This window comes from Streptomyces sp. NPDC093544 (genome assembly GCF_040683495.1).
Classification (GTDB): domain Bacteria; phylum Actinomycetota; class Actinomycetes; order Streptomycetales; family Streptomycetaceae; genus Streptomyces.
Genome location: NZ_JBFBEA010000003.1, coordinates 365,712 through 423,382, shown reverse-complemented (window position 1 = coordinate 423,382; position 57,671 = coordinate 365,712). Strand labels below are relative to the sequence as shown.

At 69.0% G+C, this 57,671-nt stretch carries 43 protein-coding genes and 2 pseudogenes (1 of these 45 only partly in view); 27 read left to right on the top strand and 18 right to left on the bottom strand.

Going from position 1 to position 57,671, the window contains the following annotated elements:
* Positions 1–247 carry the 5' end (the start) of a DNRLRE domain-containing protein gene (locus tag AB0N66_RS06185; RefSeq protein WP_365429446.1) on the bottom strand. The gene continues 3,242 nt to the left of window position 1, outside the view, so only the first 247 of its 3,489 coding nucleotides appear in the window; its start codon is at positions 245–247; its stop codon lies off the left edge, out of view.
* 622 nt (positions 248–869) lie between these two features.
* On the opposite strand from AB0N66_RS06185, the gene AB0N66_RS06180 reads away from it, so the two are divergent.
* The 7 genes and pseudogenes from AB0N66_RS06180 to AB0N66_RS06150 all read left to right on the top strand — a co-directional run bounded on the left by AB0N66_RS06180 (position 870) and on the right by AB0N66_RS06150 (position 12,256).
* Entirely contained in the window at positions 870–8,090 is a 7,221-nt protein-coding gene (locus AB0N66_RS06180; RefSeq protein ID WP_365429495.1) for a polymorphic toxin-type HINT domain-containing protein, read from the top strand.
* Complete coding sequence (locus AB0N66_RS06175) at positions 8,087–8,737, top strand: hypothetical protein (protein WP_365429443.1); 651 nt, start codon at positions 8,087–8,089, stop codon at positions 8,735–8,737. Before AB0N66_RS06180 ends, AB0N66_RS06175 begins: the two co-directional genes overlap by 4 nt.
* Positions 8,738–9,151: 414 nt before the next feature.
* On the top strand, positions 9,152–9,544 hold the full coding sequence (locus AB0N66_RS06170; RefSeq protein WP_365429441.1) for a DUF5959 family protein: 393 nt from the start codon (positions 9,152–9,154) through the stop codon (positions 9,542–9,544).
* A 275-nt stretch (positions 9,545–9,819) separates the two neighbouring features.
* On the top strand, positions 9,820–10,125 hold the full coding sequence (locus tag AB0N66_RS06165; RefSeq protein ID WP_365429438.1) for a hypothetical protein: 306 nt from the start codon (positions 9,820–9,822) through the stop codon (positions 10,123–10,125).
* Between the two features lie 29 nt (positions 10,126–10,154).
* Positions 10,155–10,921: pseudogene (locus AB0N66_RS06160) on the top strand (transposase).
* A 78-nt stretch (positions 10,922–10,999) separates the two neighbouring features.
* Positions 11,000–11,581: a hypothetical protein gene (locus AB0N66_RS06155; protein ID WP_365429435.1), complete on the top strand. Its 582-nt coding sequence runs from the start codon at positions 11,000–11,002 to the stop codon at positions 11,579–11,581.
* Positions 11,582–11,920: 339 nt separating this feature from the next.
* Complete coding sequence (locus AB0N66_RS06150) at positions 11,921–12,256, top strand: hypothetical protein (RefSeq protein WP_365429432.1); 336 nt, start codon at positions 11,921–11,923, stop codon at positions 12,254–12,256.
* Between the two features lie 697 nt (positions 12,257–12,953).
* On the opposite strand, the gene AB0N66_RS06145 is transcribed toward AB0N66_RS06150, so the two are convergent.
* Entirely contained in the window at positions 12,954–13,676 is a 723-nt protein-coding gene (locus AB0N66_RS06145) for an ATP-binding protein (RefSeq protein ID WP_365429429.1), read from the bottom strand.
* Between the two features lie 217 nt (positions 13,677–13,893).
* Between AB0N66_RS06145 and AB0N66_RS06140 the strand changes: the two genes are divergently transcribed.
* The gene (locus AB0N66_RS06140; RefSeq protein ID WP_365429426.1) at positions 13,894–14,763 is read left to right on the top strand and encodes a helix-turn-helix transcriptional regulator; all 870 of its coding nucleotides are present in this window, start codon (positions 13,894–13,896) and stop codon (positions 14,761–14,763) included.
* 9 nt (positions 14,764–14,772) lie between these two features.
* Positions 14,773–14,967, top strand: coding sequence for a DUF397 domain-containing protein (locus AB0N66_RS06135; RefSeq protein WP_365429423.1), 195 nt, complete (start codon positions 14,773–14,775; stop codon positions 14,965–14,967).
* A gap of 46 nt (positions 14,968–15,013) precedes the next feature.
* Here the strand turns inward: AB0N66_RS06135 and AB0N66_RS06130 are convergent, their stop codons facing one another.
* The 4 genes from AB0N66_RS06130 to AB0N66_RS06115 form a co-directional block, all read right to left on the bottom strand.
* Entirely contained in the window at positions 15,014–15,520 is a 507-nt protein-coding gene (locus tag AB0N66_RS06130; protein ID WP_365429420.1) for a DUF1990 domain-containing protein, read from the bottom strand.
* An 83-nt stretch (positions 15,521–15,603) separates the two neighbouring features.
* Positions 15,604–17,265 (bottom strand): M4 family metallopeptidase, encoded by a 1,662-nt coding sequence (locus AB0N66_RS06125; RefSeq protein WP_365429417.1) that lies wholly within the window; start codon positions 17,263–17,265, stop codon positions 15,604–15,606.
* Between the two features lie 284 nt (positions 17,266–17,549).
* Entirely contained in the window at positions 17,550–19,613 is a 2,064-nt protein-coding gene (locus AB0N66_RS06120; RefSeq protein ID WP_365429414.1) for a M4 family metallopeptidase, read from the bottom strand.
* A 382-nt stretch (positions 19,614–19,995) separates the two neighbouring features.
* The gene (locus AB0N66_RS06115) at positions 19,996–20,391 is read right to left on the bottom strand and encodes a Dabb family protein (RefSeq protein WP_365429412.1); all 396 of its coding nucleotides are present in this window, start codon (positions 20,389–20,391) and stop codon (positions 19,996–19,998) included.
* A 96-nt stretch (positions 20,392–20,487) separates the two neighbouring features.
* Between AB0N66_RS06115 and AB0N66_RS06110 the strand changes: the two genes are divergently transcribed.
* On the top strand, positions 20,488–21,120 hold the full coding sequence (locus AB0N66_RS06110) for a TetR/AcrR family transcriptional regulator (RefSeq protein WP_365429409.1): 633 nt from the start codon (positions 20,488–20,490) through the stop codon (positions 21,118–21,120).
* Here AB0N66_RS06110 and AB0N66_RS06105 read toward each other — a convergent pair.
* From AB0N66_RS06105 to AB0N66_RS06090, 4 genes are read right to left on the bottom strand one after another with little or no spacing between them, the layout of a single operon-like run.
* Complete coding sequence (locus AB0N66_RS06105; RefSeq protein ID WP_365429406.1) at positions 21,113–22,870, bottom strand: ABC transporter ATP-binding protein; 1,758 nt, start codon at positions 22,868–22,870, stop codon at positions 21,113–21,115. The genes AB0N66_RS06110 and AB0N66_RS06105 overlap by 8 nt on opposite strands.
* Positions 22,867–24,654: an ABC transporter ATP-binding protein gene (locus tag AB0N66_RS06100; protein ID WP_365429403.1), complete on the bottom strand. Its 1,788-nt coding sequence runs from the start codon at positions 24,652–24,654 to the stop codon at positions 22,867–22,869. The genes AB0N66_RS06105 and AB0N66_RS06100 overlap by 4 nt, the downstream gene beginning before the upstream one ends.
* A 54-nt stretch (positions 24,655–24,708) precedes the next feature.
* A complete protein-coding gene (locus AB0N66_RS06095) occupies positions 24,709–26,592 on the bottom strand; it encodes an ABC transporter ATP-binding protein (protein ID WP_365429400.1) in 1,884 nt (627 codons plus the stop codon).
* On the bottom strand, positions 26,589–28,550 hold the full coding sequence (locus AB0N66_RS06090) for an ABC transporter ATP-binding protein (protein ID WP_365429397.1): 1,962 nt from the start codon (positions 28,548–28,550) through the stop codon (positions 26,589–26,591). The genes AB0N66_RS06095 and AB0N66_RS06090 overlap by 4 nt, the downstream gene beginning before the upstream one ends.
* Before the next feature lie 184 nt (positions 28,551–28,734).
* Here AB0N66_RS06090 and AB0N66_RS06085 point away from each other — a divergent pair, with 184 nt between their 5' ends.
* The 4 genes from AB0N66_RS06085 to AB0N66_RS06070 are packed head-to-tail and all read left to right on the top strand — an operon-like array spanning position 28,735 to position 32,399.
* On the top strand, positions 28,735–29,700 hold the full coding sequence (locus AB0N66_RS06085; protein ID WP_365429394.1) for an ABC transporter ATP-binding protein: 966 nt from the start codon (positions 28,735–28,737) through the stop codon (positions 29,698–29,700).
* Positions 29,697–30,461 (top strand): ABC transporter permease, encoded by a 765-nt coding sequence (locus AB0N66_RS06080; RefSeq protein WP_365429391.1) that lies wholly within the window; start codon positions 29,697–29,699, stop codon positions 30,459–30,461. Before AB0N66_RS06085 ends, AB0N66_RS06080 begins: the two co-directional genes overlap by 4 nt.
* Before the next feature lie 23 nt (positions 30,462–30,484).
* A complete protein-coding gene (locus AB0N66_RS06075) occupies positions 30,485–31,750 on the top strand; it encodes a sensor histidine kinase (RefSeq protein ID WP_365429388.1) in 1,266 nt (421 codons plus the stop codon).
* Positions 31,740–32,399: a response regulator transcription factor gene (locus AB0N66_RS06070; RefSeq protein WP_365429385.1), complete on the top strand. Its 660-nt coding sequence runs from the start codon at positions 31,740–31,742 to the stop codon at positions 32,397–32,399. The genes AB0N66_RS06075 and AB0N66_RS06070 overlap by 11 nt, the downstream gene beginning before the upstream one ends.
* A 42-nt stretch (positions 32,400–32,441) precedes the next feature.
* Here AB0N66_RS06070 and glgX read toward each other — a convergent pair whose 3' ends face one another.
* Entirely contained in the window at positions 32,442–34,697 is a 2,256-nt protein-coding gene (glgX, locus tag AB0N66_RS06065) for a glycogen debranching protein GlgX (RefSeq protein WP_365429382.1), read from the bottom strand.
* Between the two features lie 154 nt (positions 34,698–34,851).
* Here glgX and AB0N66_RS06060 point away from each other — a divergent pair, with 154 nt between their 5' ends.
* From AB0N66_RS06060 to AB0N66_RS06035, 6 genes and pseudogenes are all read left to right on the top strand, one after another.
* Entirely contained in the window at positions 34,852–36,084 is a 1,233-nt protein-coding gene (locus AB0N66_RS06060) for an Ig-like domain-containing protein (protein WP_365429379.1), read from the top strand.
* A 179-nt stretch (positions 36,085–36,263) separates the two neighbouring features.
* Positions 36,264–37,514 carry an Ig-like domain-containing protein gene (locus AB0N66_RS06055; protein ID WP_365429376.1) on the top strand — a complete coding sequence of 417 codons (1,251 nt, stop codon included), beginning with the start codon at positions 36,264–36,266 and terminating at the stop codon, positions 37,512–37,514.
* Between the two features lie 80 nt (positions 37,515–37,594).
* Positions 37,595–38,362 carry an enoyl-CoA hydratase-related protein gene (locus AB0N66_RS06050; protein WP_365429373.1) on the top strand — a complete coding sequence of 256 codons (768 nt, stop codon included), beginning with the start codon at positions 37,595–37,597 and terminating at the stop codon, positions 38,360–38,362.
* 250 nt (positions 38,363–38,612) lie between these two features.
* A complete protein-coding gene (locus AB0N66_RS06045) occupies positions 38,613–39,221 on the top strand; it encodes an ATP-binding protein (RefSeq protein WP_365429492.1) in 609 nt (202 codons plus the stop codon).
* 262 nt (positions 39,222–39,483) lie between these two features.
* Entirely contained in the window at positions 39,484–40,344 is an 861-nt protein-coding gene (locus AB0N66_RS06040; protein ID WP_365429370.1) for a polysaccharide deacetylase family protein, read from the top strand.
* Positions 40,344–41,527: pseudogene (locus AB0N66_RS06035) on the top strand (YncE family protein). Before AB0N66_RS06040 ends, AB0N66_RS06035 begins: the two are co-directional and overlap by 1 nt.
* 23 nt (positions 41,528–41,550) lie before the next feature.
* On the opposite strand, the gene AB0N66_RS06030 reads toward AB0N66_RS06035, so the two are convergent.
* Positions 41,551–42,189, bottom strand: a complete 639-nt coding sequence (locus AB0N66_RS06030) for a GNAT family N-acetyltransferase (protein ID WP_365429367.1) — start codon at positions 42,187–42,189, stop codon at positions 41,551–41,553.
* Between the two features lie 56 nt (positions 42,190–42,245).
* Here AB0N66_RS06030 and AB0N66_RS06025 point away from each other — a divergent pair, with 56 nt between their 5' ends.
* The 3 genes from AB0N66_RS06025 to AB0N66_RS06015 all read left to right on the top strand — a co-directional run bounded on the left by AB0N66_RS06025 (position 42,246) and on the right by AB0N66_RS06015 (position 44,241).
* Complete coding sequence (locus AB0N66_RS06025; protein ID WP_365429364.1) at positions 42,246–43,160, top strand: MerR family transcriptional regulator; 915 nt, start codon at positions 42,246–42,248, stop codon at positions 43,158–43,160.
* A gap of 49 nt (positions 43,161–43,209) precedes the next feature.
* Positions 43,210–43,422 (top strand): EF-hand domain-containing protein, encoded by a 213-nt coding sequence (locus tag AB0N66_RS06020; protein WP_365429489.1) that lies wholly within the window; start codon positions 43,210–43,212, stop codon positions 43,420–43,422.
* A 156-nt stretch (positions 43,423–43,578) separates the two neighbouring features.
* Positions 43,579–44,241 carry an NAD(P)-binding domain-containing protein gene (locus AB0N66_RS06015; RefSeq protein WP_365429361.1) on the top strand — a complete coding sequence of 221 codons (663 nt, stop codon included), beginning with the start codon at positions 43,579–43,581 and terminating at the stop codon, positions 44,239–44,241.
* Between the two features lie 41 nt (positions 44,242–44,282).
* Here the strand turns inward: AB0N66_RS06015 and AB0N66_RS06010 are convergent, their stop codons facing one another.
* Both AB0N66_RS06010 and AB0N66_RS06005 read right to left on the bottom strand, forming a co-directional pair.
* Positions 44,283–44,840 (bottom strand): glycoside hydrolase family 25 protein, encoded by a 558-nt coding sequence (locus AB0N66_RS06010; RefSeq protein ID WP_365429358.1) that lies wholly within the window; start codon positions 44,838–44,840, stop codon positions 44,283–44,285.
* A 116-nt stretch (positions 44,841–44,956) separates the two neighbouring features.
* Complete coding sequence (locus AB0N66_RS06005) at positions 44,957–47,641, bottom strand: NB-ARC domain-containing protein (RefSeq protein WP_365429355.1); 2,685 nt, start codon at positions 47,639–47,641, stop codon at positions 44,957–44,959.
* A gap of 199 nt (positions 47,642–47,840) precedes the next feature.
* Here AB0N66_RS06005 and AB0N66_RS06000 point away from each other — a divergent pair, with 199 nt between their 5' ends.
* The 3 genes from AB0N66_RS06000 to AB0N66_RS05990 all read left to right on the top strand — a co-directional run bounded on the left by AB0N66_RS06000 (position 47,841) and on the right by AB0N66_RS05990 (position 52,321).
* The gene (locus AB0N66_RS06000) at positions 47,841–48,020 is read left to right on the top strand and encodes a hypothetical protein (RefSeq protein ID WP_365429352.1); all 180 of its coding nucleotides are present in this window, start codon (positions 47,841–47,843) and stop codon (positions 48,018–48,020) included.
* Between the two features lie 190 nt (positions 48,021–48,210).
* Positions 48,211–49,308: a hypothetical protein gene (locus AB0N66_RS05995; protein ID WP_365429349.1), complete on the top strand. Its 1,098-nt coding sequence runs from the start codon at positions 48,211–48,213 to the stop codon at positions 49,306–49,308.
* Between the two features lie 97 nt (positions 49,309–49,405).
* Positions 49,406–52,321 carry an AAA family ATPase gene (locus AB0N66_RS05990; protein ID WP_365429346.1) on the top strand — a complete coding sequence of 972 codons (2,916 nt, stop codon included), beginning with the start codon at positions 49,406–49,408 and terminating at the stop codon, positions 52,319–52,321.
* Between the two features lie 29 nt (positions 52,322–52,350).
* Here the strand turns inward: AB0N66_RS05990 and AB0N66_RS05985 are convergent, their stop codons facing one another.
* From AB0N66_RS05985 to AB0N66_RS05975, 3 genes are all read right to left on the bottom strand, one after another.
* Positions 52,351–53,265 (bottom strand): hypothetical protein, encoded by a 915-nt coding sequence (locus AB0N66_RS05985; RefSeq protein WP_365429343.1) that lies wholly within the window; start codon positions 53,263–53,265, stop codon positions 52,351–52,353.
* Between the two features lie 235 nt (positions 53,266–53,500).
* Positions 53,501–53,770, bottom strand: coding sequence for a hypothetical protein (locus tag AB0N66_RS05980; protein WP_365429340.1), 270 nt, complete (start codon positions 53,768–53,770; stop codon positions 53,501–53,503).
* Positions 53,771–53,875: 105 nt separating this feature from the next.
* Positions 53,876–54,010 (bottom strand): hypothetical protein, encoded by a 135-nt coding sequence (locus AB0N66_RS05975; RefSeq protein WP_365429337.1) that lies wholly within the window; start codon positions 54,008–54,010, stop codon positions 53,876–53,878.
* 85 nt (positions 54,011–54,095) lie between these two features.
* On the opposite strand from AB0N66_RS05975, the gene AB0N66_RS05970 reads away from it, so the two are divergent.
* Positions 54,096–57,335, top strand: a complete 3,240-nt coding sequence (locus AB0N66_RS05970) for a BTAD domain-containing putative transcriptional regulator (protein WP_365429334.1) — start codon at positions 54,096–54,098, stop codon at positions 57,333–57,335.
* A 154-nt stretch (positions 57,336–57,489) separates the two neighbouring features.
* Here the strand turns inward: AB0N66_RS05970 and AB0N66_RS05965 are convergent.
* Positions 57,490–57,671: hypothetical protein (locus AB0N66_RS05965; RefSeq protein ID WP_365429331.1), on the bottom strand; the 182-nt coding region annotated here is incomplete at its 5' end.

Genomic DNA, 57,671 nt, shown 5'->3' with positions numbered 1-57,671 from the left:
GCGCCCATGTGGTGGTGTCAGGCGTACGCAGCGAGGTGACCTCGACCGCCTCGCCCGATTTCGCCGCCTCGGTGATCGCGTCGCTCTCGCTCACCGCCCGGGCGGCCGAAGGCGCGGGTGACGTGGTCTGCGGCTCAGGATCGGCGAGCCGTATTCCCGCGTAGGTCAGCCCGGTTGCCGCGATCGCGGCAGCACAGGCCAGGGCAATGGTGCGCTGGCCCGGCAGTCGGGTTCGGCGTTGTGACATGAGTGAGGCCCCTCCCCCCTCGGCCCCGGCGTACGGCGGGTCGCCGACCGGGGATATGGAGCCCCCCGCGCGGGCCTGAGCACACGAGATGAGCGAGCAGATCATGACCCATGAGTGACTGGCCGTCACCCTGCGGAAACGGAGGAGGTCTTCCGTACCCGCCGAGGCGGCCCGTCCGTGACGCTCCCTCAGATACGGCGTATCCCTCCCGTGGAGGGGAGGAAGCGGTCGTATCCCTCCAAAGAGTGGGAGGAATTGATCATGAAAGCGACCCGCTGGGGGGCTAGATCCGATTGATCGATGATCTGGCGCGATGTGCTCATGCGGACATCTATCGACCGCTTCCCTGAGTCTGGTCTGTAATTGATTCATTACGTGAAGTGACGATCATCACTTGATCATTATTTCTCTGGCCTTTCGTCACAACTCCCCCACAGAATCGGCGCGTCTTGCACGACGTCCCGTGCGGCCCACCCCGGTGCCGCGCTCACTGGTCCGGGGGGATCCTGGCGTGTCTCGCCTCTCTGAAACTCGCCGTCGTTGGCGCCGTGTCCGCCACACCGTGGTGCCCGCCCTCGGTCTCGCCCTGCTGGTGGGGCTGCTGCCCACGCAGGCGTTGGCGATGCCGCCCGACCCGAACAAGGTCGGGCGTGAGGAGCTTGTCCTGGAGCAACTCGCCCAGGAGAAGCCCGTTCCAGGTAAGGCCGCGAGTGAGAATCTCGACAGTCTGAGGGCCGCCGATGTGCCCAAGGACCTCGGCGCGGCGCCTGCGGGCACGACCACTGTCCCCCTCAAGGATTTCGGGAAGATCGACTTCGGTTCCGTCCCGGCGCCAGCGTCCGCGCGCACCAGCAGTGCGACCCCGGCCGCCGCCACTCCGGTCGAGGACCTGCCGGTCAGTCTCGGGCAGGCGACCGGTCAGGCGGCACCGACCGGTATCTGGCAGGTCACGGTCGCCGGCCGGCCGGAGACGGTGGCGCAGGGTGTGGACGGCGCCGTGGTGACGCTGCAGGCCCCGGCCGTCGGAGCGGTGCCGGTGTCCGTGCGGTTCGACTACAAGAAGTTCAAGAACCTCTACGGCGCGGACTGGGCTTCGCGCCTGCGCTTCGTGCAGTTCCCCCCGTGCTATCTGACGACGCCCGACGTGGAGGACTGCCAGGCGTACGAGGAACTGGAGACGGTCAACGACACCGGCACCGGCACGGTGACCGCGACGGTGGACCCGGCCGCCGACAGCACAGCCACACCGCCCACCGCGTCGACGACCGAGCGCGACAAGGGCTCAGGCGTCGTACAGGCCGGATACCGCGACCAGGTGGCGGAAGCAGCAGGGGCAGGCACCGCTGTTCTCGGCGTCACCGACTCCGGTGCGGGCGACGGTGGTTCGTTCAAGGCGAGTCCGCTGGCGTCCAGCGGGAAGTGGGCGGCCGGCGGTTCGTCCGGCTCCTTCTCCTGGTCGTATCCGCTGACCGTTCCGCCGACGCCGGCCGGTCCCTCCCCGAACATCTCCTTCGAGTACGACTCGCAGGAGGTGGACGGCAGGACCGCGGTCTCCTCGGGGCAGTCGTCGTGGATCGGCGAGGGATGGAACTACGAGCCCGGGCACATCGAGCGGCGCTACCGCTCCTGCAAGGACGACACCAAGACCCTCAAGGCGGGCATACCCAACAACACCGCCGCGAAGAACAAGACGTTCGACCTGTGCTGGGTGTCGTACAACGCGGTGATGTCGCTGAACGGCCGGACCACCGAACTGGTCCGGGTGGGCGGCACCGACACCTACCGCCCGCAGAACGACGACGGCACCCGCGTCGAGCTCAGGACCGGCGCCACCAATGACGACAACAACGGCGAGTACTGGGTGGTCACCACCCCCGACGGCACGACGTACTACTACGGCCTGAACGCCGTCGGTGGCGGTCACGCGAACACCGGCTCGGTCTCCACCGTCCCCGTCTACAGCAATCACCCCGAGGAACCCTGCCACGCCGCCGCCTTCGCCGACTCCCGCTGCGGAGCGGGCAAGCAGGAGGCCTGGCAGTGGGGCATGGACAAGGTCGTCGACGTCCACGGCAACGCCATGGTCGTCAACTGGAATCAGGAGAGCAACTACTACTCGGTCAACAAGAAGTTCAAGTCACCGGAGAACTACGACCGGGCCGCGTACCCCGTCTCGATCGAGTACGGGATGCGTACCTCCGACCTGACCAAGCCGTCGGCCACCGTCACGTTCGACGTCAAGCAGCGCTGCCTCCAGTCGGCAACCGCCTGTGATTCGGCGAACTTCGCCAAGACCGACGACCCGGGCGCCTACCGCGTCTGGTGGGACACCCCGGGCAACCTCAACTGCAAGTCCACGTCCAAACTGTGCCCCGCCTTCCCGTCGTTCTGGACCCAGTTGCGCCTGGACTCGGTGACGACGAAGGCCGCACGCCCGGGCCAGACCGTACTGGGCAAGGTGGACACGTACACCCTCCACCAGTCCTTCCCGGCCGACTGGTACGACACTTCGCCCGGCCTGTGGCTCAACTCCCTGACCCGCACCGGCTTCGCCCCCGGTGACACCAAGGGGACCGTCCAGTCCGCGGACGGCGTCAGCTTCGCCCAGTACACGGTGGGCACCGACTCTCCGCTCAAGTCGTGGCTGAAGGACCGTCAGCTGCCCAACCTCGTCCCCTCCGGTGCCACTGACAAGCGCCCCGGCTTCACCCGCCCGCGCATCGGCGTCGTCTCCACCGAGAACGGCGGCGACATCGAGGTGGAGTACACCGGCGGCTGCTCCGTCGAACCCGCCACCGATAAGGGGAAGGCCAACGGCACCTGCTATCCGGTCAGGTGGTCCCCGGACGGGGAGGAGAAGACGCCGGCCAAGGCCTGGTTCAACAAGTACGTCGTCGCCAAGGTCACCGAAACCGACAAGGTCACCACGCACACCAGGCCGGTCGTGACCTCGTACGCGTACACCTCACCGGCCTGGGACAAGACCGACGACGAGTTCACCCGCCCGTCGCTGCGCACGTACAGCGTCTGGCGCGGCTACCGGCAGGTCGCCACGACCAAGGGCGGCTCCACCGCCAACGATCTCGACCCGGATCCGGCGTCGTACTCCGTCACCCGGTACTTCCAGGGCACGGGGGGTGCCGTAAAGGACTCCAAGGGTGCGGTGGAACTCGTCGCCGACGACGCGTTGCAGTTCGCCGGGATGTCCGCGGAGACCCTCACCTACGACCAGGCGGGCGCGGGACGCCGTCTCCTCAAGCGCGCCCTGACCTTTCCCAAGTCCAAGCAGACCGCGTCCCGCGCCCGCGAGGCCGAGGACGGCACCGACCTCGACCCGCTGCTCGCCCAGCGCACCTGGGTGGCGCGCACCGACGCCGTCCAGACGGTCGGCAACAGCTGGCAGACCGTCCGGACCGAGACCACGATGGAAGACACCTACGGTCTGCCCACCCAGGTGGAGATGTCGGTCGTCAAGCCCAACGGCACCGGCGAAACCCTGAGCAACCAGGTGTGCGTGCGGACGTCGTACGTCCACAACATCACCGCCTGGATCATCGGGAAGACCAAGGAAGCGCGCTCCACGGCGACACCGTGTTCCGCATTCGACACCGCGGACCCGGCCACCCAGCTGCTGAGCTCGGTACGTACCTCGTACGACAACCAGGCCTGGGGCGAGGCGCCGACCAAGGGCCTGGAGACCTCGGTCGCGGACATCAACGGCGAGGGCACCGCCCACTCCGTAGTGACCACCAGCACCTACGACACCCTGGGCCGGATCCGGAAGGTCACCGCGCCCCTGACCGGCACCACCGAGACCGTCTACACCCCCGCCGACGGCGGCCCTGTCACCGCTGTCAAGAACATCAACTCCAAAGGGCACGCCTCCACCACGACGTACGATCCCGGCCGTGCCCTGGCGTTGACCGCCACGGACGCCAACGGCCGCGTCACACGCAACGAGTACGACGCGCTCGGCAGGCTGGTCAAGGGCTGGTCCCCCTCCCGCTCGTCGGGTGGGAAGTCCCCGGACACCGAGATCGTCTACCAGACGGCCGTCGCGACCCCCGCGGAGACCAAACCGGCCGCGGTCACGGTCAAGACTCTCAAGGACGACGGCGGGTACGCCAGCCAGGTCACCATCTACGACGGCCTGATGCGTGAGGTGCAGACCCAGAGCGAGGCGCTCGGCGCGGGCCGGGTCGTCACCGACACCAAATACAACGAACACGGCCTGGTCCGGGAGCAGACCAGCGGCTACCTGGCCAAGGGCAACCCGGAAGCCAAGCTGTTCGCCCGCATATCGGAGACGTTGGTCCCGAGCAAGACCAGGACCCAGTACGACGGCCAGGAACGCGTGGTCCGCGCGTCGCTCTACTACGGCGGCACCTACCAGAACGCCACCGTCAGCACTTACGACGACACCACCGTCACCATCGATCCCGCCGGCTCGACCACCCCGACCACCAAGAGCTTCACCGACGCGCTCGGCCGGGTCACCTCGATCACGCACTACACCGCCACCGCCACCGCCACCGTCGGCACCGAGGCGGGGCGGACGACCAGGTACACCTACGACGCGCGGGGCAACCGCACCAAGGTCACCGACCCGGCCGACAACGTCTGGTCCTACGTGTACGACGTCCGTGGTCGCCTGAAGAAGTCCACCGACCCGGACACCGGCGACTCCTTCTCGGAATACGACGAAGCCGACCGCAAGATCAAGACCACCGACGCGCTCGGCAAGAGCGTCTACACCCAGTACGACGAGCTGGACCGTCCTGTCGCCGTCCGCGAGGGATCGGCCGCCGCGGCACCGATCAAGGAATTCTCCTACGACATGGCCGGCGCGCTCGGCCTGCCCGTCGCCTCGACCAGCCACGACCCGTCCGGTGACTACATCAACCGCATCACCGGCTACGACACCGACTACCAGGTCACCGGCCGTGACACCGTGGTGCCCGCCAACGCGATGACCGCCGGCCTGTCCGGCACCTACACGTACGCGTACACCTACACCCCGACCGGCAAACCCCAGTCCGTCACGCTCCCGGCCAAGGGTGGCCTGGCAGGCGAGAAGGTCGTCACCCGCTACAACACCGACGGCCTGCCGGAGTCCACGTCAGGTGCCAACTGGTACACCTCCGACGTCACTTACTCCCCGTACGGCGAAGCGCTGCGCTCCGTCAGCGGATCGCAGCCCTCGCGGGTCTGGACGACCAACTTCGTCGACCAGCACTCCGGAAGCCTCCAGCGCACACTCACCAACCTCGAATCGGTCGGCAGCACCCCGATCTCCGACAGCTACTACTCGTACGACACCTCGGGCACCGTCACCTCCAACGCCCGCAAACTCACCGACACCACCGGCACCACCTGGGACAACCAGTGCTACACGTACGACGCACTGGGTGAGCTGGTCCACGCCTGGACCTCCAACATCACCCCCAACAACTCCGGAACGGGCTGCCGTTCGTCCGGCGGCACCAACTGGGGCCCCACATCCGACGGCGCGCCCAGCAGCGGCCCGGTCGCCGACGCCGCTTCGACGGCCGACGCCATCACCAGCCCCAGCGCCGCACTGACCGCCTCACTGGCCGCGGCCGCCCCCGCCACCGGCACGGTCTCCACGACATCCACCAGTGCCACCGCCTACCGCCAGTCCTTCACCTTCGACTGGCTCGGCAACCGCGCCACCCTCACCGAACACAACACCGCCGACGCCACCAAGAACGTCACCCTCAAGTACGGCTACGGCATCCAGGTGACCGGCAAGGGCCTGGTCCAGCCGCACACCCTCTCCGCGATCACCTCCACGACCGCGGGACAGGGCAGCACCTACATCAACAACGGTGTAGGCAACACCACGGACCGCGACCTGACGGGCACCACCCAGGACCTGGACTGGAGCACGGAGAACAAGCTCCGCACGGTCACCGTCAACGGCGTCAAGACGACGTACATCTACGACGCTGACGGCAACCGCATCCTGGAGAACTCGCCCACCGGCTCCACCCTGTACCTGGGCGAGACCGAGCTGACCACCGACTCCACCGGCAAGATCACCCGCTCCTCCCGCGCGTACGCCCAGGGCGGCGCCCCCGCCGTTGTCCGCACCACCATCAACGGCGCGACCACGGGCCACAAACTCAACGTCCTCATCACCGACCAACTCGGCACCGCCAACACCACGGTCGAGCTCAGCGGTACTCAGCCGGTCACCCGACGCGCCTTCAAGCCGTACGGAGAGGCCCGCGGCCCCAAGCCCACCACCTGGCCGAACAAACGCAGTTACCTGGGCGTCGGCATCGACGACGCGGCGACCGGCCTCACCCATATCGGCGCCCGCGAGTACGACCAGGCGGCTGGCCGTTTCCTCTCCGCCGACCCGGTCATGGACATCGCCGACCCGCTCCAGATGAACGGCTACGCGTACAGCAACAACAGCCCCATCAGCAACAGCGATCCCACCGGCCTCATGCGCGCATACATGGGCGGGTCGACATCCGGAAAAAGCGGCAACAACGACGACGACGGGGGCGACCCACCGCCGCCGCCGACATCAGGTACGCCGAACACGGTCACGTACACGGTCACCAAGACCGTCACGGTGACCAAGCCCGCCCCCTGCGACTGGAAGTGCAAGGCCAAGGGCTGGCTGTCGAAACATGTCACGGTTGTCACCATCGTCACCGAGATCGTCGTCGGTGTGGCATGCGGAGCTGTCGCGGTCGGCGCCGGCGCGGCCACGGCGGGCGCGGGCGCGGTAGCGGTCGGAGCGGCATGCGGAGCCATCGCGGGCGCGGCGGCCGGAGCTGTCGGCAACGCCCTTGACCCCAAAGCCGATCACAGCATCGGCGGATACGCGTCCGCTGTCGGCACCGGCGCCGCCGTCGGAGCCGTCAGCTCGGTCATCGGCGGAGCCATTGGCAAGGCCGCGGCCAAGGGCGTCAAAGCGGTCGGCTCAAAACTCCTGGGAAAAACAGGCGGGACCAAGGCAGCTGCCACCAAGACAGGCGTCACCCAGTGCTTCCTCGCCGGCACCCCGGTCCTCCTCGCCGACGGCACCTCGAAGAACATCGAGGACATCGAGGTCGGCGACAAGGTCCTCGCCACCAACCCGACCACGGGTGAAACAAGCGCTCAGCCCGTCACGGAACTCCTCCCGTCCGAAGGCGACAAGGAGCTCAACGAGCTCACCATCGCCACGGACGACGGAAAAAAGAAGATCACGGCCACGGCCGAGCACCCCTTCTGGGTCCCCAAGGAAAACGCCTGGGTCAACGCCGCCGACCTCACCCCAGGCACCACCCTCAGCACCCCCGACGGCACCACCGCCAAGATCACCAACAACCGCCCCTACACGGACCACGTCCGCACCTACAACTTCACCGTCGCCAAACTCCACACGTACTATGTGCTGGCGGGGGCTACGCCGGTCTTGGTGCACAATACGTGCGGCGACGATCCTGCGGTCCTGTATCGATCTCCTGGGACGGGCAAGAAGGCCAGCGAGGCCGATGGCCTGAATGCAGCCAATCATGGCGGTGACCATCCGACTGCGTATCTCTCTAATCTGCCTGAGGGTGCGGCGCACTATGCGGGCAATGGTCACGATCTAGGGATGCACGTGTTTACCATGAAACCGGGATTTCGAGAGGCATTCGGAGACCTGGAATTCCCGCTAGAGAATTCGATGGGGTTGACTGAGGGGCTGACCGAATGGAGGATCCCGGCGGGACAGTTCGATGAGTTCAACTCCTACATTGATCATGCCTTGACGGAATGGTGGGATGCGGCCGACGGTCACTTCTTCCCGCCGCCGGGATCGATACATTCTCCGTGATACTGCTGGAGTGGGATGATTCTGGGGGAGGGTCGTCCCGCTCACTGCAAGGAAAGTTGGAGTTTAAGGTGACTGAGTCTGGCGGTTCTGAGCGGTTCGCTCGCTTCGTAGAGCGCCTGAGCTTGGCGCTTGGCGCAGCTGTAGAGGTTCGTGAGGTTGTGCCGCGCGTCCCAGCCGACGGGCGAGTCTACTCACTAATATTTGCGAATAAGCCGCAGCTGGGGTTTGTGACCGGGATTACCTACGGGCTCTCGCCGTTGATCGATTCGCCAGCTTCGGGGCGAGAGCTTTGCATTTCTATGCGCTCGGACGATCTGGAGTGGGCGATGGTTCCAGCGATCACTGTGGCTGCCTTGCGTGGCTTGTGCCCTTTTGAGCCCGGGATGGTGATTGGGTACAAGAAGCCATATGTTGAAGGCTCTGGCTTGAGTAGTCTTCTGCTGGGGACGCCTGAATCCAGGCTAATGATGGACCGCAGGATTGATCTTGGAGTCTTGCCGGGGCGCGACGCCGATGATTTTGTAGAGCTCGTTGGGGCGTATCCGATCTATCCATCGGAGAGGAATTTTTTCCACACTCACGGGGCTGAAATGGCATGGAACTCTGAATGGGACCCAACTGATCCGATTCGATCCGCCTTGGTATGACTGCTGCGGCCCCACCGGAAGTATCTCCGGCGGGGCCGCTGCGGCGTACTGCGAGGGTCTGACGGCAGTAGTTGACGGTAACGTCAGCGGACGAGTGCTGCACAGTGCGGGGGCTCGTCGCCGTCGTCGGGTCGTGTGGAATGCACCGTTCTCACACTTCCATGCAGGGCAGCCGAAGGGTGACCCGACTCGTGAAAGTGTGAACTTCGGCTGGGATAGGACCTCGGAGTTTGAGCGTTACTCCCCAGTGGGAGGCTCGCATCATATGTGGGGAAGGGTAATGCTGTGCTATTCCAGGCGATACCGCGCTACCTGTCAGGGTCCAGCGTGCCATTCCGCGTAGATATCAGCGCTTTCGATGACAACGGATGGTCCACCGCAGCACAATTTCTGGTCGGGTGAGAGGTTGGAAAAATGTTCCCGTTCGAGCTCGTGCGGCTAACTGACTCCGAGAATGAAGTCAGGATCACCGTGCACTCATTGGAGGGCTCCGCCTTCTGGGAGGCTGAGATTGCAGTGACCAGTATGTTCGTCAAGGGAAGTACTCTACTCATGCTTTCTCGGGCCAAACTCGAAGCCTGGCAGCAGGTACTAGATTCCTTGAAGCTGGGTCATGACAGCATCTGGATGCAGACCGATCGTGGCCCGACGGTTAGTGTCCAGCTGGACGGCGAACGGGATTGCCCGGACATTGTCGTGGAGGACGAATCGATCTCCATGGTGACGGTCCGCATCCCCATCGCCCTGGAGGAGGGGTGGATCGCTGACCATCAAGCACGCGTGAATCATTTCATCGAACAGATCTGATGACTGCGTGACGGCGAAGCTCCGCCTGCGATGTCGGGCGAACCTTCGGTGCGTTCGTGACGGTCCGGCCTGCACTTCTTGTACCGTCAAGACCTGTGGAATCATGTGATCACTGGGACTTTGAAACACCTCTGGTCGACCAGCCCTACACGTACTATGTGCTGGCGGGAACGACGCCGGTCCTTGTTCATAACACCTGCGGGGATTTGCCCGACAGTGTGACCGTGACGAAGGACGACAGCTCGATTGTGATTCACCATGCTGAAAGTTGATCTATGACGATCGGCCTGCTTGGCGATGCTGGGAAGCTGACGCTGGGCATGGATCACCTAAGTGGATCTCCTCTGTCTGGGAAGCAGATGTTCGGCATGGTGATGGACCACTTCGGAGACGGAGTTAAGAGGATTGAGGGAAACTGGCCATACGGCGATAATCTTGCTGCATTCAATCGATCGGCAACGGGAGGAACGCCTTTGAAAACGGCTGCCCGCGGAACCTGGACGGGGCAGAGAGCTGCCGAGTACGGGTTCACGAGTGGTCGTATCACTAGGGCCATCCCATCCCTAAGGGTTGTCCCGTAACTGCTGGTCACGGATGAGATGATCTTGATGTGGCTGGTGTGATCACGGCGTCGGAGCCGTCCTGGATAGCCCCGTTCACGGGGCTGAGCCCCCGCCTCTTCGGCAAGCTGGTGACCGTACTGCGGCGCGAGGGTGCGGATGCGGTCCGCAAGGGTCGGCCGTGGAGCCTCCCGCTGGAGGACCGGGCTCTGCTGGTCGCGGCGTACTGGCGCACAAACTTGACGATGCGCCAGCTCGCCCCGCTCTTCGGGGTGTCCAAGTCGGCAGCTGACCGCATCATCGACCACCTCGGGCCGATGCTCGCGCTCCAGCCGCGCAAGCGGTTCACCAAGGGCACCGTGCTCATCGTGGACGGCACCCTGGTCCCCACCGGGACCACACGGTGGCCGAGCAGTCCAAGAATTACCGGTACTCGACCAACCACCAGGTCGTCATCGATGCCGACACTCGCCTGGTCGTCGTGGTGGGCCGGCCTCTTGCCGGAAACCGCAACGACTGCAAGGCGTGGGAGGAATCCGGCGCCAAGGCCGCCGTCGGCAAGACACTCACCATCGCCGACGGCGGCTACCCCGGCACCGGACTCGTCATGCCCCACCGCCGACGCAAAGGCGAAGACCTTCCGGACTGGAAGGAAGCACACAACAAGTCCCACAAACAGGTCCGCGCCCGCGTCGAGCACGTCTTCGCGCGCATGAAGACCTGGAAGATCCTCCGCGACTGCCGCCTCAAAGGTGACGGAGTCCACCACGCTATGCTCGGCATTGCCCGGATGCACAACCTCGCCCTCGCCGGATAGACGAGCGGCCCGTACGACGGCCAAGCACACCCGAAGCAGCTCAGAGATCATTTACGGGACAACCCTTAGGGTAGTGCAATGCGAGATTCCGGTGATTTGCTGCGGCGGATAAATGAAGGTCGAGAGCTTGCGGCACTTTTGGCAGATGGGTTTGAATTTAATGTCCGGCGCAAGTCGGGCGATGAATCCGCGAGGCTAGCTTCCGGGCTACCGCTTGAGCGCATTTCCGGGGACTTTACTGGCGGCATGTTCTATCTGTGTGGAACAGAAGGAACTGTCCGGCCGGTGCTGTATGCGAGCTCGGAGGGTGATTCTGGAGTTATTGCGACCGACCTGAACGAGGCTCTCGCGTTGGTGGTGGGTCTCCCGTACTGGAGAGACTGCCTGAAGTATTCTGCGGGCGGGGACTTGGCTGCCATGGAATCGGCGACGGATTTTCTCTGTCGTGACTTGTTGGCGAATCGGCCGACGGTAGCAGCTGAGCAGTCTCGGGTCGCTGAGGCACTCGGCCTGGCCGTCGAACCTCCCCTGGTATTGACGACCCGTCTTCATGCGGCCGTTAAGAGCGCGGGTGCAGATTTCTATTTTTCCGATGACACGGGCGAGTATGGCGGTCTATTTGGCAAATTTTCGCCAAGTCGCAATCAATCCTGGCGATAGGTCACCTTTCGTGGGCGCTCGACGGCGCCCACTTAGGGCATATCATCTGCTCGGTCTGCTTTTCCCATAGCTTCAGGATGGTGCGCCGTATAGCTCTCCAATGGAGGAGTCTTAGAAAAGTGAGTGGCCCTGCCGAAATTTCTTTTCGGCAAGGCCGCTTGGGTGTTTGGCGGCAGTAGTTGACGGCAACGCCAGCGGACGTACTATGTGCTGGCGGGCGGCACGCCGGTCTTGGTGCACAATACGTGTGGGCCGGTTTTCCGCGCCACAACAAGGGGATATAAAGGAAGCCCTGGAGTTCAGAGTGCTGGTGTGGCACCAACATCCTCTGATCCGGGAGTGGCCACGATATTTGCGACTCACTCCGAGCAGTTTGGTGATGGTGCAATATTCCAGATAGCTATGCCTGGGGATATCGCCGGTGTCGAATCGCTGCCTGGATATATCGCCAGGGAAGCTGAGGTTCAACTGGGAATGTCGCCGACGGAGTTTTCTGTTCGCGCAAGCATTGAAATACCCGCATCTGCCGCTAGGACTATTCTTGATGGAATGGGCATAGGGATTCCGAGAGGTATTGGAATTGAAGACCTTAATCCGACTCTCGAATTCACCCCAAAACTAACACTAGGTCAGATTGGCCAGTTCGTGCGGGAGGCCGGGCAGTATGGTGGCTAGTGGATCGCTTCAGATCGAACAGATCGTTGCATCTTCGGTCGAGCGTATCGTCTGTATCGTTCGTTGTATGAGAGGCTCGGTGCGTCCGGGGGATGCTGTGAGCGACAATGATGGCCAGCAAATAGGAATCGGGGGCGGAGCTCTTTCGGCATATGTCGGAGAGATGTGTTTTCCTGGTCGCAGGATTGACCTTCTCGATCCCCCTCATGTTGCCAAGATAGAAATTCTTGGGCGTGGCTGCGCAATGCTCCATGATGGCTCGCGAATTTTCACCAATCCTGTAAATGGCAAAGATTTCGGCGATCCTTAGAATGTCCCAGAAGATTACCTCGAATAATTCTGCAGAGTTATGAACGGCCCCGCCGAAACTTACTTCCGGCGAGGCCGCCAGGGTGCCTGACGGCAGCAATTGACGGCAGCGTCAGCGGACGGGCGGTGCACAGAGTGGCGGGTCATCGCCGTCGTCGGGCCCGCCGGTCGCTCCGAGGGGGCCGACCTGATGACCGACGAGGAAATCAGGAAAGCGGCCTCCTGGGCGAATCGTGTTGCCGGGCGGATCTCCCATTGGGCGTGCTCGCCGCTGGAGATCACCCATCCACGCCCTTGGACGGAGCACGCTGGACCATCCTGTTGGCGGCGGTGCTTAACCTCTTCGAACCCGGAATGATCACGCCGTGGTCTGCGGTGTTTCGGCTGATCAGCTGGGCGCTGGGATGCGGGCCCACACCGTTTTCCCCGCGCCGTCATGTGCAGGAGTCGTACCCCAGCTTGTTGCCAGTGCTTCGATCAAGTGCAGGCCGCGGCCGTGTTCGTCCCGTGCAGGGTGGGGGCTTGGTGCGGCGCTGGGGTGGGTGGGGGAGTGGTCCGTTACGGCGACGAGGACTTCGTCGTGCCTGGGGTGTGAGACCTCGACCGTGATGTCTGGGCCGGTTGTGTGGATGACCGCGTTGGTGAGTAGCTCGCTCAGGATCAACTCGGCAGTCTGGGCCGTGTCTTCGGACACGTGCCACTCCGCCAGGCGTGCCCTGATCGTGTGCCTGGCCTCCCGCACGAGGGCGGGGTCTGCCGGGAGCGTCGTGCGGTAGTGGTGAGGGTGCCGAACGAGTGGCGTGAGCGTGCGGTATTCCGCGAACGCGCCGTGGGCGGTGAGGGTGGCAAGGTCCACGTGATGGCTGTCCGGCGTGACGACCCCGTGTACCTTTCGTGCGGCCAGGAGTTCGGTCACTGTGCGCCAGGCGAGGCGTCGAGCCGGCGGGCGGGTGAGAGGGCCCGTGTCGTAGAGGGACGCCGCGACCTTCCAGCCGTGGTCGGTGGCCGTTTCGTGCAGGGAGCGCATGACGGTGAACGGGTCGGTCGCGTCATGGATGCAGGCGTACAAGGCCACGGGCGTGGGCCGTACGGAGGGGTTGGTGGGGTTCATCTTGTGCTCCCGGCGCGGTAGTCGGCGTGCGGAGAGCGGATCCGCGTGCCAACCAGCGTCGAGTGTGTGGATCGTAATATGCAATCGAACTTCACTCTGCTGACATAACTGGTATATGCCGTAATCCATGCAAACGGCTGCGCGTGCCGGACACCGACTGTCACACTCGGTGCAGATCCGCTTACAGGGCGGGTAACTTCCGTCGGGAGGGCGGCAGATGGCGGCGAAGCGAGGGCCGACGGTACGACGGCTGCAACTGGGCATCGAGCTTCGGAGATTGCGCGAACGTGCCGGATTCACCATGGAGGAGGCCGTGGTCGGGCTGGGGTTCAGCCAGCCGAAGCTCTCGCGCGTCGAGAAGGGTGACATCGGGCTTCCGAAGTCCGGCGACCTGCGGGCCCTGCTCGACCGGTACGGCGTGGAGGACCCCGACGACGTCGATTTCCTCGTGGAGTTGCACCGTGACTCGCTCAGTCGCGGTTGGTGGTCGACGTACCGAACGTTTCTGCCGTCCGGCATGGCTACGTACATCGGGCTGGAGACGGACGCCAAAGCCATCCAGGCGTGGGAGCCCAACTTCGTACTCGGTCTGCTCCAGGCAAAGTCCTACGCCAGGGCTCTGCTGGAGAGGGCCAAGGTTGTGGAGGAGACGACCACCGAGTACGTCGAGCGTGGCATCACCTTGCGGATGGAGCGCAAGGAGCAGGTCACCCGGGAGGAAAGCCCCATCGAGTTGTGGGCGATCCTCGACGAGGCCGTGCTGCGGCGGGTGATGGGGAGTTCTGATGTCATGCGGGACCAGTACCGGGAGATCCGTGAATTGGCCGAGCGCGACAACATCACCGTGCAGATCTTTCCGATGGCCTCGGTCTCCTACCGATACGGGCGAGGGCCCTTCCAGGTGCTCGGGTTCGGCAGCCGCTTCCCGTCCGTGGTGCAGGCCGACGATGCCTCCGGTGCCGTATCCGTGATCGACAAGCCCTTTGAGGTGCTCAAGTACTCGCGTAGGTTCGAGGCCATGCGAGCCGGTGCCCTCGCCCCGGAGGAGACACCGCGGTTCCTCGACCAACTAGCCCGAGAGATCTGAGTGTTGAAGATGAATGAGCAGCGACTGCCCGGTGCGCACTGGTTCAAGTCGTCGTACAGCAGCGACAGCAACAACGCCTGCATAGAGGTCGCGGATCTCGGCCCCGCTGTCGGGATCCGCGACTCGAAAGACGCGGGACGGCGAGCCGTCACCGTCCCCGCAGCAGCTTGGGAGGCGTTCGTCGCCCACGTCGGCCGCCGCTAGCGGATTCCGGAGGCAGTGGCGCAGCCGGGTTCGGACCGAGAGTGCGTCACGCCGGTTCGAACGGCGCACACAGTCTCCGCAGCACCTTCCCGCACCGCTTTGCGTACGCGTGCTGGAACCCCCGCGTCGCCGGACCGCCCGCGCGCGCGTACCACTTGGCGGCGCGGCTGAAGGCGGTGATGGTGAGCCAGACGGTGCCGTCGCCGGTGCGGGTGATCACGAAGGCTTCCTCGCCGGACTCCGGGTGGCCGGCGAGGGTGCCGTACGCCCAGGCGGTGCGGCGGTACTCCTCGACCGTCCAGACGACGCGGCAGGGGGCTTTGATCGGGCCGATGCCGACGATCACGTCGACGCCGGGGGCCGCCTTCGCCGCGTCGGAGGTGATGCTGACGCCGCTCAGCTCCCGGTGCATCTCCCAGGTCATGAGGGCCTCGGACGCTCGGCGGAAGACGGCTTCGCCTTCGCCGATGCGTGTGCGGACGTGCAGGCGGTGGAAGCCCGGGGGGCAGCGGTCCTCGCGGGTCGCGCCCACGTCCTCGTACGTGTAGGGCATGGTGCACAGCGTAGGGCGGTACCCGGAGTTGCCTTCTCTCCGGGTACCGCCCAGTCTGCTTTACGCCATCGGACGCTGTGGCATCAGACGACGTTGACCGCGGTCCATGCCGCCGCCACGGCCGCGTACTCCGTGCTCGTGGAGCCGTACAGCGCCGACGCCGCGGACAGGGTCGCCGTGCGGGCGCCCGCGTAGGTGGTCGACGACGTCATGTACGTGGTCAGTGCCTTGTACCAGATCTGGTTGGCCTTGTCCCGGCCGATGCCGGTGATCGTGGAGCCGTTGTACGTCGGGGAGTTGTAGGCGACCCCGTTGATCGTCTTGGCGCCACTTCCCTCGGAGAGGAGGTAGTAGAAGTGGTTCGCCGGGCCGGACGAGTAGTGGACGTCCAGGTTCTTCAGCGTCGACGACCAGTAGTTGGCCGACCCGCCGTCCTTGCTCGGCTGGTCCATGTAACGCAGCGGGGTGCCGTTGCCGTTGATGTTGATCTTCTCGCCGATGAGGTAGTCACCGACGTCGGAGGAGTTGGCCGTGGAGAACTCGACCGCGGTGCCGAAGATGTCGGAGGTTGCCTCGTTGAGGCCGCCGGACTCGCCGCTGTAGACGAGCTTCGCGGTGTTGGCGGTGACGCCGTGGGTCATCTCGTGGCCCGCGACGTCCAGCGAGGTGAGCGGCTTGATGTTGCCCGCGCCGTCGCCGTACGTCATGCAGAAGCAGGTGTCGGACCAGAAGGCGTTGACGTACGCGCTGCCGTAGTGGACACGCGAGTAGGCGGCGACGCCGTTGTTCTTGATGCCGCTGCGGTTGAACGTGTTCTTGTAGAAGTCCCAGGTCGCCTGTGCGCCGTACGCGGCGTCGACGGCCGCGGTCTGGTCGGTGGTCGAGCTGGAGGCCGCGCCGGTGCCCCAGGTGTCGTCCGCGTCGGTGAACAGGGTGCCCGTGCCCGAGCTGGTGGTGTGCGACAGGTTGTACGTCTTGTGGCTGCCGCGCGAGGTGTCGGTGAGCTGGTAGGTCGAGCCCGACAGCGTGGTGCCGAGGGTGACCGTGCCCGAGTACAGGCTCTTGCCGGTGCCGGTCTCGATGCCCTGGTACTCGTAGAGCTTCTTGCCGGTGGCCGCGTCGGTGATGACGTGCAGCTCGTTCGGGGTGCCGTCCTCCTGGAGGCCGCCGACGACCGTCTCGTACGCGAGGACGGGGGTGCCGTCCGCCGCCCAGATCACCTTGCGGGGAGCCTGGGAGGCCTCGGTCTTCTCCGAGCCGGCCGCCTTGGCGGCGGTCACGGCCTGCGTCTCGGCCTTCGCGGAGGTGACGGCCGGGGTGAGGGAGGCCACCTTGATGGTCGCCTTCGTCGCCTTGGTGACACCCTCGGTCTTGCCGGACGCGCTCTCGTGGACGACCAGGTCGCCGCCGAGGACGGGGAGTCCGTCGTACGTGCGCTCGTAGCGCGTGTGGACCGTACCGTCCGCGTCCTGGAGCACGTCTCTGACGACGAGCTTCTCCTTGGCGCCGAGGCCTATCTCGTCGGCGGTCTGCGCAGTCGCGGCGTCGGCCTCCTGGATGAGCGAGGTGCGGGCCGCGGCGGACAGCTGGATCTGGGCGCCGGGGAGGGTCGGCTTGGCCGTGGGGGCCGCCGAGGACTCCGCGGAAGCACCGGTGGTCATACCGGTGGCGAGCAGCGCTCCGGCCGCGACAGCGGTGGCAATGGCCAGAGTGGTGCGCTTGTGACGCGCGTAGAGGGGGGTCACGCGAACTCCTTTGTGGGGCGACCGGACGGCATGGGGTGTCCGAACGGAAGGTGAAGTTGCGGTGCGGGTGAGCCGTGCGGTGGAAGAGTGGCACTGGAGGCGCGTACATGTCAGGAGGCCCTGTAAATCTTGGCCGAAAAACGTCCGTTGGCTGAAGATCACTGTGTGCGATGCGGGTTTGTTTTCCGTAAAGGAGACGTCAAAGCAAACTCCGTACCAGGCAAAAGAGGGCGCCGCCCCGGGGAGTTGAACCTCCGGGACGGCGCCCTGTCTGCGGTGGACGTCTACGGGAACGTCAGTTTCCAGCTGTTGATGTAGCCGGTGTCGATGGCCGCGTTGTCCTGGACCCTCAACTGCCAGGTGCCGTTGGCGACTTCGGAGGACGCGTTCACCGTGTAGGTGGTGTTCAGGTTGTCCGTGCTCCCGCCGGTGCTGTACGCCTTCAGTGTGTACGCCGTGCCGTCGGGCGCGACCAACTGCACCTGAAGGTCACCGATGTAGGTGTGCACGATGTCCACGGCGACCGCGAGGTTCGTCGGCGCGTTACCGGTACGCCCGGTGACGGAGATCGGCGAGGTGACGGCCGCTCCGTTGTCCGGAATCGATACGTCGGCCGTGTTCTCGAACGAGGTACCGCCACCACCGCCGCCGCCGGGCCGGGCGCCGACCGCGACGCCCGCCCAGGCGTTCTGCACCGCCAGGTACTCGGCGCTCGTGGTGCCGTACAGCTCACCCGCCACCGCGAGCGTGCCGGTGCGTGCCGCCGCGTAGTTGGTGGTCGTCGTGAACTTCGTGCTGAGCGCCTTGAACCAGATCTGCTCCGCCTTCGCGCGGCCTATCCCGGTGACCGGGAGCCCGTCGGAGGTCGGCGAGTTGTACGAGACGCCGTTGATGACCTTGGCGCCGCTGCCCTCGCTCAGCAGATAGAAGAAGTGGTTCGCCGGGCCCGAGGAGTAGTGGACGTCGATCGAACCGATCCCCGAGTACCAACTGTCCTTGGACGCGCCGTCCTTGCTCGGCTGGTCCTGGTAGCGCAGCGGGGTGCCGTTGCCGTTGATGTTGATCTCTTCGCCGATGAGGTAGTCGCCGACGTCGCTGGGGTTGGCGGCGTAGAACTCGACCGCGGAGCCGAAGATGTCGGAGGTGGCCTCGTTCAGGCCGCCGGACTCACCGCTGTAGACGAGGCCCGCCGTGTTCGCGGTGACGCCGTGCGACATCTCGTGGGCGGCCACGTCGATCGAGGTGAGCGGGTTGGCGTTGCCCGACCCGTCGCCGTACGTCATGCAGAAGCAGCTGTCGGACCAGAAGGCGTTGACGTAGTTGTTGCCGTAGTGGACGCGGGAGTACGCGCCCACGCCGTCGCCCTTGATGCCGGTGCGGCCCTGCACGTTCTTGTAGTAGTCCCAGGTCAGCGCGGCGCCGTAGTGCGCGTCGGCGGCGGCCGACTCCAGGTTGGACGCGAGGCCGTTGCCCCACACGTCGTCGGGGCCCGAGAAGAGCGTTCCGGTGCCGGAGGTGGCGCGGTTCAGGTTGTACGTCTTGTGGCTGCCGCGTGCCCCGTCGGTGAGGTTGTACGTCGTTCCGGACTGCGTGGTGCCGAGCGTGACCGTGCCGGAGTACACCGTGTTGCCGGTGCCGGTCTCGATGGCCTCCCACTCGTACAGCTTCGCGCCGGTGGTGGCGTCCGTGACGACGTGCAGCTCCTGCGGGGTGCCGTCGTGCTGGAAGCCGCCGATGACCGTTTCCCATGCCACGGTGGGCGTGCCGCTAGCGGCCCAGACGACCTTGCGGGGCGCCCGGTTGACCTCGGGGCTCTTGGCTTTCTCCGCCTTGGCGGCCGCGAGTGCCTGCGTCTTCGCCTGCGCGGCGGGCAGCGCGGCCGTCGTCGTCGCCGGCTTGATGGCGGACCTGGTGGCCTTGGTGACGCTTTCGGTCGCGCCGGACTTGGCGGTGTCGACCACCAAGTCGCCGCCGAGGACCGGGAGTCCGTCGTACGTGCGCTCGTAACGGGTGTGGACTGTGCCGTCCGCGTCCTTGACGACGTCTCTGACGACGAGCTTCTCCTTGGCGCCGAGGCCCAGGTCCGCGGCGGTCTCCGCCTTGACCGCCTCGGCGTCGCTGATCAGCGCGGCGCGCTGGGCGGGGGTGAGTTTCACGCTGAGTGCGCCCGGGTTGACCTTGCCCGCGGCCGACGGTGCCTTCTCCGGGGCGGCGGTGGCGGCGCCCGACTGGACGGCCGTGGCGATCAGGGCGGCGACGCCCGCGAGGGCGACGGCTGCGGCGCGGCGCCGCGTGGTGCGGGTGGTGGAGCTGTGGGAGGTGCGTCTGTGAGGGGAGCTGCTTCTCAACACTGACTCCTTCTGCATGGCCGCGGGTCGCACGGCCAGGGGAGACCGGACGAAGGGTGACCGTCCGGGCAGAACAGGGCGGTACGCGGAACCAGGTGCAGGTGCAGGTGCAGGTGCGGGTGCGGAGGTGCTTCGGCACGGCACAGCGGTGTTGCGGGTGGTGCTGTGGGGTTGCTGTGAAGTAGCCGTGGGAAGAGTTGCAGGGGAATGCGCTGTCTGTCAGGAGCGCGTCAACGAATTGGCTGGAAATAGTTCGTTGTCCGGATGGTCATGTTCGGTATACGGATCGTTGGTCGAGGGCGGGCCGGGCGTGCCGTGAGTCCTGTACGCCCGGCCGCACCGCTTTCGGAAGCTCGCTTCAGAGGCTCGCCTCAGAGGCGGGTCAGAGGCTGGTCTCGGGAATCGCTTCCAACGCCTCGCCCCACTCCGGGTACTTGGCGACCTTCGCGAGAGCAATCGCCATGACCTTCTCGCCGAGGCCGGGATCCGGGTCGTCCGACAGGCGGACCGCCGACAGCCTCGCGAGGCGGGGGAGGATCACCAGGTCGCCGTCCAGGTGTACTTGGTCGTGCATGTACCGCTCCAGCGCCGCCAGGTCCTCCACCCCCACGCAGTACGTGTGCGTGAAGCCGCTCGCCGGATCGCCGAGATCCTGGCCCACCACCCCGAACGAGGCCGACTCGACGGTCGAGGTCCGCCTCATCGCCGCGAGCACCTCGGCCTGCTCCTCCTCCGTCGTTCCGTCCTTGAAGCTGAACCGCAGGATGTTGACGATCACCGGGACTCCCCCTCGGAAGGTCTGCGCGTCTCTATTGAACCAGTGGGTTCAATTTAACGGTCTGACTGGTTCAGTACAAGGCGGTATCCTGCGGGGGTGACAACGACAACTCGGGTCTCGCGGGGGCGGATCGACAAGCGGCAGGCGATCCTGGGCGCCGCGTTCACCGTCTTCGCACGCCGGGGTTACGCGAACACCTGCGTGCAGGAGATCGCCGAGGAGGCGGGCGTCGCCAAGCCGACGGTCTACAACCACCTCAGCGACAAGGAGACCCTGTTCCGGCGCGCCTTGGAGGCCGCGGCGGACGAGGTGTCGGCCGAGAACCTCGCCGTCGTCGAGCGCTTGCGCGAACCCGGCGACGACCTGCCCGCGGCCCTGGAGGACGTGTCGTACCGGCTGCTCCAGGTGTGCTGCGGCGAACGGTCGCGCGCGCTGCGCTGGCTGACGTACTCCCAGGTCGGCGGCTTCCCCGACCTGATCGAGGCGGTCCAGGGCCGCACCTCGCAGCGCGTCGCCGAGGCACTCGCGGACCGGCTGGCCCGGCTCTCCCTCGCCGGGCGGCTGCGCCCGTGCGACCCGGCGCAGGCCGCGGAACAGCTCCTCGCGCTGCTCACAGGGCCCATGGAGGCCCGCACCCGGCTCGGCACCCGCAAGGCCTCCGCCGCCGAGACACGCACGGTGGCGCGGGCGGCGGTGGACACCTTCCTGCGGGCCTACGGGGTCAGCTAGGAGAGGGGCGCTCCCCGTGCCATGAGTGCCACAGCGCCGCGTACGCGCCGTCGGCCGCCACGAGGTCGTCGTGCGTGCCGAGTTCGGTCAGCCGGCCGTCCTCCATGACGGCCACCCGGTCCGCGTCGTGCGCGGTGTGCAGCCGGTGCGCGATGGCGATGACCGTGCGCCCTTCGAGTACGGCGGCCAGCGCGCGCTCCGTGTGGCGGGCGGTCGTCGGGTCGAGGAGTGCCGTGGCCTCGTCGAGGATGAGCGTGTGCGGGTCGGCCAGCACGACGCGGGCGAGGGCGAGTTGCTGGGCCCGCGAGCCGTCCGTGGGGTGTCCGCCGGCGCCGAGCTCGGTGTCCAGGCCGTCCGGCAGCTCTCCGGCCCAGTCGTCGGCGCCGACCGCCGCGAGGGCCGCCCACAACTGCGCGTCGGTGGCCGTCGGTTCGGCGATCAGCAGATTGTCGCGAACCGTGCCCAGGAACACGTGGTGCTCCTGGGTGACGAGGACGACCTGCCGCCGCAGCTGCTCGGGATCGAGGCCGACGATCGGCACCCGGCCCACCGTCACCGAGCCGGAGCGCGGCGCGTCGACACCCGCGAGCAACCGGCTCAAAGTGGACTTCCCGGCGCCGGAAGGCCCGACCACGGCCAGCCGTTCCCCGGGCCGCACGGTCAGGTCGACCCCGCGCAGCACCTCGCCTCCGCGGTCGTACGAGTAGCGCACGTCCCGCACGTCGATCCGGTCGTCCACCGGCATGGGCGAACCGGCCGACGAGGTGGCCCGCGGCGCGCGGGCAAGCCCCTCCACACGAGCGAAGGAGGCACTGCTGCTCTGCAACTGCTCGACCCGGTTCAGGATCGTGTCCAGCGGGTCGACGAGCTGGCGCAGATACAGCGCCGCCGCGACCACCGCGCCCAGGCTCATCGCACCCCGCGCGTGCAGCGCGCCGCCCACCAGCAGCACGCCGACCACGGGGACGACGTACGAGACCTCCACCAGCGGGAAGAACACGTTGCGCAGGAGCAGCGTCCGCATCCGGGTCAGGCGCAGTGTCTCGATCGCGTCCCGGCTCGCGCCGATCCGGCGCCGCTGCAGCCCGAAGGCCTCGACCGTGCGGGCGCCCTCGGCGGTGGCCGCGAGGATCTCCGCGACCTCCGAGGTGGCGGCGCCCTCGGCGAGATAGGCGGTACGCGCCCGGCGCAGATACCAGCGTGTGGCGAACCAGATACCGGTCAGGCCCAGCACCCCGCAGCAGCCGAGCAGTGGGTCGAGGACGAAGACCGCGCTGAGGATGAACAGCGACTGGACCGAGCAGATGAGCAACTCGGGCCCGGCGTCGCGCAAGGTGGTGCCCACCATGGCGACGTCCGCGGTGCCGCGGGCCGTCAGATCGCCCGTACCGGCCCGTTCCACGACCGAGGCGGGCAGCGCGAGTGCCCGCTCGACGAACTCCTCGCGCACCCGCGCCAGCGTCCGCTCCCCGAAACGGTGTCCCACATACCGGGCGGCCCGCGCCAGCAGCAACTGCGCCACCGCGCAGACCAGGATGACGAGCGCCAGCCGGTCCACGACGGCGACCCCGCCGCCGGCCCGCACGTCGTCGATGATCCGGCCGAGCAGCCACGGCCCGACCAGACCGGCAGCGGCGGCCAGTGCGTTGAGGGCGAGTACGACGGTGAAGGCACGCCCGTCCGCCCGGACCAGCCGGACCGAGGCCCGGCGCACGTGGGCCTGCTCGGCGACGGGCAGATGCGCGCTCATCGCACGGCCTCCTCATCCGCGACGTCGACGTCGACGTCGCGGGCCGCGAGGTCTTCTAGGTCGGCTTCGCGGGCCGCGAGATCCTCGGCGTCGGCGTCGCGGGCCACCAGCGCCCGGTACCCCGGCTCCTCGGCAAGGAGTTCACGGTGGCTGCCGACGGCCGCGACCTTCCCGTCCACCAGGTAGGACACGGTGTCCACCTGGTCGAGCAGCAGCGGTGACGTGCTGGTCACCACCGTCGTACGGCCCTGCCGCGCGGCCCGCAGCCGGGCGGCGACGGTCGCCTCGGTGTGGGCGTCGAGAGCAGAGGTGGGTTCGACCGCGAGCAGCACCTCGGGATCGGCAAGGAGCGCCCGCACCAGTCGTACGCGCTGTCGCTGGCCCCCGGAGAGACTGCGGCCCTGCGCGTCGACCGTCGAGTCGAGCCCGTCCGGCAGCCCGAGGACGATGTCGTCCGCGACGGCCGCGTGCACGGCCCGCGCGATGGCCCGCTCGTCCTGGTCACGACGGCCGGAGACCAGCTCGCGCAGGGTGCCCGCGAACAGGTCGGCCTCGTTGTCCGCGACCAGGATCCGCGCCCGCACCTGCGACAGGGGGATCTCGTCGAGGCGTACGCCGCCCCAGGTCGCCGCCGACTCCGCGTACCGGCCGAGCCGGTCGACCACGGCGGCCGAGTCCCCGGGGCGGGCGCCGACCAGCGCCGTCAGCTTCCCCGGCGCCAGCTGGACGCCCGACTCCGGATCGCGGAGCATGGACGGGTCCGCCGGAGCGTCCCGGGTGCCGTCGCCGGTGGCCAGCGGCTCCAGCGCCAGGAACCGTACGACCCGCCGGGCGGCCACCAGCCCCCGGCTGATCTGATAGCCGCACTCGATGAAGAACGCCACCGGCATCACCAGGACCGCGACATAGCCGTACACGGACACCAACTCGCCGATGGTGATGGACCCTTGAGCGGCCAGCCGGGCCGCCAGCCAGGTCACGACGGCGAGGAACACCGTCGGCAGCCCGAGGCCGAGCGCCTGGATCCAGCTGGTCACCGCCCCGACCCGGTACCCCTGCGCCCGCAGCTGCTGCGAGTCGCGGCGGAAGGAGTCGGCGAACAGCCCTTTGCCGCCGAGCCCGTTGAGGACACGCAGGCCGCCCGCGAGGTCGCCGATCCGGGCGGTCAGCACACCCTGCCGCTCGCGGTACTCGGTCTCCGCGCCCTGCAGCCACCCCAGCATCGGTCCGAAGAGCACGGCGATCACCGGCACCCCGAGCAGGATCACCACGGACAGTTGGACCGAGACCGACAGCAGCAGCGCGGCCACGACGCCGTAGGTGAGGACCGCGGCCACGCCGGGGCCGACGACGGTCAGGGACCCGGCGATCGTCTGGACGTCGCCGACACCGATCGTGACGACCTCCCCCGCCCCCACCTGGCGCGACAGCGCGCCACCCAGCCGGGTCGCCTGCCCCACCACGACCTTGACCGTACGGAAGTTGGCGTCCATCCGGAGCTTGGTCATCGTCCGGTGCCGCAAGGTGCCCAGCAGGGCGTTGAACACCCCCGCCCCCAGCAGCGCCGCGGCCCAGCCCAGCAGCGCCACCTGGTCACCGGGCTCCAGACCGTCGTCGATCGCGCGCGACAGCAGATACGGCGTCAGCGCGAGGAGCCCCATCCAGACACTCGCCAGCAGCGCCCCGGCCAGCGACCGGCCCGGCTGTCTGGTGCACAGCCACCACAGATACCGGCCGCCGCTACGCCGGTCGGGCGTGCCTGGATCCTCGTACGCGTCGATCATCCGCTCCCACTCTCCGACCCAAGCCTTCTGACGCGCTGTACGAGGCTGTCCCCGCTATACGAGACTGTCCCGCCACGCCCGGTGCAGATCCGCGAATCTGCCGGTGTCGGCGACGAGTCGGTCCGGTGTGCCGTCCTCGACCACATGCCCCTGCTCCATCACCAGCACCCGGTCGGCGATCTCCACCGTGGAGAGCCGGTGCGCGATGACCACCGCCGTACGGCCGCGCAGGACCGTCAACATGGCTCGCTGGACCGCGCGTTCACCCGGGACGTCCAGGGAGCTGGTCGCCTCGTCGAGGATGAGGACCGCCGGGTCGGCGAGCAACGCCCGCGCGAAGGCGACCAGTTGGCGCTGGCCCGCGGAGATACGGCCGCCCCGTTTGCGTACGTCCGTGTCATAGCCGTCGGGCAGGGAGCTGATGAAGTCGTGGGCGCCGATCGCCTTCGCGGCGCGCTCGATGTCCTCACGGGTCGCGTCGGGGCGGCCGATGGCGATGTTCTCGGCGACCGTGCCGGAGAACAGGAAGGCCTCCTGCGTCACCATCACCACCCCGCGCCGCAGTTCGGGCACGGACAGCTCGCGCAGGTCGACGCCGTCCAGGAGGACGCGGCCGTCCGAGGGGTCGTAGAAGCGGGCCAGCAGCTTGGCGAGCGTCGACTTGCCCGCGCCCGTCGAGCCGACCACCGCCACCGTCTGACCGGCCGGGAGGGTCAGGTCGAAGGTGGGCAGGATCTCCCCGCCGGTGCGGTACGCGAAGCGGACACCGTCGAAGACGACCTCGCGGCCCGGGTGTTCGGACGCGAGGGCGGGCAGCTGCTTCGGCTCGGCCGGCTCCGGCACGGACGGGACCTGGGCCAGCAGGCCCGCGATCTTCTCCAGCGAGGCCGCCGCGGACTGGTAGGAGTTGAGGAACATCCCCAGGCGGTCGATCGGGTCGTACAGCCGGCGCAGATACAGCACCGCCGCGGCCAGCACACCCAGGGCGAGGGAGCCCGAGGCCACTCGGTACGCGCCCCACAGCACCATCCCCGCGACCGCCGTGTTGGCGACAAGACGGGAGCCGAGGACATAGCGGGCCATCTCCAGGATGGCGTCGCCGTTCGTCCGCTCGTGGTGCCGGTTGAGCGTCCCGAACTCCGCGTCGTTCGTGGCCTCGCGGCGGAACGCGCGCACCGGGCGGATGCCGTTCATCGTCTCCGCGAACTTCACGATCACGGCGGCGATCGCGGTCGAACGGATCGCGAAGATACGGCCCACGCGGTGCTGGTAGAGACGGATCAGCAGATACAGCGGCACGAAGGACGCCACCGCCATCGCGCCCAGGCCCAGGTCGAGCCAGAGCAGCATCGCCGCGATGTAGACGAAGGACAGGATGACCGTGACGAGCTCCTGCAGGCCCTCGCTGAGCAGTTCGCGCAGCGACTCGACGTCCGTCGTGGAACGGGAGATCAGCCGGCCCGAGGTGTAGCGCTCGTGGAAGTCGATGCTGAGCGCCTGGGCGTGCCGGAAGATACGGCCGCGCAGGTCGAGCAGCACGTCCTGGTTGACGCGGGCGGAGGCCAGGATGAAGGCGTACTGGAGCCCGCCGGAGGCCAGCGAGCAGAGCAGGTACACGACGGCCACCGCGATCAGCGGGCCGTTGTCGTTGCTCCGATACGCCGGTACGGCACGGTCGATGGCGTACGCGACGAGCAGCGGGCCCGCCTGGACGGCGGCCTGCTGGAGCAGCAGCAGGACGGAGGTCAGGACCACGCGGGCTCTGAGCGGGGCGAGCAGGGAACGCAGCAGTGTGGCCGTCGCGCCCGGGGGTGTGGGGAGGGTGTCGCGGTCGAAGGGGTCCGTGGACTGCGGGGGCTCTTGTGAGGGCCTCCCCTTGTCCTTGCGCTTCTCCTTGCGCTTGTCCTTGCCCGGCGCGGTCGTCGTCGGCGCCGTCATCGGTCGTCCTCCTCGGTGCCTGACATCAGGTGGGCGTACTCGGCGTTCGTGCGCAGCAGTTCGTGGTGGGTGCCGACCGCGGTGATACGGCCGCCGGAGAGCAGGGCGACCCGGTCCGCGAGCAGGACCGTGGACGGGCGGTGCGCCACGATCAGCGCGGTCGTCTCCGCCAGTACGCGGCGCAGTGCCGCCTCGACCGCGGCCTCCGTGTGGACGTCCAGGGCCGACAAGGGGTCGTCGAGGACGAGGAAGCGGGGGCTGCCGACGACCGCTCTCGCCAGGGCGAGCCGCTGGCGTTGCCCGCCGGAGAGGCTCAGGCCCTGTTCGCCGACCTGCGTGTCCGTGCCCTGCGGCAGCGCGTGCGTGAACTCCGCCTGCGCGACGGCGAGCGCCCGGTCCAACTCCGCTGCTCCCGCGGTGTCCCCGGTGCCCATGAGCACGTTCTCCCCGACGCTCGCCGAGAAGAGGGTGGGCTCCTCGAAGGCCACCGCGACGAGTTCGCGCAGCGTCGTCCTGGGCATCTGGGCGATGTCCTCGCCGTCCAGCGTGATCCTGCCCGAAGTCACCTCGTGGAGGCGGGGGACGAGGGCGGTCAGGGTCGTCTTCCCGGTACCCGTCGCACCGACCAGGGCCATGCTCTCGCCCGGGCGGATGTGGAGGTCTATGCGATCGAGGATGGGCGGGGTGTCGGTGGGGGCGTCGGGGTAGCGGAACCGGACGTTGTGGAACTGGAGTCCGCCGGTGCCGGTGCCGGTGCCTGCTGAAGCAGCACCCGGGGTGGGTGCTGGGGTCGGGGTGGGTGCGCTTGCCTGCGCGTGCAGGGTGCCGCTTTCGTTGGGACGGGAGCCGCCCCTAGCGGCACGCATGCCCACAGCGGGGACGGTTGCGGCGGTGGTTTCCAGCTCCGCCTCCTCGTCCATCACCTCGAAGTACCGTTCCGTGGCCGTCGCCGCTTCCTGGCTCATGGCGAGGAGGAAGCCGATCGAGTCGACGGGCCAGCGCAGCGCGAGGGCGGTGGACAGGAAAGCCACCAGCGTGCCCGCGGAAAGGTGGCCGTCGGCGACCTGGACGGTGCCGAGGACGAGGGCGGCGCCGATGGCGAGTTCGGGGAGGGTGACGATGAAGGCCCAGATGGAGGCGAGGAGTCGGGCCTTGGCGAGTTCCGTGCCGCGCAGGGTGCGGGACAGCTCGCGGAAGGCGCGGGCCTGACTGCGATGGCGCCCGAAGCCCTTGATGATGCGGATGCCGAGCACGCTCTCCTCGACGACCGTCGTCAGGTCACCGACCTGGTCCTGCGACCGCCTGGCCACCTCCGAGTACCGCCGCTCGAAGAGCCAGCAGACGATCATCACCGGGCCGGCGGGAGCGAGCAGTACCAGCCCCAGCGTCCACTCCTGGGCCAGCATGATGGCCATGCCCGCAAGGATCGTCACGGAGTTGACCAGCAGGAAGGTCAACGGGAAGGCCAGGAACATCCGCAGCAGCATCAGGTCGGTGGTGCCCCGGGACAGCAGCTGGCCGGAGGCCCAGCGGTCGTGGAACGCGACCGGCAGCCGCTGCAGATGCCGGTACAGATCCGCCCGCATCGCCGCCTCGACACCCGCCAGCGGCCGCGCCACCAGCCACCGCCGCAGCCCGAACAGACAGGCCTCGGCGATCCCGAGCAGCAGCAGATACAGCGCCCCGAGCCAGACACCCCGCGTGTCGTGGTCGGCCACGGGACCGTCCACCATCCACTTCATGATGAGGGGGAACAGCAGCCCCATACAGGACGCGAGGACGGCGACGAACGCCGCGGTGAACAGCCGCACCCGCACCGGCCGCACGTACGGCCACAGACGCAGCAGACTGCGTACGGTCGAACGGTCGGCGCGGTCATGTGTCTTGGCGCGGTCACGGGGCTTGGCACGGTCCTCGGTCCCGGCCTGGTCCTTGGTCACTGCATCTGTTGTGGACATCAGTGGCGAGCCTACGGTTCGGCACTGACAGAGCCCACCGAGTTTTGGCCGTACCAGGATCGGTCGCTGGTCTTACGACCTGCACTGTTCGAGGGGTCGTAGGACGCTGTCAACCGATCGGTTGATGCGCCTTCGAGCGCGTTGGCCGATACCCGGGACGCTCTCTCGCCGGAACCCTGGTGCCATGACCATCATCGAAGTCACCGACCTGCGTAAGTCCTACGGCGGCCGGCCCGTGGTCGACGGGGTCTCCTTCGCCGTCGAGGAGGGCGAGATCTTCGGGATCCTAGGCCCGAACGGCGCGGGCAAGACCACCACCGTCGAGTGCGTCGAGGGCCTGCGTGTCCCCGACACCGGCCGCGTCCGCGTGACGGGCCTCGACCCCGTCACCGAGCACGAGGCCACCCGCCGCGTCCTCGGCGCCCAGCTCCAGCAGAGCGAGCTTCAGGACAAGCTCACCGTCCGTGAGGCACTCGAGCTGTACGCCGCCTTCTACTCCCACCCTCAGGACTGGCGGCCCCTCGCCGAACGCCTCGGCCTGACACCCAAGTTGACCACCCGGTTCGGCAGGCTCTCCGGCGGCCAGAAACAACGGCTGTTCATCGCGCTCGCGCTGATCGGCAACCCCCGGATCGTCGTCCTGGACGAGCTGACCACCGGCCTCGACCCGCGCGCCCGCCGGGACACCTGGGAACTCATCGAGGACATCCGAGCGAACGGCGTCACCGTCCTTCTTGTCACCCATTTCATGGAGGAGGCGCAACGCCTGTGCGACCGGATCGCCGTGATCGACAAGGGGCGGGTGGCCGCCCTGGACACCCCGGCCGGCCTGATCCGGCGCTCGGCCGGCGCCACCGTCATCAGCTTCACGCCGTCCCGGCCGCTGGACGACCGTGACCTGAACGCGCTGTCCGCGCTCGCGTCGGTCGAGTACAAGGACGACCGTGTCACGCTCTCCGGCACCGACGAGACCGTCAACGCCGTCATCACACTCCTGGCCCGGCACCACATCACGGCCCACCAACTCCGCGTCACCGAAGCCACGCTGGACGACGCCTTCCTCGACCTCACGAAGGACTCGGCGACGGACTCGGCGACAGACGCCACGCAGGTCGCCCAGCAGGACTCCAAGAAGGAGGCAGCGGCATGAGCACCGCCGTCGGAAACACCGCCCTCGTGAACACCGCTGTCCTGAAGGCCGAGATCCGCCTCCTGGGGCGCGAACCGGGCAGCCTCTTCTGGATCCTGCTGTTCCCCGTCCTCCTGCTGGTGATCCTCGGTTCCATCCCGTCCTTCCGCGACCCCGACCCGTCCTTCGACGGCCTGCGCGGGATCGACGCCTACGTCCCGGTGGCCGTGCTGCTCGGCCTGGTTGTCGGCGGCCTGCAGGCGATGCCGCAGACCCTCACCGGCTATCGCGAGCGGGGCATCCTGCGCCGGATGTCCACCACACCGCTCCGGCCCGTCGCCCTGCTGTCCGCACAGATGCTGGTGTACGGCGGTGCGGCCCTGGTGTCGGCGCTGCTCGCCCTCGCGGCCGGCCGGCTCGCCTTCGACGTCAAGCTGCCCGGGCAGCCCTTCGGATACGCCCTGGCCCTGGTCCTGGCCGTCCTGGTGGCTCTCGCGCTGGGCGCGGTGATCTCCGCCGTGTCCCGGACCACGAAGATCGCGGGCGCGATCGGGTCGGCCGTGTTCTTCCCCGCGATGTTCTGCGCAGGAGTGTGGCTGCCGGTGCAGGCCATGCCCGACGCGCTGGCCAAGGTCGTCGGCTACACGCCGTTCGGCGCGGCGGCCCAGGCTCTGAACGAGGCCGCGGCGGGGGACTGGCCGGGGTGGGCCCATCTGGGCGTGCTCGCCGCCTGGACGGTTCTGCTGACGGCTGCCGCCTCGCGCTGGTTCCGATGGGAGTAGGCGACCCGGTGCAGACTGGGGGCATGACCGCGGCGGACACGCAGATCGAGCGGCGCTGGGAGCAGGTGCACACCTGGGGGCCGTACGGGCTGCTCGGCATCGGTGCCCTCCTCGCAGCCGTCAGCAGCGAACTGATGAGTGCCCCCGGCGAGTGGTACGCGGCCGGGGGCCTGGTCCTCGCCGCGATCGTGCTCCAGCTGTGGTGGAACGGCACCCGCTCCCGCAGGGCCGGGCATGGCCGGATCCCGTCCCGGGCCGGGACGGCGTACTACGTCGTCCGCTGGGTGATCGCCTTCGCGCTCGCCTGGATCAACCCGTTCTTCGCGTTCTACGCCGCCACCGGCTACATGGACGCCGACGAGCTGATCCCGGGCATGTGGCGGCGGCTCGGGCTGTTCGCCAGCGCGATCACCGTGGCCGGCTCGCAGTCCGGCGGCCTGCCGCCGAAGAGCGTGGCCCAGTGGATCGGGTTCGCCGGGCTCCTGGTCGCCAACTCCGCCCTGCAGACGGTGGTCGCCCATCTCACCGAGCAGGAGGAGCAGCGCTCCCACCAGCGGGCCGAGACCATCTCCGAACTCGAACGCACCAACACCGCCCTGCAACAGGCCCACGACGAGAACGCCGCCCTGCACGCCCAACTCCTCGTCCAGGCAAGGGAGGCCGGGGTCGCCGACGAACGCCGGCGGCTGGCCGCCGAGATCCACGACACCATCGCGCAGGGCCTGACCGGCATCATCGCCCAGCTTCAGGTCGTCGCGAACGCCCCCGACCTGGACATCGCCCGCACCCACCTCGACCGCGCCGCCGGCCTGGCCCGCCACAGCCTGGGCGAGGCCCGCCGCTCCGTGCAGAACCTCGCCCCCGTGGCGCTGGAGAACGACGGACTGCCCGAAGCTCTGAAGAACACGGTCGCCGAATGGGGCGAACGCACCGGCGTACGCGCCGAGTTCACCGTCACAGGACCGGCCGAACAACTCCACGACGAGGTCTCGGCGACCCTCCTGCGTATCGCCCAGGAAGCCCTGTCCAACACCGCCCGGCACGCCCGCGCCACCCGCGCCGGCGTCACCCTGACCTTTCTGGGCGACGAGGTCATCCTCGACATCCGCGACGACGGCGGCGGCTTCGACCCCCTCGCCGTCCGGGAGCGCACCGGAACCGGCGGCTTCGGCCTCGACGGCATGCGCGTCCGCGCCGAACGCATCGCGGGCCACCTCACCGTCGAGTCGGAGCCGGGCCACGGCACCGCCCTGTCGGCTCGCGTACCGTTGGTCCGCCATGACCCATGACGCACCGACCCATGACGCACCGATCTCCCTGCTGATCGTCGACGACCACCCCGTCGTACGGGACGGCCTGCGCGGCATGTTCGAGTCGGCACCCGGGTTCACCGTGCTCGGCGAGGCCTCCAACGGGGTCGAGGCACTCGAACTGGCCGCCTCCCTCGACCCCGACGTGATCCTGATGGACCTGCGTATGCCGGGCGGCGGCGGTGTCGAGGCGATCGCCCGTCTCACCCGCACCGGCGCCCGCGCCAAGGTCCTCGTCCTGACCACGTACGACACCGACTCCGACACCCTCCCGGCGATCGAGGCGGGCGCGACGGGCTATCTGCTGAAGGACGCGCCGCGCGACGAACTCTTCACCGCCGTTCGCGGGGCGGCGCAGGGCCGCACCGTTCTCTCCCCGGCGGTGGCCTCCCGCCTGGTTTCCGCGGTCCGTGCTCCCAAGACGCCCGGCAATGAGCCGCTTTCCGCGCGCGAGCGCGAAGTGCTGGCCCTGGTCGCCAAGGGCACGTCCAACCGCGAGATCGCCCGAGTCCTGTTCATCAGCGAGGCCACGGTGAAGACCCACCTCACCCACCTGTACGCCAAGCTCGGCGTCAAGGACCGGGCAGCGGCGGTGGCGGTGGCGTACGACCGGGGGATCCTCGGCTAGCGCGACCGGGCCGGCTTCCGGGAACAGGGGCGCCGGGGCCGCTCACCCCACCACCCGTAGCAACAGCACCGCCCGAGCCGGCACAGTGATCCCCGCCCCCGCCCGATGCACCACCCCGGGGGCCTCCGCCTGCTCCTCCCTCGACGTGTCGACCACCACTTCGTACCGCGAGGCCCAAGGCGGCCCGGGGAGGACGAAACTCACCGGCCGGTCCCCGGCGTGCAGCACGGCGAGGAAGCTGTCGTCCACGACGGGCGCCCCGCGCGCGTCCCGTCCGGGGATGTCACGCCCGGACAGATACATGCCCAGCGTCGCGGCGGGCGCGTACCAGTCCCGCTCCGTCATCTCCGTGCCCCGCGCGGTGAACCACGCCAGGTCGCGCAAGCCGTCCACGGAATGCGCCCGCCCGGAGAAGAACGCCCGTCGCCGCAGCACAGGATGCTCGTGCCGCAACGCGATCAGCCGTGACGTCAGCTCGAACAGCGCCCTCCAGCCGGGGTCGTCGAGATTCGACCAGTCGACCCAGCTGACCTCGTTGTCCTGGCAGTACGCGTTGTTGCTCCCTCGCTGGGTCCGCCCGAACTCGTCGCCGGCGACCAACATCGGGACCCCGGTCGACAGCAGCAGGCTCGTCAGCAGGTTCCGCAACTGCCGTCGCCGCAGGGCCCGCACCCGCTCGTCGTCCGTCTCTCCCTCCACCCCGCAGTTCCAGGCGCGGTTGTCGTCCGTACCGTCCCGGTTCCCTTCGCCGTTCGCCTCGTTGTGCTTGCGCTCGTACGAGACGAGGTCCCGCAGCGTGAATCCGTCGTGCGCGGTGACGAAATTCACCGAGGCGTACGGTCGCCGCCCGCCCCAGGCGTAAAGATCACTCGATCCCGAAAGCCGATATCCTAGATCCCGCACATCGGGCAGCGCCCCCCGCCAGAAATCCCTTACAGCGTTGCGATAACGGTCGTTCCATTCCGTCCACAGGGGTGGGAAAGCGCCCACCTGATATCCGCCGGAACCCACATCCCAGGGCTCCGCGATCAGCTTCACCCGCCGCAGCACCGGATCCTGCGCGATGACCGCCAGGAACGGCGACAGCATGTCGACGTCGTGCATGGACCGTGCGAGCGCCGCGGCCAGATCGAACCGAAAGCCGTCGACCCCCATCTCCTGCACCCAGTACCGCAGCGAGTCCGTGATCAGCCGCAGCACATGCGGCTGCACCACATGCAGGGTGTTGCCGCACCCCGTGTAGTCCGTGTAGCGCCGCGCATCGGACTGAAGCCGGTAATACCCGCGGTTGTCGATACCGCGCAGCGACAGCATGGGCCCCAACTCGCCCGCTTCCGCCGTGTGGTTGTAGACGACATCGAGGATCACCTCGATACCGGCGGCGTGCAGCGCCCGTACCATCCTTTTGAATTCGCCGACCTGCTGACCGGTGGTTCCGAAAGCGGCGTAACCGGCGTGCGGTGCGAAATAGCCGATCGAGTTGTAGCCCCAGTAGTTCTTGAGGCCTTTCCGCAGCAGATGGTCCTCGTGCGCGAACTGGTGCACCGGCAGCAGTTCCACGGCCGTCACCCCCAGCTTCACCAGGTGGTCGATGGCGGCGGGGTGTGCAAGCCCGGCGTATGTGCCGCGGAGTTCCTCCGGAATCCCGGGGTGCAGCCGGGTGAACCCGCGCACATGCAGTTCGTAGATCACCGAGTCCGCCCACGGGGTCTTCGGGCGGTGGTCGTCCGACCAGTCCTCGTCGTCATGGACGACGACGCCCTTGGGGACGTACGGCGCGGAGTCCCGCTCGTCGCGCACGGTGTCCGCGACCTGCTGCTGGGGCCAGTCGCGGACATGCCCGTACACCTCGGGCGGCAGGCTGAAGTCGCCGTCCACGGCGCGGGCGTACGGGTCCAGGAGCAGCTTCGCCGGGTTCCAGCGGGCGCCGGTCCAGGGGTCCCAGCGGCCGTGCACACGAAAGCCGTAGCGGCGGCCGGGGAGCACTCCGGGCACGAAGCCGTGCCAGATCTCGTGGGTGAGCTCGGTCAGCGGAACCCGGATCTCGGCGCCCTCCTCGTCGAAGAGGCACAGCTCGACGGCCTCCGCGCCGCCCGCCCACAGCGCGAAGTTGGTGCCCGTGACGCCGTCGGGGCCGACGCGGAAGCGCGCGCCCAATGGGGTCGCGGCGCCGGGCCACACGGACACGGCGGGCGCCGCCCGCGCCGCGCCGTTCAGCAGGGGGGCGGGCTGCGCGGGCAGTACGCCGCCCGTGGCATGCCCCTCCTGTACTGCCTCCTGCTCGGGTGCGCTCGACACCGTTCAGCCTCCCGCGGCTCGATGGAACGCAGCCAAAATGGGGTGTGTGGCGTCCCGGCCACCGTCCCCCCATCGCGTCGTTCTCCCCACTGTTCTGCCCAGCGCTTGGCTCGCACTCACGTTTCCCCAGAGGGGCGCAGTCGTTGGGCCCCCTGTGAAGCACGTACAGACACGCGCGCGGCGCGCAGGGGCCGCGCTGGCCGCCGCACTGACCTGGGCCGGACTGCTCGCGGGAGCCTCCGGCTGCACGTCGAACCCAATGGACGAGGTACTCGGCAAACCGCCCTCGCCCGAGGACGTCATCCGCGTCTCGCCCGACGACAACAGCAAGGCCGTACGCCCGGACGAGTCGCTCCAGGTACGGGTGCCCAGCGGGCGCCTGGAGTCCGTGCGGGTCGTCAAGGAGCAGGACGCGCAGGAGGCTTCGGTGCCGGGCCGCATCTCCGAGGACGGACTGCGCTGGCGGCCCCACGACGAGGGGCTCGCGCTCGCCGCCAGGTACACCGTCGATGTGGTGGCCGTCGACGGGTACGGGCGGCGCTCGGCCCGGCACACGACGTTCACGACGTACGTCCCCGACGAGCGGTTCATCGGATACGTCACCCCGGAGAACCGCTCCACCGTCGGCACCGGAATGATCATCTCCCTGGAGTTCAACCGGGAGATCGAGAACCGGGCCGCCGTCGAGCGCGCGATCCAGGTGAGCGCGAAGCCCGCGGTGGAGATCCGTCCGCACTGGTTCGGCAAGGACCGCCTGGACTTCCGGCCCGAGAAGTACTGGAAGCCGGGCACGGAGGTCACGGTCGACCTGGGGCTGCGGGACGTCGAGGCGGCCCCGGGCGTGTACGGGCTGCAGTACAAGACCTTCTCGTTCACGGTCGGCCGCAGCCAGGTCAGCCTGGTCGACGCAGCCGGTCACACCATGGACGTACGCCGCGACGGCGAGCTCCTCGCCACCGTGCCGATCACCGCGGGCGCCCCCAAGAGCACGACGTACAACGGGAAGATGGTGGTCACCGAGATGCTCGAGGTGACCCGGATGAACGGCGCCACGGTCGGCTTCAAGAAGGCCAACGGCAAGGGCGAGTACGACATCCCGGATGTCCCCCACGCGATGCGCCTCACCGACTCCGGGACCTTCCTGCACGGCAATTACTGGGCACCCGGCGTCTTCGGCAACACCAATGTCAGCCACGGCTGCGTGGGTCTGAAGGACGTGAAGGGCGGCAGCTCGGGCACCCCGGCGGGCTGGTTCTTCGACCGCAGCCTCATCGGTGACGTCGTCGAGGTCGTCAACAGCAAGGACAAACAGGTCGCTCCCGACAACGGGCTCGGCGGGTGGAACTTGAACTGGAAGCAGTGGAAAGCGGGCGGCGCGGTGAAGTAGGACGACAAAGGGATACGCGCGCGGTGACCCCGGCTCGCCCCCCACACGGCCCAAGTTGGGACTGAATGGTGACAGTCCTGGGGAGCCATCGCTTCTGGCTGTGTGATTAATTAGCGCGATACGCGCGTGGGACGCGCTGGGGTGCGGGCCTGACCAGGCCGTGCGAGGGGAGAACGAACGTGAACGGGCGACCGATATCGGGGCCGTCGGTTGGACCGCGGACACAGAGACGCAAGGGGATCCTGGCACTGCTGCCGGTGGTGCTGTTGCTCGCCGTGACCGCGTGCGGCGGGGGAGGGGACTCGGACTCCGGGTCCGGGGACGGCAAGGGCAAGAGCACCGGGAGTTCGGGGACGGCGGACACCAAGGTGTCGCAGGCTGTTGTGACCATCGCCCCGAAGGACGGTGCGGGCTCCGTGGCCACCAGCGGCGCCCTCAAGGTGACCGCGGCCAAGGGCAAGCTGACCGAGGTCACCGTCGAGGACACCAAGGGCAACGACGTCGACGGTGAGATAACGGGCGGGGGCACCACCTGGACGCCCTCGACGCACCTCGCGTCGGCCACCAAGTACAAGGTCCACGCGGTGGCCGAGGACTCCGGCGGCCGTGAGTCCGCCGAGGAGTCCGCGTTCACCACGCTGACCCCGAAGAACACCTTCGTCGGCATCTTCACGCCCGAGGACGGTTCCAAGGTCGGCGTGGGAATGCCCTTCTCGGTCAACTTCACCCGGGGCATCACGCACCCGGAGGACGTCGAGAAGGCGATCACCGTCAAGACCGAGCCGGCGGTCGACGTGGAAGGCCACTGGTTCGGCAACGACCGCCTCGACTTCCGTCCCGAGGAGTACTGGAAGGCCGGTACGAAGGTGACGGTCACGCTCAACCTCGACGGCGTCGAGGGGCGGCCCGGTGTCTACGGCGAGCAGGCCAAGACCGTGTCCTTCACGATCGGCCGCAGCCAGGTCTCCACCGTCGACGTCAAGACCAAGACGATGACGGTCAAGCGGGACGGCAAGACCATCAAGACCATCCCGGTGACCACGGGCAAGCCCGGCTACGACACCTGGAACGGCCAGATGGTCATCACCGAGCGCCTCACGGTGACCCGTATGAACGGTGAGACGGTCGGCTACGGCGGAGAGTACGACATCAAGGACGTACCGCACGCCCAGCGTCTGACCACCTCCGGCACCTTCATCCACGGCAACTACTGGGGCGGCGACGCCTTCGGCAACTACAACGCCAGCCACGGCTGCATCGGTCTGAAGGACGTCCGCGGTGGCTACGACGGCCAGGTGGCCGCGGCCTGGTTCTTCAACCAGTCGATGACCGGTGACGTGGTGGTCGTGAAGAACTCCAACGACAGGATCGTCGACCCGGACAACGGCCTCAACGGCTGGAACATGTCCTGGGAGAAGTGGAAGGCCTGAGCCTTCGGCTTGTACGGGCCCGGTGTGCTGTGACTGAGCACACCGGGCCCGTTGGCGTTAACGGCTACTAACCTGCTCCCATGACTGTGCATCTTGAAGTTGCCGAGGGCGTCGGCACCATCCGTCTCGCCCGTCCGCCGATGAACGCGCTGGACGTCGCCACACAGGACCGGCTCAAGGAGCTCGCCGAGGAGGTCACGGCCCGGGACGACGTGCGCGCGGTGGTGCTGTACGGCGGGGAGAAGGTGTTCGCGGCGGGCGCGGACATCAAGGAGATGCAGGCCATGGACCACGCGGCCATGGTCGTACGGTCCCGGGCCCTTCAGGACTCCTTCACCGCCGTCGCCCGTATCCCCAAGCCGGTCGTCGCGGCGGTCACCGGGTACGCGCTCGGCGGGGGCTGCGAGTTGGCGCTGTGTGCGGACTACCGCATCGCCGGCGAGAACGCGAAGCTCGGGCAGCCGGAGATCCTGCTCGGCGTGATCCCCGGCGCCGGCGGCACCCAGCGGCTCTCCCGGCTGATCGGCCCGTCGCGGGCGAAGGACCTGATCTTCACCGGGCGGATGGTGAAGGCCGACGAGGCGCTGTCGCTGGGCCTGGTGGACCGGGTGGTCCCCGCCGACGAGGTGTACGCCCAGGCGCACGCGTGGGCCGCGCGGCTGGCGCAGGGGCCCGCCATCGCGCTGCGTGCCGCGAAGGAGTCCATCGACGCGGGTCTTGAGACCGACCTCGAGACCGGGCTCGCGATCGAACGCAATTGGTTCGCCGGGCTGTTCGCGACGGAGGACCGGGAGCGGGGGATGCGGAGCTTCGTGGAGGACGGGCCGGGGAAGGCGAAGTTCCGCTAGATCGTCCGCCGAGAGTCAGCTGGATCGTCTGCCGTGAGTCAGCTGGATCGTCCGCCGGGAGTCCGGCAAACTGGCACCACAAGTTCCGCTGATCCACTTGCAGTTGACGGGATGTCTTACCCGGTGTCCCCCGAAGGGCTGGTTTATGTGAGCCTTAAGGCAACCTTAAGGCTGCCTTGCCGGGGGAGATCGGACATTGCCTTCAAGTAGGCAGTCCTGGCAGGTCAGATGGGCTGTCGTGAGGTCCGAACTGCCTGCGGCATATGCCGATCGGCCGTCGCGGAATGGGAGGTTCCGGGGGGCGTATTCCTTCGGAACGGCCCCGAAGGGGGCTCTGGGCGGCCATGATGGGGGCATGGCGGGGCTGGAAGGTATCGAACCGCCGCGGCGGCACGGGAGTGCGACCGCGGCGCGCTGGACGCCTGCGGTCGAGGACGAACAGGCGCTCAAGGCGGTCGAGTTGTTCGGCAATCCGGTAGAGGCGGAGGTGCCGCTGCCGTCCCGCCCGGAGTCCGCGGCCACCGCACGGCGGCTCACGCAGGTCGTCGTCCTGCGGCACTGGGGACTCTCGCCGAAGATGACGGAAGACGCCGTGTTACTGGTCTCCGAACTCGTCGGCAACGCCGTACGGCACACCGGCGCCCGCGTCTTCGGGCTCCGCATGCGCCGCCGCCGGGGGTGGATCCGTATCGAGGTCCGCGACCCCTCCCGCGGCCTTCCCTGTCTGATGCCGGTCCACGAAATGGACCTGAGCGGCCGCGGCCTCTTCCTCGTCGACAAGCTCTCCGACCGCTGGGGCGTCGACCTCTTGCCCCGCGGCAAGACCACCTGGTTCGAAATGCGTGTCGCCGACCGCTGATCCCGCCCCGTCCCGGCTGTGCGGAAACCCCGGCCGCTCGGCGACCGGGGCTTCCGGGGCGTCGCGGAACGAACAGGGGTGTGAACCGCGATACCGGCGACAACCATGGCCCGGGTCAATGGGTGGAGGTCGCACCGCCGACTATCGCAGACGTGGGTGACTGATCCAAAGGCCCCTCGCGCCCCGCACGCCTCCCATGTCCCACTTTGCGACCCGCCCCCCAATAGGCGTAATCACATCTTTTCCCTGCAATTCGCCTTAAATGGTGCGGGTGACCACGCCCGATCACCTCCCACAGCAGCCTCCGGAAGCAAGCTCCGCACGCGCGGCGCCCGACCGGCGGGTGGTGTTGCGTTCGGGCATCGCGCTCGCGGCCGGGACGGTCGGGGCCGGGACACTCGCCGCCGGGTGTTCCGCGACCGGGGCCGTCGCGCACCCGGTCGCCCGTACCCGTAGCGCACCCCCGGCCGCCCCCGCCCGCAGCGCACCTGCGGCCGCTCCCGCACCCCGCCGCTTCCCGGACCAGCCCGTGGAGATCGTCCACGGCCCCCGCACTCACCCCCAAGTCGCCCTCACCTTCCACGGCCAGGGCGACCCCGCCATCGCCAGGGCGGTCCTCGACGAGGCCGAGAAGGGCGGCGCCCACGTCACCGTGCTCGCCGTGGGGAGCTGGCTCGACGAGCACCCGGACCTGGCCCGCCGCATCCTCGACGGCGGCCACGACCTCGGCAACCACACCCTGCGGCACCTCGACATCAACGCGATGTCCGAGGCGGAGGCGGACGCCGAGATCCGGGGCTGCGCGCAGCGGCTGCGCCGGCTGACCGGCTCCATCGGCACCTGGTTCAGACCGTCCCGCACCGCCCACGCCTCCCCGCTCGTCGAAAGCCTCGCCCACGGCGCGGGCTACCCGCACGTCCTCTCCTACGACGTCGACTCGCTCGACTTCACCTCGCCGGGCGCCCCCGCCGTCACTCGCAAGATCACCGGCGAGGTCCGCAACGGATCCGTGGTGAGCCTGCACTTCGGGTACGCGGACACCGTCGCCGCGCTGCCCGCCGTCCTGGAAGACCTGAACCGCCGCGGCCTGCGCGCGGTCACCACCACGGAGCTGCTGAGCTGATGCACCGGAACCTTACGAAGCGCGCCCTGGTCGCGGCGGCGGCCCTGGCCGCCCTCGCCGCCTGCGGCACCGACTCCAGGAACCACGCGAACGAAGCCCTCGGCACCAAGGGTGCCGCCGAACCGGCCCTGCCCAAGAAGCCGCCGGCCGCCCAGGGCCTGCCCGGCATGCCGCCGGTGCTCGACCCGACGGACGTCTACGCGGCCGACCGCCCGGGCAAGCTCTCCCCGGCGGTCAAGGACTTCCCGTCCCGCGTCTACGTCCCCAACACCGAGTCCAACACGGTCTCGGTCATCGACCCCAAGACGTACAAGGTCATCGACACCCTCCACGTCGGCCGCCAGCCCCAACACGTCGTCCCCTCCTGGGACATGAAGACACTCTGGGTCAACAACAACCGCGGCCACACGCTCACCCCCATCGACCCGAGGACGGGGAAGGTCGGCAAGGAAGTCGAGGTGCACGACCCGTACAACCTCTACTTCACGCCCAACGGCAAGTACTCCATCGTCATGGCCTCCCTCGACCGCGAACTGGTCTTCCGCGACGCGCACACCATGAAGCGCGTCAAGACCGAACCGGTCAGCTGCTACGGCGTCAACCACGCCGACTTCTCGGCCGACGGCCGCTACTTCATCGTCTCCTGCGAGTTCAGCGGCGAACTGCTCAAGGTCGACACCGAGAAGATGAAGGTGATCGGGCAGCAGAAGCTCCCGTTCGAAGGCGCCATGCCGCAGGACGTCAAGGTCTCCCCCGACGGCAAGAAGTTCTACGTCGCCGACATGATGCCGACGGCGTATGGGTCCTGGACGGCGACAAGTTCACCCAGCCCACCCTCCTCCCCACCGGCAAGGGCTGCCACGGTCTGTACGTCAGCCGCGACTCGCACGAGATGTACATCTCCAACCGCGGCGAGGGCTCCGTCTCCGTCTTCGACTTCACCCAGAACAAGCTGACCAAGAAGTGGCACCTGCCCGACGGCGGCAGCCCCGACATGGGCGGCGTCTCGGCCGACGGCAAGGTCCTGTGGCTGTCCGGGCGTTACAACGCGGAGGTGTACGCCATCGACACCCGCACCGGCGTCCAGCTCGCCCGCATCCCGGTCGGCAGCGGCCCGCACGGCCTCGCCGTGTACCCGCAGCCGGGCCGCTACTCACTCGGCCACACCGGTATCTTCCGCTGACCGAACGGCAGTTGTACGTGGGCTCAGTGCGCGGTGAGCAGCGCCTCGGCGCCCACCGGAACGTAACCGGCCGCCTGGAACGCCCGCAGACTACGGGCGTTCCCCGGCGACAACTGGGCCCACACCGGCTCGCCCCCGCTCAGCTGCCGCGCCGCCGCGGCCAGCGCACGCCCCAGCCCCCGATGCCGTACGGCATCGTCCACCTCCACCGCGGCCTCCAGCCGCCCGGCGACCCCACGCCCCAGGATGAGCACACCACCGTCGGCGGCCCACACCCGTACCTCGTCGCGATGCTTGAGCGCGCGTGCGACCCGGTGGTGCTCGGGATCGCCGATCTCGGTCAGCGTGAACGGTGGCTTCCCCGGGAGCGGCGCGGCCACGGCGAGCAGGTCGATCGTGTCGTTCGAGCGCGCCGTGTGATCCATGAACGCGGCGAGGAACCGCGGATTCATCGTCGCGGCGAGCGCGTCGCAGTCGATCCGGTCCAGGGTTTCGCGCACCCACTCCTCGTCCTCGTCGGTGAAGACGACGGAGTGCGCGGTGAAGGCGAGGACCCCGGCGTCACGGTGGGAGTGCTGGCGTACGACGGTCGTGCCGCCGTCGGCAGGCGGGAAGACGTCCCGCGCCGCCGCGTCCAGAATGTCCCGCAGAGTGTCAGCCATGACGCCCCGTTCCCTCGCTTGAGTCTCCACCCACTGGAAGGCCCAGACTCCCAGACATGATCGAAGACGGCACCGGACTGTTCACCATCGGAGAGCTCGCCCGGAGCGCGGGCCTGTCGGTGCGCACCATCCGCTACTGGTCCGACGAGGGTGCGCTGCCTCCGGTGGCCCGTTCGGCGGGTGGCTACCGGCTGTACGACGCGGCGTCCGTGGCACGCCTCCAACTCATCGTTACGTTGCGGGAGTTGGGCCTCGGACTGAATGACGTACGACGTGTCCTGGCGGGTGAGACCACGGTCGCGGAGGTCGCGGCCGCGCATGTCGCCGCACTGGACGCGCAGATCGGTTCCCTGAAGGTGACCCGGGCGGTGCTGTCGACCGTGGCGCGACGTGGTTCGACCGCAGAGGAGATGACACTGATGAACAAGCTGGCGCGGCTGTCGGCCGCCGAACGGAGGCGGATCATCGAGGAGTTCGTGGGCGAGATGTTCCACGGGCTCGACACCGCGGATCCGGTGATCCGCGAGCGGATGCTGAACGCCGCCGTGGACCTGCCCCAGGAGCCGACCCCCGAGCAGGTGGACGCGTGGGTGGAGCTGGCCGAACTGCTGCAGGAACCCGGCTTCCGGGCGCAGATGCGGAAGGTGGCCGAGTTCAACGCGGCCGACCGCGGTCGCGACACCCCGGTCGGTGCGTCCTTGTGGTTCGCCCAACGGCTCGTCCAGCTCGCGGCGGAAGCCCGCGGGCGGGGGGTCGAGCCGGAGTCGCCGGAGGCCGAGCGGATTCTGCGGGAGCTGCTCGGCGACGCCGACCCCGCCGACGTACTGGAGCGCCTTGCGGCGCCCGCCAACGATCAGGTCGCCCGCTACCGCGAGCTGCTGATCGCCGTGAAGGGCCAGTCACCCCTCGCCGCGCACCGCGAGGAGTTCGCCTGGGTGGTCGCCGCACTCCGCGCTTGCCTCGCCCGATAATCTGACCTCCGTTAACGAGGCAGTAATGCACTACGAAGGGGCGGATCCGGTGGCGGACATCGAGGAAGCACGCAAGCATTTCGAGCGGATCGACACGGACGGGGACGGGTTCATCACGGCCGCCGAGTTCAAGACCGCTCTCGCCCAGGGCGGGGACTGGAACGTCACCGAGACGGTCGCGGCGGCCGTGATCGCCAGCCGCGACCTCAACGGCGACAAGCTTCTGTCGTTCGAGGAGTTCTGGGCCCACCTCAACAAGTGAGCCATGCCGAAGGGGCGCCGCCGTGCTGCGGGGGCGCCCCTTCGGCATGGGCTGCCGACCCGGGTCACTCGTTCGCCGTAACCGGTGGAATAGCAGGTCCGTCGCCCGGGGTTGATGATCTACGTCAGGAGCATCCACCCCAGAAGGGTCTGTCTCATGAAGATCGGCATCATCGGCGCGGGCAACATCGGCGGCAACCTCACCCGGCGTCTCACCACCCTCGGCCACGACGTCTCCGTCGCGAACTCCCGCGGTCCGGAGACCCTCGCCGCCCTGGCGGAGGAGACCGGCGCGACACCCGTCAAGGCCGAGGACGCGGCGCGCGGAGCCGAGGTCGTCGTGATCACGATCCCCTTGAAGGCGGTGCCGGACCTGCCGTCCGGGCTGCTCGACAAGGCGGCGGACGGGGTCACCGTCATCGATACCGGCAACTACTACCCGCAGCAGCGCGACGGCAAGATCGCCGCCATCGAGGACGACGGCCTCACCGAGAGCCGCTGGACGGCACAGCAGATCGGCCACCCCGTCATCAAGGCCTTCAACGGCATCTACGCCCAGAACCTTCTGGACCGCCCCCGCCCGGCGGGTGCCGCCGACCGCATCGCCCTCCCGGTCGCCGGCGACGACGAGACCGCCAAGCGGGTCGTCCGCGCCCTCATCGACGAGCTCGGCTTCGACACCGTGGACGCCGGCAGCCTCGACGACTCCTGGCGCCAGCAGCCCGGCACCCCCGTGTACGGCCTCGCGGAGGGCGCCGCAGCGGTGACGACGGCCCTCGCGGAGGCGTCTCCGGAGCGTTCGGAGGGCTTCCGCGCCTGACGTCACTTGGCGTGCGGCGGGGAGGGCCGTCGGGGGGGCGGTCAGTCGGCCTTGGCCCACGTCCGTAGCGCCGCCTTGCTGCTGAAGTCGGCGACGTCCTTGTCCAGGGGCTCGTCGGTGTACTGGTGGAAGCGCCACTTCGCCTCGATGCGGGGCTTGCCCGCCGACACATAGTCGGCGATCCACAGGCCGTCCCCCGCGTACGAGGTGGTGTCGATGTTCAGCCAGAAATTTCGGTTGCAGTAGAGCAGGGTCCGGTGGTTCGGCCGGAGTTCCTTCACCTTGTGGATGAAGCGGTCCTTGTCCGCGTTGCTGGCGTGGGTGCCGTCGCCGGTCGTCTCCCAGTCGACGACGAGCAGGTCGCCCGCCTTCTCCGGGGCCTTGCTGAGGAAGTACTCGGCCTGGGCCGTGATGTTGCCGGGCCACAGGAAGTGGTAGAAGCCGACGACGCAGCCGGCGTCGCGGGCCGTCTTCACCTGGGCGCTGAGCTTGGGGTTGACGTACGAGCGGCCCTCCGTCGCCTTGATGAAGACGAAGGAGAGACCGTCGGTGTCATAGGCGGACGACTGATAGCCGCTGACGTCGATGCCTCGCAGCATGTGGGGCCTCCGGGTGGTGGGGGACTGGAGGGGTTGACCTCCAGCGTTCCCTGCCAGCGGGCCGTCACCCATGCTTGTGCCGGTCAGCTCTGCGCCGTTCGTTTGATCCGCTCACTTCACCCGGTCGCCTGTTCGCGGCAGCGGGTCAGCGATTGCGCGACCTCGCGCGTGCGAGGGTGGTCGCTGCCCTGGACACGGGTCATGTCGGCCAGCAGGTCGGTGAGCAGGGTGGCTGTCGCGGCGTGGTCGCCGGAGAGTTCCAGGAGTTCGGCTCGCTGTTGCCGGGTTCGCAGGGCCCGCGGATGGTCGGCGCCGAGCACGTGGTCGATGGTGGGCTGGAGCGCGGCCAGTTCGGTCATTGCCGTGGCCGGGTCGCCGGCGAGGCCGCGCCAGAACGCGAGGTTGACGCGGTAGGTGAGGGTGGTCGGGTGGCCGGCGCCGAGCGCGCGCTCGGCGTCCTGAGCGGCGACGGTGAACTCCTCGACGGCGAGCTCACGTTCGCCCGCCAGGCCCCGCCAGTAGGCCAGGTTGTGCCGGGCGATCAGGGTGTCCCGGTGGAGGCGGCCGACGGCGGACTCCAGCCCCGCCACCGCACGGAGGTGAGTCTCGACCGCCACGTGCGGCTCGCCCGCCTCGCCTGACCACCTGCCCAGATCGATGAGGACGCTCAGCGGCTCGGGGTGCCCGGTGCCAAGTCGTCGCTCCAGCATCGTGACCAGCGCGGCGCAGGCGTCCCGCGCGCCAACGGCGTCCCCGGCCAGGCCGAGGCAGAGAGCCGCGTGCTTCCGTGCCTCGACCACCAGCGCGTGCTCCGTGCCGAGTTCGGCGGCCGCCTGGTCGGCGAGTTCGGTGAATTCGGCCAGCGCGGCGGTCACGGCACCCTCTTCCATACGGAAGCGGGCCTCGTGCAGCCGTACGGCAAGGGTGTCGGGGTCCGTGGCGCCCAAGGTCGACTCCGCCTCCCGCCGGATCTCCTCCAGGGACGTCCGGGCGGCTGTCGTGTCCCCCATCTCTCCGATGGCCAGGGCGACCTGACAGCGGAGCGCCAGGACGTCGCGGTGTCCGTCCCCGAGCCGGGCCCGTGCCTGTTCCAGCAGCTCCCGGCCCAGGTCCCGCGCCGCGGCATCGCGGCCGAGCCCGGCCAGATAGGGCCCGATGCGGCGCAGAACGGGGTGCATGCGGCCGTTCCAGAGCAGGTCACCGGCGGTCGTCCGGCGCAGGACTTCGACGTTGCGGTACAGGGCCGCCTCGGTCCCCGGCCGGTACTCGGACTCCGCCGTGGACGACCAGAGTTCCTCCACGGCGTCGGCGGCGGCCACGGCGAGGTGTGGCCGGGCAGGCTCCGGCACGGTCTCGCGCGCCGCGCGCTGTACGAGCGCGTGCACCTCGACCGCGGCGGGCGAGCGGGAGGGATCGTGCGTGACCAGACTGAGCCGGTGCAGGGCGCGCAGGGAGAGGAGAACGTCCCGTTCGGTGGACACGGCCGGGACCCGGCCGTCGTCGCTACGGCCGTGCATCCCCGCGTGGATCCACCGGCGGGCGGCCGCGGTGTGCAGCACGGACTCCTCGATGCCGTCCGGCGCGAGCATCGACAGGAATTCGAGGGTCGCCCTGGCGCCACCGGCGGGCGCCAGTGCCTCCGCCCGGTCCAGGGCCAGCTCGAACGCGGTCGCCACGGTGTCGCCGTGCTCGTCGGCCGGAGAGGTCGGCGGCAGCAGATCGGACAGCGCCTCCCGCTGGTCGTCAAGGAGCCGGCGGTAAGTGGTGAGGCCCATGCCTGTGTCGATGAGGAAGGCCGCCGCCTGGGACAGCGCGAGCGGGAAGTGGCCGAGGGAGTCCGCCAGAGCGTCCAACTCCGCTTTCTTGTACGGCACTTGGCCTGAGGGGAGGCGCGACCGGAGGTAGTCGACAGACTCCTGCGGTGCGAACATCCCGACCTGCACGATCCGGGAGGAGGGCCGGATCAGCGCCGCGTCCCGCCGCCGTGTCGTCACCAGGCTCTTACCGCGCTCCCCCACGGGCCGGAGCCCACGGAGGTCCGCAGGATCGTCGACGTCGTCCAGGACGACCAGCCACGGCCGCGGCGTCGTACGCAGCCAGGCGATGAACAGGTCGGCCTGCACCTCGTCGTCCCAGCCGCGTCCGCCTTCCTCGCCCGAGACGACCCGCCACGCACGCGCGTACGCCGTCAGCACCGACTGGCGTGAGGACGCGGGCACCCAGACGCGCACCCCGCGGGGCTGACGGGCCCGGTAGAAGGTGGCCGCGGCCAGCTGCGACTTCCCCGCTCCGCCTGCCCCCGTGAGCACCACTTCACGTATCGCCTCGTCCCTTAACGCCGCGTCGATCGCACTCGCGAGGGTCGTACGCTCCCGCAGAGAGGCGGCGTCACTCGGGGGCCGGCCGACCACCAGGTCGCCCGGAGCTCCTTCGGTCGCTGGGCCGGCGGGAGCATCGGGTGGGGGCACCGCGACGGCGCGGTCCTCGTACGCCGCGCGCCACAGGCCCTCCCACTCGGAGATCGGGAACCGGGCATCCGGGGCGTCGACCAGTGACTCGACGGCGCGGACGACCGCCACCACGGCATGGAAGTCGCGCGGCACGGACCGTCCACTGAGCCATTCGCCCAGACGACGGGCGTTGACGGGGACCCGGCGTCCTGACGGCAGTGCCGTACGGCTCGCCCGTCTGGCCAGCAACTCGTCGGACAGGTCGGGTAGTTGGCGTCGCAGTCGCGTCAGCGCGGCGGCGAAGACCGCTCTCGGCGGCTCCTTCGGCTCATCGGACTCCGTTTGCTCCACCTCGTCAACTCTAGGCGGATCAAGGGGATCGCGGGTCCCCGTTCCGGCACCCGGACCGGCCCGGTCCGGGGATCTGCCGCCCGCCTCCCACACGCTGTCCGACCTGCCCTGATGTCCTCCGGGAAGCCGCCACCCGGCCAGGGGCTCTGGGCGCGCGGTTACGGTCTGGCTTCCTCAACTTCGGCAAGGAGGCAGGGACATGGCGCAGAAGCAGCCGGCCGGGACTCGCGTCGGGTGGACGCTACTCGTTCTCGTCGGGGCGATCGGCAACCTCGTCGCCCTCGTCAGTGGGTCGCCCGTCATCATCGTGGTGGCGACCACGATCGGGATCATCGGTGTGGTCGGTCTGATGTCGGCGCGGCGCAAGCAGCAGTCGTGATGCGGGAGTTGGGGGAGTCCGAGGCGCTACGGCCGAGCCCCGGGCGAACCGGCGGGGCGAGCCTGTTGTCCGCCCTGTCGTTCCCAGGGGATCGCCGGCACGTGATCCGTCCGTACCCGTTCACGGACGCCGATTCCGCTGCTGCTGCCGACGGCTTGGTCGCGAACGCCGGCGCCCCGCCGGCAGGGGGATGACGGTGTTTGCCTTCTCGGGGCTGGGGTTTCTGCCCGTCGGCATGTTGTCGGCCCTGTTGATGATCTGGTTCTGGATCATCGACGGGAGCGGTGGCGACTGGGCGACCGCCTGCATCGTGATGGTTCCGGTCTCCCTGGTGTTCGGCCTGATCAATCTGATGGTGGCCGTTGTCGTCAACCACGTGGACGTCCCGGGAGGCGACTACGGCGTCTGGACATCCAGGCACCGGTCCGCCGGCACACCCGTGCAGGCCTATTCGCCGCACTTCCTGGCGGCGGCCGGTCTCTTCCTGGCCGGCTGGACGGTGCAGTGGGTGCACGGGCTGGTCGCGGTCGCCGGGTACGCCGCTCTGACCGCGGCCTACTACGGAATACCGGAACTCCTGCGGCGTCCGGCCAAAGCCAACACCGCGGAACAACGAAAGGAGTTCGCGGGGGCGCGGGGCTGGGCCTTCGAGGATCGTCTGCCGGATCTCGCCGGACGGTGGGTGTCCGGCCCGCTGCCACGGCTCGCCACAAGCGGGGCCGAGCTCCTGAACAGCACGGCCCCGGTGAAACTCCGCGGCTGCTTCGCGGTGATGGCCGGTACCCATCGGGGCGTGCCGTTCACGGTCGCCGATGCCTTCGAGCCGGTGTCCTTCGCGCCGTTCCGGGCGTGGCAGAAGGTCCATGTGACCGTCTGCGCCGTGCACTTGGACACCGCCCTTCCCTCCCTTCGGATGGTGCTGCGGCGCAGGGGGAGCGGCAGGGGCAGCCGGCGCAGTCCGCTCACGGTGGAGGTCGACACCCTGCGGCCGGACTTCGCCCAGGCAGTGGTCACGCAGGAGGTCTCCGAGGCGATGCTGGCCGCACGGGTGACGGAGTGGTCGATCCAGGGACGGGATGCCCTCCTCGTACTGAGGGAATCACCGGATGCCGCGGGGGACGGCAGCACGGGGGACGCACCGGCCGACTACGACCTTGACGCGGTTCGCGCGGTCGAACGGCTCGCCACCGTTGTCTCCCGGCTGCCCTCCGGCATCGACCAGTGGGCCGACGGGATCCTTCCCGGACTGCCGCTGGCACATAGGGAGGCACATCAAGGGTCGGCCTGACGACGTACTTCGGGGCCTGGCGACGTACTGCGGCCTGACTCGGGGAGGCCGGGGGATTCGGGCGACGAGCGGGGGGCTTTTCCGTTAGGGGGGCGTGATGGCTGATGCGCAGGGCGGGCAGGGGTGGCCGGTGAGCTGCGTGCCGTTCGTCGGCAGGGCCGCGGAGCTCGGTCGGCTCGACTCGCTGCTGGAGCACTCGGAGGGGGGTGCTCCAACAGTCGTCGATGTCACCGGTGAAGCGGGTATCGGCAAGAGCCGCTTCCTGGTCGAGCTCTCCACGCGGGCCCGCCGCAAGGGGCTCACGGTGCTGCGCGGCCGGGCCACGGAGTACGAGCGGCACAGTCCTTTCCGGCCGTTCGTCGCCGCGTTCGCCGACCTCGACCGGCGAACGCGGCGAACCTTTCCGGTGCTGGCGGAGCTTCCTGCGGTGTTGCGCGGCGGCGCCGACGAGTCGGGTGGCCGCGACCGCTTGGGCCTGTATCAGGCGACGGCGGAAATGCTGGGCCGTCTCGGCACCGCGGGGCTGGTGATGACACTGGACGACCTGCACTGGGCCGACCCGGCGTCACTGGAACTCTTGGACCATCTCGTCCGGCACCCGATACCAGCGCCGTTACTGCTCGTTGTCGCACGCCGGGAGCGGCAGGCGCCGACCGTGCTCGCCACCGCGCTGGCCCGTGGCGTGGACACGGGAGCGGTGCTGCAAGTCCCGCTGGGGCCACTCGTCGAACACGAGTGTGTCGAGGAACTGGCCCGCGACCTGCCGCGCCCGCGAGCGGCCGAGCTCTACGCAGCGAGTGAGGGGAACCCGCTGTACTTCCTCGCTCTTCTCCAGTCCCATCGAGAGGCCCGGACTGCCGGGAGGTTCTCCCCCCGCGGCCCGAAGAGCCTGCCCGCCGGCCTCGGCACGCTGCTGCTGGACGAACTCTCGCCGCTCAGCACGCTGGAGCGCCGGACGGTCGAGGCCGCCGCGGTCCTCGGCGACCACACCACGCCCGCCATGATCAGCGCTCTCACCGGGGCCGACAGCCCCGACGTCATCCAGGCGCTGCGCCGGGTGATGCGGCGCGACCTCGTCCGGCCGGGTGCAGGAGGACGACACCTCACGCTCCGCCATCCACTGATCCGGGCTCTGGTCCACGAAGGCATCGACCCCTGGCAGCGCGAGGAGTTCCATCGCCGTGCGGCAGCGGAACTGGCCCGGGCCGGCGCCTCCGTCGTCGAGCGTGCGCACCACCTCGAACAATCGGTGACCCGCTGGGACCCACAGGCGGTCGCGGTGCTGATCGAGGCCGCCGAGCGGACGACCGCGACCGCTCCGGCCACCGCCGCCCACTGGCTGGGCGTTGTGCTGCGACTCCTGCCGGAAACCCCCGAACACCACGCCAAGCGCCGCGAACTGCTGCTGTCGCGCGCTCGCGCGCTCGGCGTGAGCGGCGCCCTGAACGAGAGCCGGGATCTGCTGCACCAACTGATCGACATGCCCGCGCCGTACGACGACGCCGTCCGCCCGTACGCCGTCACGTTCTGCGCCCTGATGGAGCGTCAACTCGGGCGCTATCCGGAAGCGAGCGCGCTGCTGCGCCGCGAACTGGCCCGCAGCCCAGGGCCGTCGCCGTCCCAGCGGCTCGGCATCGAGCTCGAACTGGTCTCCGGCGCCTTGTCGGCCTCCCGCTTCGCCGAAGCGCGCGCGGGGGTCGCCGAGGCGATCGCGGCGGCGCGTTCCCTCGGCGACGAGATCGGCGAGCTGCATGCCCTGGCGCTGGCCGCCATGGGTGAGGCGTACGAGGGTGACATGGCCGCGGCCCGCCGGTTCGCCGAACCGGCGGCCGGCCTCGCGGACGCGCTGACCGACAACGACCTCGCCGGCATGTGCGAATCCTTGTCCACACTGGGCTGGACCGAGGTGTTCCTGGAGAACTATTCGGACGCGGAGCGGCACGCCGACCGAGGGCTGGGGCTCGCTCGGCGCACCGGCAGGCTCTACCTGTTGCCGCAGCTCCTGCTCTGCAAGGCCCAGGTCCACCTCAGCACCTGCCGGGTCACCAGCGCGCTGGAACTGGCCGACGAGGCCGAGCCGATTGCGCGGGGCCTCGGCAGTGGCGAACTGCTCGCCTTCACCCTGGCGTTCAGATCCCAGATCCTGTTGCAGGCCCGCCCCCCAGGTGATCGCTGTGCGCTCGCCGCCGCCGAGGAGGCAGTCGCCGCAGCGGGCACCAACGACAGCTGGTGGGCTTCGCTGGCCTGGTGCATGATCGGCTACGCCGCGCTGAGCACCGGCGATCCGCACCGGGCATCGGAAGCCCTGCTGCACGCGGGCGGCGGAAGCGACCTGCGGCGGCTCCAGCCGTCGGCGCGCCCCAACTTCCTCGAACTGCTCTCCACCGCGGCCCTGACCACGGGCGACGTGGAAGAGGCCGAACTCTGGGCCGAGCAGGCCCACAAGGAAGCCGGCCAGCTCGGCCTGCCGACCCAGAGTGGAGCGGCGCTGCGCAGCTTCGCGCGGATCGCGGCACATCGTGGCAACACGGCCGAGGCGGCCCGGATGTTCGAGGAAGCCGCGGCGGACAGTGCGCGGTCCGGAGCGGCCCTCCGGGAGGCGCAGTCCCTGCTGCTCGGCGCTCCGCTCATGAAGGCCATCGGAGGGGGCACCCGCGCGGCCGCCATGTGGCGCCGCGGTTCCCGGCTGGCCTCGGCGGGTGGAGCACAGCTACTGGCCGGCCTGGCCGAACAGGTGCGCCCGCTGGTGTTCGGGAGCATGCCCGGACCCTCCGAACCCGCCCACGGGCTGGCCGCGCTGACCCCGCGTGAGCGGGAGATCGCCGAGCTGGTGGCCGCGGGTCTCACCAGCCAGGCGATCGCCACCAGGCTCTACCTCAGCCCGCGCACCGTCGAGAGCCACGTCGGCCGGGTCTACCGCAAGACGGGAGTTTCCTCCCGCGCTGCGCTGGCGTCCCTGGTGGCTCGCAGCGGCACGGTCGGAGGAGCTGCGTATGGAGGAGGCGGCGGCTAACGCATGGCCCTTGCCCCGTATCGATCCCCTCAGGGAGTGGACTTGGGCTGGACGTCGTCGAAGTCGAAGCTGAATTCCGGTGTCGGGTACAACGGGTCGGGAACAGTGGAGGGGAAGGGAACGTCGGAGGGGTCGGCAGTCGGAATGCCCTCGGGGCTGCAGACATGCGGTGCGGAGGGAGCGGAGAGCTCGTAGGTGGCGACCCGGTCGGCGTTGAAGTCCACGTCGCCACGGGGGTTGATGTTGTCTCCGGTGTTGATGTTCTCGGGCAGTTCCTCGGAAGTGAGGGGCTTGCCGCTGTAAATGGCGAGCAGCGCGCCAGTGCAGACGCTGCGGTCGTCGGCGTAGAGCTTCTTCGGCTGTTCGACGAGGTGTTCTTTCCGCCCGTCGACGCGCAGCTCGGTCCGCTGTACGGAACGCATGTCGAAGTAGTAGTCCGGCGCCTGCTCCGCGCCGCCCGTCGCAGACGTCTGACCAGCCGCTGAGCCGTAGGTGAGCTCCCAGAACTCCACCTGGACGGTGAGCGGTTCGCAGAGCGGGCCGCTGGATCCCGCCACGGCGGCCGAGATCCTTACCGTGTCCGGGCCGTCGTACCAGTTCTCGTCGGGAGTATAGGCACGCAGCATCAGCCAGGCGCTTTCCTCCTTCGGCGTCCAGCCCGCGTTGGGGTGACAGCCTGCGGCGTTGGTCGGATAGAGCGGGGAGAGCGAAGGAGACGGGGATGACGAGGGGACCGGGACACCGCTGACCGGGTCCGTCGAGGAGGGCGTCGAGGCGGACACGTCCGAGGTGTTCGAGCAGCCGACTGTGAGCAGCGTGACGGCCACCAGCAGGGCGGTGCCCGGAGCTCTGCCGTACCGAGCCGGCCGACCCCGCTCCGCCGGGGCGGGCCCCCGGAACAGTGGCCGTTTCCCGCCTTTCACCGACTCCGGCAATCTCTTCATCCAGACCTGTCCTCGGTAACTCTGCGGTCGCGGGCAGTACGTTCCGAGGCACAGCTTTCCTGCTGCGGAGACCGAGGAAATCAGTAGAACTACGCAATCGACCTACGCGAGTTCACCGGTCCGGGTGAAGCGAACCCAGCGGCAGCCCCCTCCCCACCGGTGGCACGCGACGGCTACACGCCGCGTGCCATGGGCTGCCGTCGCCTACAGAGCCTCCGGGACCCTCAGGCCCTTTTTACGCGCCTGGGGTGGTGGGGTCCATGAGCCGTGCGTTCGTTCCCTCCGGATCCGTTACCGCTCCCTGGCCGGTGCCGGTGCCGGTGCCGGTGCCGGTGCCGGCACCGGTCGACGTGGAGCCGGTTGCCGTGGCGACGGGCCGCGTCACCGGCGTTGTCGCGGTGACATGTGTCGTCGGTGCGAGGGCCCCCGCAAAAGCCACCGTCAAGGCGGCCAGGGCAAGAGCGGAGGCGGCGAGGTCGGCACGGAGAGAGAGGCGAAAAGACATTCGGACTCCTTCTTGACGTTGCCTCACGAAAGAGGCGCCGGAGTGTGCGCAGCGGCCTGTGTTCGCTCGCTGTCGGAAAGAGGGCAACTGCCCCTGAGTACCGCATCATCGTACGGACTGAGCGATCACCGGCATGGGACCAACCGTGATCTCGTCCGTGGACCGGCTGTTGCGGCCGGCCAGGTTGTACAGGTCGTTGTGGACGCGGCCGGCGGTGGTGTCGCGTGTGGGGTCGGTCATCGGGTGTTCCCTTGCTTGGTGCATTGGTCTAGTCCAAACTGGCGTCGGCCGAAGCCTCTGCGGAGTCGGCCGTGCACCGCTCGCAATGCCGCTGCCGGTCATGGTCGACAGGCCGCGGTCATCGGATGAGGGGGATGCCATGTCAGAAAGGACGTCGGCCACGGGGCTTGCCCGGGGAGGTCGGGCAGGTGAGCCGGGCCCGTTAGGCCCACGGCTCCAGTCGTTCCGCGGACGGGCCGGGCTGAGCCAGGAGGTGGCCGCCTCACGGGCCGGGATCAGTACCAGGGCGCTGCGCGACATCGAGCGCGGCCGGGTCAAACGGCCTCAGTCGCACACCCTCCAGCGCCTGGCCGAGGCGCTGGGGCTGACCGGCGGCGAACTGGCGGACCTGCTGACCGCCGCCCGCACCGGGCCACCGCGCGGCGTCGGCCGGCCGCGCCTGCTGATCCTCGGCCCGCTCTCCCTCCAGCGCGGCCAGACCCCCGTCCCGGTCACCAGCCCGATGCTGCGCCGCCTGCTCGGACTTCTGGCGCTCAGGCACCCCGAGCCCTCCACCCAGCAGGAGATCACCGACACCCTCTGGCCGTCCGGGCCGCCCAGTTCCCACCAGAGCCTGATCCACACCTACGTCAGCCAGGTGCGCCAACTGCTGGAACCGGGCGGCCTGCGGAACGTCCCGTCGCCGACCGTTGTCCGGACGCCCACCGGCTATCTGCTGGAGGCGTCCCGGAACCAGATCGACCTCGGCCACTTCGACGAGCTGCTGGCCCAGGCGAAGCGCGTGCATCGCGCGCCGGACCCCGGGGCCGCGTACGAGTCGCTGACGCATGCCCTGCAGTGGTGGCGGGGTCCGGTGCTCGCGGACGCGGAACCGGTGCTGCGTCGGCATCCGGCCGCGGTGGCGGCCAACGAGCGGCGAGTCAAGGCGGTGCTGCTGCACGCCGACGCGGCGCTGCTGCTGCGCCGACCCGAGGAGGCCGTCCCGGTGCTGTGGGACATGGTGAACACCGAGCCGCTGCACGAGGGTCTGCACGCCCGGCTGATCCTCACCCTCGCCAGCCGCGGGGAACAGGCTGCCGCGCTCAAGGTGTTCAACCGCCTGCGCGACCGGCTCGACGAGGAATTGGGCATCGCGCCCAGTGCGGAGGTCCGCGACGCCCACCTGCGGGTACTGCGCCAGCAACTGCCCCTCGGGCAGCGCCCCGACCACCACCTTGCGCCGGTTGGCTACGCCATGCCGGTTGGCCACGCTGTGCCGGCTGGCCATCTTGCGCCGACCAGCCACCCTGTGTCGGCTGGTCACGCCGTGCTGGCTGGCCACCCCGTGTCGGTTGGCCACGCTGTGCAGGCCGGCCATCTTGCGCCGACCAGCCACGCCGTGTCGGCTGGCCACCCTGTGTCGGTTGGCCACGCCGTGTCGGTTGGCCATCTTGCGCCGGCTGGCCACCCTGTGCCGGCCGGACACCCCCCGCCGACCGATCACTCCACGCCGACCGACCGCGCGGCGCTCATCGGTCCGCTCCCGGCCCAGTTGCCCGCCGGGGCCGGCTCCTACGTCGGGCGGCGACGGGAGATACGGGAGCTGGACGCCCTCGTCTCGCCCGACCCGGCGCGGCGCTCGCATGTGGTGGCGGTGGTCGGCGCGCCCGGGGTCGGCAAGACCGCCCTCGCCACGCATTGGGCGCACGCGCGGCGCCAACACTTCGCGGACGGGCAGCTGTTCGTCGACCTACGCGGCCATTCCCCGCTTCCGACGCTGCGTCCCGGCGACGTCCTGGCGCAGTTCCTCCGGGCCCTGGGGGCTCCGCCCGACCAGCTGCCCGTGGACGAGGACGAGGCCGCGGCGCTGTACCGCACGCTGCTCGCCGACAAGCAGATGCTGATCGTGCTGGACAACGCGCGCGACGCCGAGCAGGTCAGGCCGCTCATTCCGGGCGCCCGGGGCTGCGCGGTGGTGATCACCAGCCGCAGCCAGCTCGCCGGGCTGGTCGCGAGCGACGGTGCATGCCAGCTCGGCCTGGACGTGCTCGATCCGGACGAGGCACGCCAACTGCTCGGCAGCACCATCGGCGAGAGCCAGGTCGCGGCCGAGGAGGAGGCGGCCCGCAGGCTCGTGCGGGTGTGCGGCGGTCTGCCGTTGGCCATCCGGATCGCCGGTGCCGACCTGCTGGCCCGCAACGCCGGCATCGCCGACCACTGCGCCGAGTTGGCGGGTGACGACGTGCTCAGTCGACTGCACATCGAAGGGGGCCTGCGCTCGACGGTGCGGGACACCTTCGACCACTCCTACCGCGCGCTTCCGGCCGCGGCCCAGCGGATGTTCCGGCTCCTCAGCCTGATGCCCGGCCCGGACCTCACCGTGGCCGGCGCCGCGGCGCTGGCGGACTCGACCTCGGCCGAATCAGCCGGACTGCTGGTGAGCCTGACGGACGCTCAGCTGGTGCAGGAACGGGCGGCAGGCCGGTTCGGGCCGCACGACCTGCTGTGTTCCTACGCCCGCGAGCTGGTCAGCAGGGAGGAGGCGCACGCCGCCCGGCAGCGGCTCTTCGACTGGTACCTCTACCACGCCGACGCGGCGGCCCGACTGCTCTACCCGGCGGAGCCGGCCTCGGACCCGTCCGCCGGGACGGCGCCCTCGGCCGCGCTGGTCCTCTCGGGCCGCGGCCAGGCCGCGGAGTGGCTGGACAGCGAGCGGGAGAACCTGGTCGGCGCCGTGCTGCAGGCGTCCGGCGCCGGTTTCACCACCATCGCCTGGCGGCTGGCGGAGAGTCTGCACAGCTATCTCTCGGTGGGGATGTTCACGGGCGACTGCCTCAAGGTCGCGACCGCCAGCCTGTTCGCCGCCGTCGCCGACGGCGAGCTACGGGCCCAGGCCGCCGCCCAGTTGCGGCGCGCCGAATGCCACCGGGCGCTGGCGAACAACGCGGAGGCGCTGGAACTGTTCGGCAGCGCGCTGGAGCTCGCGCGGCAGGCCGGCTGGCTCGACGGGCAGGCGCTGGCGCTACGTCGCATCGGCGCCGCGCACCAGGAGAACGGAGCCATCGTGCAGGCCTACGAGTACCTCTCCCAGGCTCGTGAACTCACCCGGCGCAGCAAGGGGGCGGAGACCGCCGCCGACGTCACCAACCTGGGGCTGATCTGCTGGAAGCTCGGGCGGCTGCACGAGGCCGCCGAGCACTTCTCGCAGGTGGCCCAGCTCTTCCGCGACCTCAACTCGGCCGGTGGGAGGCGGTCTCGCACACCAGTCTGGGGATCGCCCACCGTGAGCTGGGACGCCCCGGGGACACGGTCCGGGCGCTCGCCGAGGCCCTGCCGGTCCACCTGAGACACGGCAACAAGCTCAGCTAGACGGTGGGCGCTGAGCTGAGTCTCGGACGTCTACACCGGCCCTGGGCGCCTACACCGGCCCTGGGCGCCTACACCGGCCTGGGCGCGTACACCGGCCGTGCAGGCGGCCACTCCACCGGACGGCTGCCGGCTCACCCGGCGCTCGCCGCCGCGCAGGAGCCGCGCAACCGGAGGCCGAGGCCAACGCCTCCTTCGCCCTGGGCGCCGCGCAGGAGCGCAGGCGGGCACACGATCTGGCGGACGCGGCCGGCAGCTACCGGGAGGCACTCCAACTCGCCGAGGTGGTGAGCGACTGCTTGCCGCGGGTTGCCGT

What these genes read in the sequence shown, in the direction of transcription:
- AB0N66_RS06180 (WP_365429495.1), top strand. Translation starts at nt 870, where the DNA reads ATGCCGCCCGACCCGAACAAGGTCGGGCGTGAGGAGCTTGTCCTGGAG.
- AB0N66_RS06170 (WP_365429441.1), top strand. Translation starts at nt 9,152, where the DNA reads ATGTTCCCGTTCGAGCTCGTGCGGCTAACTGACTCCGAGAATGAAGTC.
- AB0N66_RS06165 (WP_365429438.1), top strand. Translation starts at nt 9,820, where the DNA reads ATGACGATCGGCCTGCTTGGCGATGCTGGGAAGCTGACGCTGGGCATG.
- AB0N66_RS06155 (WP_365429435.1), top strand. Translation starts at nt 11,000, where the DNA reads ATGCGAGATTCCGGTGATTTGCTGCGGCGGATAAATGAAGGTCGAGAG.
- AB0N66_RS06145 (WP_365429429.1), bottom strand. Translation starts at nt 13,676, where the DNA reads ATGAACCCCACCAACCCCTCCGTACGGCCCACGCCCGTGGCCTTGTAC.
- AB0N66_RS06140 (WP_365429426.1), top strand. Translation starts at nt 13,894, where the DNA reads ATGGCGGCGAAGCGAGGGCCGACGGTACGACGGCTGCAACTGGGCATC.
- AB0N66_RS06135 (WP_365429423.1), top strand. Translation starts at nt 14,773, where the DNA reads ATGAATGAGCAGCGACTGCCCGGTGCGCACTGGTTCAAGTCGTCGTAC.
- AB0N66_RS06130 (WP_365429420.1), bottom strand. Translation starts at nt 15,520, where the DNA reads ATGCCCTACACGTACGAGGACGTGGGCGCGACCCGCGAGGACCGCTGC.
- AB0N66_RS06105 (WP_365429406.1), bottom strand. Translation starts at nt 22,870, where the DNA reads ATGAGCGCGCATCTGCCCGTCGCCGAGCAGGCCCACGTGCGCCGGGCC.
- AB0N66_RS06100 (WP_365429403.1), bottom strand. Translation starts at nt 24,654, where the DNA reads ATGATCGACGCGTACGAGGATCCAGGCACGCCCGACCGGCGTAGCGGC.
- AB0N66_RS06095 (WP_365429400.1), bottom strand. Translation starts at nt 26,592, where the DNA reads ATGACGGCGCCGACGACGACCGCGCCGGGCAAGGACAAGCGCAAGGAG.
- AB0N66_RS06090 (WP_365429397.1), bottom strand. Translation starts at nt 28,550, where the DNA reads ATGTCCACAACAGATGCAGTGACCAAGGACCAGGCCGGGACCGAGGAC.
- AB0N66_RS06085 (WP_365429394.1), top strand. Translation starts at nt 28,735, where the DNA reads ATGACCATCATCGAAGTCACCGACCTGCGTAAGTCCTACGGCGGCCGG.
- AB0N66_RS06080 (WP_365429391.1), top strand. Translation starts at nt 29,697, where the DNA reads ATGAGCACCGCCGTCGGAAACACCGCCCTCGTGAACACCGCTGTCCTG.
- AB0N66_RS06075 (WP_365429388.1), top strand. Translation starts at nt 30,485, where the DNA reads ATGACCGCGGCGGACACGCAGATCGAGCGGCGCTGGGAGCAGGTGCAC.
- AB0N66_RS06070 (WP_365429385.1), top strand. Translation starts at nt 31,740, where the DNA reads ATGACCCATGACGCACCGACCCATGACGCACCGATCTCCCTGCTGATC.
- AB0N66_RS06050 (WP_365429373.1), top strand. Translation starts at nt 37,595, where the DNA reads ATGACTGTGCATCTTGAAGTTGCCGAGGGCGTCGGCACCATCCGTCTC.
- AB0N66_RS06040 (WP_365429370.1), top strand. Translation starts at nt 39,484, where the DNA reads ATGGTGCGGGTGACCACGCCCGATCACCTCCCACAGCAGCCTCCGGAA.
- AB0N66_RS06030 (WP_365429367.1), bottom strand. Translation starts at nt 42,189, where the DNA reads ATGGCTGACACTCTGCGGGACATTCTGGACGCGGCGGCGCGGGACGTC.
- AB0N66_RS06025 (WP_365429364.1), top strand. Translation starts at nt 42,246, where the DNA reads ATGATCGAAGACGGCACCGGACTGTTCACCATCGGAGAGCTCGCCCGG.
- AB0N66_RS06015 (WP_365429361.1), top strand. Translation starts at nt 43,579, where the DNA reads ATGAAGATCGGCATCATCGGCGCGGGCAACATCGGCGGCAACCTCACC.
- AB0N66_RS06010 (WP_365429358.1), bottom strand. Translation starts at nt 44,840, where the DNA reads ATGCTGCGAGGCATCGACGTCAGCGGCTATCAGTCGTCCGCCTATGAC.
- AB0N66_RS06000 (WP_365429352.1), top strand. Translation starts at nt 47,841, where the DNA reads ATGGCGCAGAAGCAGCCGGCCGGGACTCGCGTCGGGTGGACGCTACTC.
- AB0N66_RS05995 (WP_365429349.1), top strand. Translation starts at nt 48,211, where the DNA reads ATGACGGTGTTTGCCTTCTCGGGGCTGGGGTTTCTGCCCGTCGGCATG.
- AB0N66_RS05990 (WP_365429346.1), top strand. Translation starts at nt 49,406, where the DNA reads ATGGCTGATGCGCAGGGCGGGCAGGGGTGGCCGGTGAGCTGCGTGCCG.
- AB0N66_RS05985 (WP_365429343.1), bottom strand. Translation starts at nt 53,265, where the DNA reads ATGAAGAGATTGCCGGAGTCGGTGAAAGGCGGGAAACGGCCACTGTTC.
- AB0N66_RS05980 (WP_365429340.1), bottom strand. Translation starts at nt 53,770, where the DNA reads ATGTCTTTTCGCCTCTCTCTCCGTGCCGACCTCGCCGCCTCCGCTCTT.
- AB0N66_RS05975 (WP_365429337.1), bottom strand. Translation starts at nt 54,010, where the DNA reads ATGACCGACCCCACACGCGACACCACCGCCGGCCGCGTCCACAACGAC.
- AB0N66_RS05970 (WP_365429334.1), top strand. Translation starts at nt 54,096, where the DNA reads ATGCCGCTGCCGGTCATGGTCGACAGGCCGCGGTCATCGGATGAGGGG.